52 protein-coding genes (2 of these 52 only partly in view) are annotated in these 57,671 nt (G+C 74.9%); 15 read left to right on the top strand and 37 right to left on the bottom strand.

The features are described from left to right. The 8 genes from AD017_RS17715 to sucC form a co-directional block, all read right to left on the bottom strand. Nucleotides 1-206, bottom strand: the beginning of a protein-coding gene (locus AD017_RS17715; protein ID WP_082539072.1) for a DNA polymerase Y family protein. It extends 1,441 nt beyond the left edge of the window; the window shows 206 of its 1,647 coding nt (coding positions 1-206); the start codon lies at nt 204-206; its stop codon lies beyond the left edge, outside the window. After that, nucleotides 203-1,300, bottom strand: coding sequence for a hypothetical protein (locus tag AD017_RS37440; protein WP_174521758.1), 1,098 nt, complete (start codon nt 1,298-1,300; stop codon nt 203-205). The genes AD017_RS17715 and AD017_RS37440 overlap by 4 nt, the downstream gene beginning before the upstream one ends. A 452-nt stretch (nt 1,301-1,752) precedes the next feature. Beyond that, nucleotides 1,753-3,315, bottom strand: a complete 1,563-nt coding sequence (gene purH / locus AD017_RS17705; RefSeq protein WP_010225768.1) for a bifunctional phosphoribosylaminoimidazolecarboxamide formyltransferase/IMP cyclohydrolase — start codon at nt 3,313-3,315, stop codon at nt 1,753-1,755. Then, nucleotides 3,312-3,926, bottom strand: coding sequence for a phosphoribosylglycinamide formyltransferase (purN, locus tag AD017_RS17700; RefSeq protein ID WP_060576450.1), 615 nt, complete (start codon nt 3,924-3,926; stop codon nt 3,312-3,314). The genes purH and purN overlap by 4 nt, the downstream gene beginning before the upstream one ends. A gap of 190 nt (nt 3,927-4,116) precedes the next feature. Beyond that, nucleotides 4,117-5,865, bottom strand: a complete 1,749-nt coding sequence (locus AD017_RS17695; RefSeq protein WP_060574868.1) for a DUF6350 family protein — start codon at nt 5,863-5,865, stop codon at nt 4,117-4,119. 191 nt (nt 5,866-6,056) lie between these two features. Further along, nucleotides 6,057-7,475, bottom strand: coding sequence for a hypothetical protein (locus AD017_RS17690; protein WP_145984063.1), 1,419 nt, complete (start codon nt 7,473-7,475; stop codon nt 6,057-6,059). A 153-nt stretch (nt 7,476-7,628) separates the two neighbouring features. After that, nucleotides 7,629-8,516 carry a succinate--CoA ligase subunit alpha gene (gene sucD / locus AD017_RS17685; RefSeq protein WP_010235746.1) on the bottom strand — a complete coding sequence of 296 codons (888 nt, stop codon included), beginning with the start codon at nt 8,514-8,516 and terminating at the stop codon, nt 7,629-7,631. Nucleotides 8,517-8,521: 5 nt separating this feature from the next. Continuing rightward, a complete protein-coding gene (gene sucC / locus AD017_RS17680; RefSeq protein ID WP_060574866.1) occupies nt 8,522-9,697 on the bottom strand; it encodes an ADP-forming succinate--CoA ligase subunit beta in 1,176 nt (391 codons plus the stop codon). 275 nt (nt 9,698-9,972) lie between these two features. Between sucC and AD017_RS17675 the strand changes: the two genes are divergently transcribed. The 3 genes from AD017_RS17675 (at nt 9,973) to AD017_RS17665 (ending at nt 13,224) form a co-directional block, all read left to right on the top strand. Further along, on the top strand, nt 9,973-10,986 hold the full coding sequence (locus tag AD017_RS17675; RefSeq protein ID WP_060574865.1) for a triacylglycerol lipase: 1,014 nt from the start codon (nt 9,973-9,975) through the stop codon (nt 10,984-10,986). A gap of 355 nt (nt 10,987-11,341) precedes the next feature. Next, complete coding sequence (locus AD017_RS36405; protein ID WP_227013338.1) at nt 11,342-12,568, top strand: M23 family metallopeptidase; 1,227 nt, start codon at nt 11,342-11,344, stop codon at nt 12,566-12,568. A 23-nt stretch (nt 12,569-12,591) separates the two neighbouring features. Then, nucleotides 12,592-13,224, top strand: coding sequence for a DUF1707 domain-containing protein (locus AD017_RS17665; RefSeq protein WP_010228332.1), 633 nt, complete (start codon nt 12,592-12,594; stop codon nt 13,222-13,224). A gap of 11 nt (nt 13,225-13,235) precedes the next feature. Here the strand turns inward: AD017_RS17665 and AD017_RS17660 are convergent, their stop codons facing one another. After that, nucleotides 13,236-15,713: a UvrD-helicase domain-containing protein gene (locus AD017_RS17660; protein ID WP_060576449.1), complete on the bottom strand. Its 2,478-nt coding sequence runs from the start codon at nt 15,711-15,713 to the stop codon at nt 13,236-13,238. 259 nt (nt 15,714-15,972) lie between these two features. Here AD017_RS17660 and AD017_RS17655 point away from each other — a divergent pair, with 259 nt between their 5' ends. Both AD017_RS17655 and AD017_RS17650 read left to right on the top strand, forming a co-directional pair. Further along, nucleotides 15,973-16,275 (top strand): chorismate mutase, encoded by a 303-nt coding sequence (locus AD017_RS17655; protein ID WP_010228337.1) that lies wholly within the window; start codon nt 15,973-15,975, stop codon nt 16,273-16,275. A gap of 334 nt (nt 16,276-16,609) precedes the next feature. Further along, entirely contained in the window at nt 16,610-18,025 is a 1,416-nt protein-coding gene (locus tag AD017_RS17650; protein ID WP_060574864.1) for a hypothetical protein, read from the top strand. A gap of 194 nt (nt 18,026-18,219) precedes the next feature. Here the strand turns inward: AD017_RS17650 and AD017_RS17645 are convergent, their stop codons facing one another. Then, a complete protein-coding gene (locus tag AD017_RS17645; RefSeq protein WP_060574863.1) occupies nt 18,220-18,900 on the bottom strand; it encodes a response regulator transcription factor in 681 nt (226 codons plus the stop codon). Further along, nucleotides 18,897-20,207: a PspC domain-containing protein gene (locus AD017_RS17640; RefSeq protein ID WP_369821691.1), complete on the bottom strand. Its 1,311-nt coding sequence runs from the start codon at nt 20,205-20,207 to the stop codon at nt 18,897-18,899. Before AD017_RS17640 ends, AD017_RS17645 begins: the two co-directional genes overlap by 4 nt. Before the next feature lie 234 nt (nt 20,208-20,441). Here AD017_RS17640 and AD017_RS17635 point away from each other — a divergent pair, with 234 nt between their 5' ends. Further along, nucleotides 20,442-21,710 carry a PspC domain-containing protein gene (locus AD017_RS17635; RefSeq protein ID WP_082398783.1) on the top strand — a complete coding sequence of 423 codons (1,269 nt, stop codon included), beginning with the start codon at nt 20,442-20,444 and terminating at the stop codon, nt 21,708-21,710. Continuing rightward, nucleotides 21,703-21,918, top strand: coding sequence for a hypothetical protein (locus AD017_RS17630; protein WP_010224593.1), 216 nt, complete (start codon nt 21,703-21,705; stop codon nt 21,916-21,918). Before AD017_RS17635 ends, AD017_RS17630 begins: the two co-directional genes overlap by 8 nt. Nucleotides 21,919-22,079: 161 nt before the next feature. On the opposite strand, the gene guaA is transcribed toward AD017_RS17630, so the two are convergent. The 3 genes from guaA to AD017_RS17615 form a co-directional block, all read right to left on the bottom strand. Continuing rightward, nucleotides 22,080-23,630 carry a glutamine-hydrolyzing GMP synthase gene (guaA, locus tag AD017_RS17625; RefSeq protein WP_060576447.1) on the bottom strand — a complete coding sequence of 517 codons (1,551 nt, stop codon included), beginning with the start codon at nt 23,628-23,630 and terminating at the stop codon, nt 22,080-22,082. A gap of 28 nt (nt 23,631-23,658) precedes the next feature. Then, nucleotides 23,659-24,216, bottom strand: coding sequence for a DUF6879 family protein (locus AD017_RS17620; RefSeq protein ID WP_060574861.1), 558 nt, complete (start codon nt 24,214-24,216; stop codon nt 23,659-23,661). A 92-nt stretch (nt 24,217-24,308) separates the two neighbouring features. Next, nucleotides 24,309-25,049 carry a TetR/AcrR family transcriptional regulator gene (locus AD017_RS17615; protein WP_227012770.1) on the bottom strand — a complete coding sequence of 247 codons (741 nt, stop codon included), beginning with the start codon at nt 25,047-25,049 and terminating at the stop codon, nt 24,309-24,311. Nucleotides 25,050-25,222: 173 nt separating this feature from the next. Between AD017_RS17615 and AD017_RS17610 the strand changes: the two genes are divergently transcribed. Further along, nucleotides 25,223-26,086, top strand: a complete 864-nt coding sequence (locus AD017_RS17610) for a hypothetical protein (protein WP_060574859.1) — start codon at nt 25,223-25,225, stop codon at nt 26,084-26,086. Nucleotides 26,087-26,168: 82 nt separating this feature from the next. Here the strand turns inward: AD017_RS17610 and AD017_RS17605 are convergent, their stop codons facing one another. Next, nucleotides 26,169-26,603 carry a hypothetical protein gene (locus AD017_RS17605; protein ID WP_139316876.1) on the bottom strand — a complete coding sequence of 145 codons (435 nt, stop codon included), beginning with the start codon at nt 26,601-26,603 and terminating at the stop codon, nt 26,169-26,171. A gap of 92 nt (nt 26,604-26,695) precedes the next feature. Here AD017_RS17605 and AD017_RS17600 point away from each other — a divergent pair, with 92 nt between their 5' ends. Next, nucleotides 26,696-27,190, top strand: a complete 495-nt coding sequence (locus AD017_RS17600) for an FBP domain-containing protein (RefSeq protein WP_060574857.1) — start codon at nt 26,696-26,698, stop codon at nt 27,188-27,190. A 10-nt stretch (nt 27,191-27,200) separates the two neighbouring features. Here the strand turns inward: AD017_RS17600 and AD017_RS17595 are convergent, their stop codons facing one another. Then, a complete protein-coding gene (locus AD017_RS17595; protein ID WP_010233293.1) occupies nt 27,201-28,325 on the bottom strand; it encodes a GuaB3 family IMP dehydrogenase-related protein in 1,125 nt (374 codons plus the stop codon). A gap of 932 nt (nt 28,326-29,257) precedes the next feature. Here AD017_RS17595 and AD017_RS17590 point away from each other — a divergent pair. Continuing rightward, a complete protein-coding gene (locus tag AD017_RS17590) occupies nt 29,258-30,568 on the top strand; it encodes a helix-turn-helix transcriptional regulator (protein ID WP_349675471.1) in 1,311 nt (436 codons plus the stop codon). Here the strand turns inward: AD017_RS17590 and AD017_RS17585 are convergent. Further along, nucleotides 30,534-31,379, bottom strand: coding sequence for an alpha/beta hydrolase (locus AD017_RS17585; RefSeq protein ID WP_060574855.1), 846 nt, complete (start codon nt 31,377-31,379; stop codon nt 30,534-30,536). The two genes, AD017_RS17590 and AD017_RS17585, sit on opposite strands and share 35 nt — an antisense overlap. Before the next feature lie 22 nt (nt 31,380-31,401). Then, entirely contained in the window at nt 31,402-32,913 is a 1,512-nt protein-coding gene (guaB, locus tag AD017_RS17580) for an IMP dehydrogenase (protein ID WP_010233290.1), read from the bottom strand. 123 nt (nt 32,914-33,036) lie between these two features. Between guaB and AD017_RS17575 the strand changes: the two genes are divergently transcribed. Beyond that, on the top strand, nt 33,037-33,450 hold the full coding sequence (locus tag AD017_RS17575; RefSeq protein WP_033199942.1) for a DUF5319 domain-containing protein: 414 nt from the start codon (nt 33,037-33,039) through the stop codon (nt 33,448-33,450). A gap of 64 nt (nt 33,451-33,514) precedes the next feature. On the opposite strand, the gene AD017_RS17570 is transcribed toward AD017_RS17575, so the two are convergent. From AD017_RS17570 to AD017_RS35370, 4 genes are all read right to left on the bottom strand, one after another. Beyond that, nucleotides 33,515-34,696 (bottom strand): anti-sigma-D factor RsdA, encoded by a 1,182-nt coding sequence (locus AD017_RS17570; RefSeq protein WP_029239688.1) that lies wholly within the window; start codon nt 34,694-34,696, stop codon nt 33,515-33,517. Then, nucleotides 34,689-35,264, bottom strand: a complete 576-nt coding sequence (locus AD017_RS17565; protein ID WP_060574854.1) for a sigma-70 family RNA polymerase sigma factor — start codon at nt 35,262-35,264, stop codon at nt 34,689-34,691. Before AD017_RS17565 ends, AD017_RS17570 begins: the two co-directional genes overlap by 8 nt. Before the next feature lie 831 nt (nt 35,265-36,095). Beyond that, the gene (locus tag AD017_RS17560) at nt 36,096-36,692 is read right to left on the bottom strand and encodes a response regulator transcription factor (RefSeq protein ID WP_010225624.1); all 597 of its coding nucleotides are present in this window, start codon (nt 36,690-36,692) and stop codon (nt 36,096-36,098) included. A 201-nt stretch (nt 36,693-36,893) separates the two neighbouring features. Beyond that, nucleotides 36,894-37,934, bottom strand: a complete 1,041-nt coding sequence (locus AD017_RS35370; RefSeq protein WP_060574853.1) for a hypothetical protein — start codon at nt 37,932-37,934, stop codon at nt 36,894-36,896. Between the two features lie 87 nt (nt 37,935-38,021). Between AD017_RS35370 and AD017_RS17550 the strand changes: the two genes are divergently transcribed. Then, on the top strand, nt 38,022-38,360 hold the full coding sequence (locus AD017_RS17550; RefSeq protein WP_050802229.1) for a WhiB family transcriptional regulator: 339 nt from the start codon (nt 38,022-38,024) through the stop codon (nt 38,358-38,360). Nucleotides 38,361-38,459: 99 nt separating this feature from the next. Here AD017_RS17550 and groL read toward each other — a convergent pair whose 3' ends face one another. Then, nucleotides 38,460-40,082 (bottom strand): chaperonin GroEL, encoded by a 1,623-nt coding sequence (gene groL / locus AD017_RS17545; RefSeq protein WP_010225618.1) that lies wholly within the window; start codon nt 40,080-40,082, stop codon nt 38,460-38,462. A gap of 114 nt (nt 40,083-40,196) precedes the next feature. Continuing rightward, nucleotides 40,197-40,487: a co-chaperone GroES gene (groES, locus tag AD017_RS17540; protein WP_010225616.1), complete on the bottom strand. Its 291-nt coding sequence runs from the start codon at nt 40,485-40,487 to the stop codon at nt 40,197-40,199. A 360-nt stretch (nt 40,488-40,847) separates the two neighbouring features. On the opposite strand from groES, the gene AD017_RS17535 reads away from it, so the two are divergent. After that, nucleotides 40,848-41,759, top strand: coding sequence for an aldo/keto reductase (locus AD017_RS17535; protein WP_060574852.1), 912 nt, complete (start codon nt 40,848-40,850; stop codon nt 41,757-41,759). 65 nt (nt 41,760-41,824) lie between these two features. On the opposite strand, the gene AD017_RS17530 is transcribed toward AD017_RS17535, so the two are convergent. After that, nucleotides 41,825-43,234 (bottom strand): PucR family transcriptional regulator, encoded by a 1,410-nt coding sequence (locus tag AD017_RS17530; protein WP_060574851.1) that lies wholly within the window; start codon nt 43,232-43,234, stop codon nt 41,825-41,827. Between the two features lie 108 nt (nt 43,235-43,342). Between AD017_RS17530 and AD017_RS17525 the strand changes: the two genes are divergently transcribed. Continuing rightward, on the top strand, nt 43,343-44,593 hold the full coding sequence (locus tag AD017_RS17525) for an aspartate aminotransferase family protein (protein WP_227012769.1): 1,251 nt from the start codon (nt 43,343-43,345) through the stop codon (nt 44,591-44,593). A gap of 12 nt (nt 44,594-44,605) precedes the next feature. Here the strand turns inward: AD017_RS17525 and rimI are convergent, their stop codons facing one another. The 8 genes from rimI to glmS form a co-directional block, all read right to left on the bottom strand. Then, the gene (gene rimI, locus AD017_RS17520; RefSeq protein WP_010227302.1) at nt 44,606-45,082 is read right to left on the bottom strand and encodes a ribosomal protein S18-alanine N-acetyltransferase; all 477 of its coding nucleotides are present in this window, start codon (nt 45,080-45,082) and stop codon (nt 44,606-44,608) included. Further along, complete coding sequence (gene tsaB / locus AD017_RS17515; protein ID WP_060574850.1) at nt 45,079-45,783, bottom strand: tRNA (adenosine(37)-N6)-threonylcarbamoyltransferase complex dimerization subunit type 1 TsaB; 705 nt, start codon at nt 45,781-45,783, stop codon at nt 45,079-45,081. The genes rimI and tsaB overlap by 4 nt, the downstream gene beginning before the upstream one ends. Nucleotides 45,784-45,794: 11 nt before the next feature. Further along, nucleotides 45,795-46,283, bottom strand: a complete 489-nt coding sequence (gene tsaE / locus AD017_RS17510) for a tRNA (adenosine(37)-N6)-threonylcarbamoyltransferase complex ATPase subunit type 1 TsaE (protein WP_010227307.1) — start codon at nt 46,281-46,283, stop codon at nt 45,795-45,797. Next, the gene (locus tag AD017_RS17505; protein ID WP_082398779.1) at nt 46,280-47,635 is read right to left on the bottom strand and encodes an alpha/beta fold hydrolase; all 1,356 of its coding nucleotides are present in this window, start codon (nt 47,633-47,635) and stop codon (nt 46,280-46,282) included. Before AD017_RS17505 ends, tsaE begins: the two co-directional genes overlap by 4 nt. Beyond that, entirely contained in the window at nt 47,632-48,828 is a 1,197-nt protein-coding gene (gene alr / locus AD017_RS17500) for an alanine racemase (RefSeq protein ID WP_060576445.1), read from the bottom strand. Before alr ends, AD017_RS17505 begins: the two co-directional genes overlap by 4 nt. Before the next feature lie 42 nt (nt 48,829-48,870). Next, the gene (gene argG, locus AD017_RS17495; RefSeq protein WP_010236504.1) at nt 48,871-50,295 is read right to left on the bottom strand and encodes an argininosuccinate synthase; all 1,425 of its coding nucleotides are present in this window, start codon (nt 50,293-50,295) and stop codon (nt 48,871-48,873) included. A gap of 448 nt (nt 50,296-50,743) precedes the next feature. After that, nucleotides 50,744-52,249, bottom strand: coding sequence for an NAD(P)H-hydrate dehydratase (locus tag AD017_RS17490; protein ID WP_060574849.1), 1,506 nt, complete (start codon nt 52,247-52,249; stop codon nt 50,744-50,746). Between the two features lie 99 nt (nt 52,250-52,348). Then, nucleotides 52,349-54,223, bottom strand: coding sequence for a glutamine--fructose-6-phosphate transaminase (isomerizing) (glmS, locus tag AD017_RS17485; protein ID WP_010234308.1), 1,875 nt, complete (start codon nt 54,221-54,223; stop codon nt 52,349-52,351). A gap of 118 nt (nt 54,224-54,341) precedes the next feature. Here glmS and AD017_RS17480 point away from each other — a divergent pair, with 118 nt between their 5' ends. Next, nucleotides 54,342-55,232, top strand: a complete 891-nt coding sequence (locus AD017_RS17480) for a dienelactone hydrolase family protein (protein WP_227012768.1) — start codon at nt 54,342-54,344, stop codon at nt 55,230-55,232. Nucleotides 55,233-55,235: 3 nt separating this feature from the next. Here the strand turns inward: AD017_RS17480 and AD017_RS17475 are convergent, their stop codons facing one another. The 4 genes from AD017_RS17475 to rpsI form a co-directional block, all read right to left on the bottom strand. Beyond that, nucleotides 55,236-55,589: a hypothetical protein gene (locus tag AD017_RS17475; RefSeq protein WP_060574848.1), complete on the bottom strand. Its 354-nt coding sequence runs from the start codon at nt 55,587-55,589 to the stop codon at nt 55,236-55,238. After that, the gene (locus AD017_RS17470) at nt 55,568-55,858 is read right to left on the bottom strand and encodes a hypothetical protein (RefSeq protein WP_060574847.1); all 291 of its coding nucleotides are present in this window, start codon (nt 55,856-55,858) and stop codon (nt 55,568-55,570) included. Before AD017_RS17470 ends, AD017_RS17475 begins: the two co-directional genes overlap by 22 nt. Before the next feature lie 141 nt (nt 55,859-55,999). Continuing rightward, complete coding sequence (gene glmM, locus AD017_RS17465; RefSeq protein ID WP_010234321.1) at nt 56,000-57,337, bottom strand: phosphoglucosamine mutase; 1,338 nt, start codon at nt 57,335-57,337, stop codon at nt 56,000-56,002. Between the two features lie 11 nt (nt 57,338-57,348). Then, nucleotides 57,349-57,671 carry the 3' portion of a 30S ribosomal protein S9 gene (gene rpsI, locus AD017_RS36400; RefSeq protein ID WP_082539071.1) on the bottom strand. The gene runs 286 nt beyond the window's last position, so only the last 323 of its 609 coding nucleotides appear in the window; its start codon lies off the right edge, out of view — the gene reads right to left on this strand; the stop codon is at nt 57,349-57,351.

Genomic DNA, 57,671 nt, shown 5'->3' with positions numbered 1-57,671 from the left:
ATGGCCGAACAGGCCAGCACCCGGTTGGCGTGGAACACCGCCGCAGGGCGGTGCGCCGGGACGTGGGCGGCCCGGGCCGCCGCGGTGACCGGCCAGTCCGGGGACCAGACCGCCAGCACCCGCGGGTCCGGCACCCGCGCCCCCGCACCGCCCGGCCCCCGGGCGGCCGGGTCGGCGACGTCCGCCGCGCTGCCCGCCGCGCTCATCCGGCCACCTGTACGACCGGCCGGCCGGGGAGCACCTGCCCGGGGGCGGCGACGGGCGTCGGCCGGCTCCCGGCCGGCACTTGCTCCGGGGCGGCGAGTACCGCCCCGCCCGGCCCCGGCAGCAGCACCTCGGCGCCCCGGCCCGCGGGCCCGATCCCGCGCCCGGACGCCCGCACCTCGATCCGGCGGTACCGCAACCGGCCCTCCCCGCGGCCCACGCCCTCCCAGCGTGGACGTTCGCAGTGCAGCCGCAGGTCCGCCCCGGGCCAGGACCCCAGCGCCAGCAGCACCGCCCCGCGCTGCCGGGCCCGCGCCGTCAGACGTTGCCGGTCACCGGCACGGAGCCCGGCCCGCTCCGGACCCGCCACCACGACCAGGTCCAGCCCGTCGAGCAGGGCCGCGGTGACCCCGACCAGGTCGGCACCGGGATCCGGGACCAGCGCGAGCCGGTCCAGCCGCACGCCCGCCTCGGCCGCGGCCGCCGCCCCCAGCCCGGGACGCCCGACGACACCCGCCCAGCATCCCTCCGCGGACGCAGCGGCGAGCAGCGCGAACAGCAACGACCCCGCGCCGGCGCCCGCTCCCACCGCGACCGTGGACCCCCGGCGCAGGCCGCCCGCCGGCAGCAACCCGGCCAGCGGGCCGGGGACCGGGAGCAGCACGGCGTCGTCGGGATCGGCCGTACCGGTGGTGCGCGCGGGGCCCGCGTCGGCCGCCGTCGCCCCGCACCCGGGACGGGCAACCGGACGGGACCGCTCGACGTCGGCCCGGGTCTCCACCCGGTGCAGCACCTGCCGGGCCCGGGCGAGCCGGTCCGACACCGGCCCCCCGACCGGGCCCCGTGCCCCGTGGAGCGGCTCCCGCCCGCTCCCGGGGTCACGGGACCCGGCGAGCCCGGCCCGCGGTCCGGCCCCGGAACCGGCACGGCCCGCGGGGACGGGCTCCCCGTCCGTCCCCGCGCTCCGCACACCGGCCCCGATCACCGGCCCGGCCGCCTCCTCCGGACCGGGATGCGGCTCCCCGGTCTCCGGGCGGTACCGGGGTTCCGGGCCCCCGCCCGGTTCCCCCGCACCGTCCGGCGCGGATCCGATCACCCGGCCCACCGCCGCCGCTCCCCCGACGACCGTGACCCTCTCGTCCGAGACCGTCCCGCTCGGCGCAGCCCTGCCCACACGGACCTCCCCCGTCGCACCGCGACCGGCCTGCCGACCGGTCGGAACCTGCCCGGCGCACCACGGGGAAGGTGGTGCGTACTCGAACTGACGTTCGAATCATAGGGCCTGTGCCGGCCCTGCCGCAGCCCCCGGTCGGGGGATCCGTGGACCGGCGCGAAGCACCGTCGCACGCACCCCCGACAGTTCCGGGCCGCGCACCCTCGCCGCGAGAGCCACCACCGAGGTGCCCCCGCCGAGATGCAGCTCAGCGTCGCCGTGGGGAGCGGATGAGCGCGCTGAGCTGCATCTCGACGGGTCCGCAGATCTGGGAGCAGACACAGGACGGCCCGGACCGCGCGAGGCGGTCCGGGCCGTCCGGGACGTGCCGGGGATCAGTGGGCGAAGTGCCGCGTCCCCGTGAGGTACATCGGGACGCCCGCCTTCGCACACGCGGCCACGACCTGCTCGTCGCGCACCGAACCACCCGGCTGCACGACGGCCGCGACACCGGCGTCGAGCAGCACCTCCAGGCCGTCCGGGAACGGGAAGAACGCGTCCGACGCCACGACCGCACCACGCACCCGGTCACCGGCCCGCTCGACCGCCAGCTTCGCGGCGTCCACCCGGTTGACCTGGCCCATGCCGACGCCGACCGCGGCGCCGTCGTGCGCGAGCAGGATCGCGTTCGACTTCACCGCGCGGCAGGCCCGCCAGGCGAACGCCAGGTCGGCGAGGAGCTCCGGGGACGCCGGGTCGCCGGTGACGAGCTTCCAGGCGGCCGGGTCGTCGCCGGCGGCGTCGACCAGGTCGCGCTGCTGGACGAGGACCCCGCCGGAGATCGGCCGCAGCTCGGTGCCGCCACGGGCGACCTCGCCCGGGATGCGGAGCAGCCGGACGTTCTTCTTGCGCTGCAGGACCTCCAGCGCACCGTCGGCGTAGGACGGGGCCACGACGACCTCGGTGAAGATCTCCGCGACCTGCTCGGCCATCGCGACCGACACCTCGCCGTTGACCGCCACGACACCGCCGAACGCGGACACCGGATCGGTGGCGTGCGCCTTGCGGTGCGCCTCGGCGACGTCCGCGCCGACCGCGATCCCGCACGGGTTCGCGTGCTTGATCACCGCGACCGTCGGCCGGTCGCCGTGGTCGTGCGCGGCCCGCCAGGCGGCGTCGGCGTCGACGTAGTTGTTGTAGGACATCTCCTTGCCGTGCAGCTGCTCGGCACCGGCGAGGCCGGTGGCGCCGCCGTCGGCGTACAGCGCGGCGGCCTGGTGCGGGTTCTCGCCGTAGCGCAGCGCCCGCTCGCGGGTCCAGGTGGCGCCGAACCACTCCGGCGTCGCCTCGGTCCCGTCGCCCGCCGGGAACTGCTCGCCCATCCAGGTGGCGACCGAGACGTCGTACGCGGCGGTGTGCCGGAACGCGTCCGCGGCCAGCCGGCGCCGGTCGGCGACGACGAACCCGCCGGCGGCGACCTGCTCCAGCACCCACTCGTAGCGGGACGGCTCGACGACCACGGCGACGCTCTCGTGGTTCTTCGCCGAGGCCCGCACCATCGCCGGGCCACCGATGTCGATCTGCTCGACGGCCTCGTCGCGGCTCGCGCCGGACGCGACGGTCTCCCGGAACGGGTAGAGGTTCGACACCAGCAGGTCGAACGGCGCGATGTTCAGCTGCTCGAGCTGCACGACGTGCTCGTCCTTGCGGGTGTCCGCGAGCAGCCCCGCGTGCACCCGGGGGTGCAGGGTCTTCACCCGGCCGTCGAAGCACTCGGGGAAACCGGTGACCTCCTCGACGGGCGTCACGGGGACCCCCGCGTCGGCGATCCGCTGCGCGGTGGATCCCGTCGAGACGATCTCCACACCGGCCGCGTGCAGCCCGGTCGCCAGGTCCAGCAGCCCGGCCTTGTCGTAGACGCTGATCAGGGCCCGGCGGACCGGCCTGCGCTCACTCACTGACTCACCTCGTGCGTTCTCCCGGCCGCGGCGAGACGCAGCACCGTCTCGACCAGCAGCCGTCGTTCCTCGGTCTTGATCCGCTCGTGCAGGACGGTCTCGTCGTCGGTCGGGAGGACGGGCACCTCCACCTGCGCGAGCACCGGCCCCGTGTCCAGCCCGGCGTCGACCTCGTGCACGGTCGCTCCGGTGGTCCGGACACCGGCGGCCAGCGCGTCACGCACGGCGTGCGCACCGGGGAACGCCGGCAGCAGGGCCGGGTGCGTGTTCAGCATCGGGCATCCGATCGCGTCCAGGAAGGCCGGTGCGACCAGCTTCATGAAGCCCGCCCCGACGACGACGTCCGGCCGGTGCGCGACGACGGCAGCGGCGAGGGCGGCGTTCCAGGCGTCCCGGTCGGGATGGTCGGCGACCCGCTCGACGAACGTCGGCAGCGCGGCCTCCCGGGCGCGGTCCAGTCCGGCCGCGCCGGGCCGGTCGGCGCCGACGGCCACGACCCGGTAGCCGGACGGGCCGGCGGGCGACGCATCGAGCAGGGCCTGCAGCAACGTGCCGGCCCCGGAGACGAGTACGACGACGCGGAACGGTCCGGCCTGTTCCTGGGCGTGCACCGCTGTCCCTCCGACGCCGTCGCTGCGGCCGCGGTGGCGGCCGGTGACCAGCGTAGACGCGCGGGGCACCCCGCCCGGCGTCCCCCTGCTCCGGGGAACGCTCCGCGCAGGCCCCGTCACCGTCGGCCGGATCGTCGCCGGGCCCGGTCCGGGCCGAGGCGGGATGGCTGTCACCCTCCCGGCCCGGTGCTCAGCCGGTGGGGTCCCGGTCGTCGCCGCGGGAGCCCCGCCGGGGGCCGTCCCGATCGGGGCCGGGGTCGTGGCCGGGGTCGTCGTGGTCGGGGCCGTCGTGGTCGGCGTGGTCGGCAGGGCCGTCGTGGTCGGCGGTGCCGGGATCACCGGGGCCCTCGTGATCGGGGTGGTCGTGATCGGGGTGGTCGTGATCGGGGTCGTCGTGCGGAGCGTCCCCGACCCGCGCCGCCCCGTCGCCCACGGCCCCGGCGGGATCGCGGCGACCCTCCCGCCGGACGCGCCCGTCCCGTCCCCCGCTCCCGCCGGAGCGGCTGCTCGCGCCGGACCGGCGGCGCCCCTCGACGAGATCGGCGACCGTCGACGACCGTTCGCGCCGCACCGCCCGCGACCCCGTGCCCGGGGCCCGGCCGGCCCGCCCACCGGCGGGACCGCCCATCGGCACGTGCCGGGCCAGCTCGGGTCCGGCGCAGGTCAGCAGCGCGGGCAGCCCCACCAGCAGCAGCACGGCGCCGAGCACCGCCCCGGGGTGGAACGACACCGGGTCGTAGGGCCCGCCGGCGAGGGGCCCGCCGGCCACCGTGGCCAGCGCTCCGGCCCCGGTCGCGACGACGACCGCCGCCGTCGCCGGGGCCACCGCCCGCTCCGCCATCGGGGCGCCGTCCGCCAGCGCGCGGCGGCAGGCGAGCCCGGTCAGCACACCGGCGAGGACCGGGAGCAGCAGGACCAGGGGCGCGGCGGGCGGCACCGTCGTCACCGGCAGCAGGGCCGTGAGCGGGAACGCCGGGAGCGGCCCGGGCTCCGCGAGCAGCGGACCGGACGTCGCGACCCCGACCGAGACACCCGCGCCGAGCATCCAGGACACCGCCCCGACCAGCGCGTTCGGCAGATACCCCACGGCGAGCACCAGGACGCCGAAGCCCGCTCCGATGCCCGGTCCGAGACGGGCAGCGGCGTCGCTCACGGCGGTCGCGGTGAGCAGCAGCGCCCCCGTCAGCACGAGCGCGCCGGTCAGCAGCAGGGAGGTCGCGGCGACCCGGACCCCGGCGAGCGCGGCTCCGGGCCACCCCGCGAGCACCCGCTTCCACGCGGCGGGCATCCCGCAGGCGTGGACGACGCCCGCACCGGCCGCGGCGCCACCGATCAGGCCGGCGCCGAGGAGGGAGGCCCACGGTGCGGTCACCGCCATCTCCTTGGGCAGCAGCGCACCCGCCAGGACGGCGACCGCGGCCGCCGCGCCCGCCTGCGCGGCGACGACGGCGCCCGCGTCGTGCCGGACCCGGCCACCCAGCCGCCGGACCGCCCAGCGGGAGAACCACGCGACGACGGCCACGATCACGAGGGTCGGCAGCAGCGGCAGCACCCCGAGCGGGCGGCCGTCGAGTGCGATCGGGATCTGGTGCGCGGCCAGCCACATCGGGACGGCGGTGGCCAGCGCGGCGTCGGCCGTCACCGGCACACCGCCGGTGCCGGCGATCAGCGCCGCGACCGGCACCAGCAGCGTGTAGCCGGCCAGCACCGCGCCCATCGTCGACGCGAGCAGGATCCGCAGGCGGTCGAGGCCGTTGCCGTCGCCCGGGCGCCGGTCCGGTGCGGGCCGCCGGGTCGTGGCACGGGGCCGTTCCCGCTCGGCGACGCCGCCCCGGCCGTCGCGCGCGGCCGCGTCGTCCCGGGACCGGGACGCGCCGGGACCGGACGGCCGGGAGCGGGACGCGGGACGGCCGCGGGCGGGGCGGGGCGGGGTGCTCACCCGGTCAGGGTCGCAGCGCCGGGGCGCCCGCGGCGGCAGGCACGCCGCACGTGCCCGGCCCCACGGGACCGCCCGGGTCCCAGCTTGACGCGGACGACCGGACAGGGCCGACGCGGGTCACGACCGGCGGGGCCGGGCACCCGGCGTCACGACCACCGGGCCGTGACGACCGGCGCCCTGGACGACCGGAGTCAGGACGACGGCGGCCGGCCGCCACCCGCACGGAAGGCCCGGGTGGCGTCGTCGTCGGTCACCGGGGTCTGCCGGGCCGGGTCGTGCCCCGGCGACTGCTCCCCGGACGCCTGCTGCTCCGGCGTCCCGGACTGCCCGCGGGCCCCGGCTGCCGGCACGCCCGGAGCGTTCGGGTCCACGGCCTGGCCACCGGGCCCGTTCTGCCCGGCACCCGGGACGCCATGCGCGGTCTGCCCGACCGCGGGCTCGCCGGGAAGGTGCTGCCCGGCGACCTCGTCGGGGGTGTGCTGCGCCGCACCCTGAGCCGGCTGCTCGGCGGGGCCCTGCTGCCCGAACTCCGCCGGCCCGGCGGGGCCACCCTGCCCCGGGGCACCCGGTGCGTCGGCACCTGCAGCCTGCTGACCGGGCACGGCGGGGACGGCGCCGCCGCCGTGGCCGCGCCCGGGGTCGGCCGCGCGCTCGCCGTAGGCGACCCCGGAGAACGCCCCGCCCGAGGCGGCCGTGGACGGCGCGTACGACCCCGGGACGGCCTGCCCGGCCCCCTGCGGCTGCTGCCCGTACTGACCGGGCTCGCCGTACTGACCGGGCTGCTGGCCGTACTGACCGGGCTGACCGCCGTACTGGTCCGCCGCCGGGATGCCGTACTGACCCGCCGGAGCGCCGGGCTGGGCACCGGGCTGACCGGCCTGCGCGCCATACTGACCGGGCTGCTGGGTGAACTGCCCGGGCTGGATCCCGTACTGACCCGGCTGGCCGCCGTACTGACCCGGCTGGCCGCCGTACTGACCCGGCTCGGCGGCGTACTGACCGTGTTGGGCGCCGTAGTGACCCGGCTGCTGGGCGTACTGACCCGGGCCCTCGTGGGCTCCCGGGTGTCCGCCCCGGCCGGGGCCGTACGCGTCGTACCCGCCCGCCTGCCCGGGGCGGCCGTGACCGGGCTGCTGGGGCAGGCCGGGCGTCGCCCACGGCGGCTCGTTCGACGGCGCGTGCGCCGGCCGCGCCGCGCGCGGGGCGGGGGCGGCGAGGACACCGGAGAGCAGCAGCTGGCCGTAGAACAGGCCGGCGACCGACAGCAGCGCGAACGCCACGGCCACCCACCCGACGGCCCCGGCCGCGACCGGGCTGCCGCTGGCGGTGAACAGGAACAGCAGCGTCAGGAACCCGGTCCCGGACAGCACGGTCCCGGCGACGAGCACCCGGCCCGTCCCGGGCAGCAGCGACAGCCCACCCGCGATCCCGCCCGCCACGACCATGGCGAGCGCGTAGGCGGCGGCCGGGGGGAGCCCGAAGAAGGCCGTGACCAGGACGAGCAGCGCGGCGGCCGCGCCGCCCAGCACGGCGAGCCGCACCGTGCCCGCAGGTGGGGTCACCGCGTCGTCGGGGCCGGCCCCGGGGGAGGGCGGCTGGTTACTGGACATGACGACTACTCCCGCGGGCGTCGGTGACAGGACTCCGGGCCGCACGCTAGTCGATTCCGCTCCACGGCCGGGTGACGCCCGACGGGCGCCGTACACACGACGACGCGCGGGCCCCCGGAGTTCCCGGGACCCGCGCGTCGTCGGTCGTACGCCCTACTTGGCGGAGAGGATCTCCTTCATGAGCGCGGCGGTCTCGGACGGCGTCTTGCCGACCTTCACGCCCGCGGCCTCGAGGGCCTCCTTCTTCGCCTGCGCGGTGCCGGCCGAGCCGGAGACGATGGCGCCGGCGTGGCCCATCGTCTTGCCCTCCGGCGCGGTGAAGCCCGCGACGTAGCCGGCGACCGGCTTGGTGACGTTGGCCTTGATGAAGTCCGCGGCACGCTCCTCGGCGTCGCCACCGATCTCACCGATCATCACGATGGCCTCGGTGTCGGGGTCCGCCTCGAACGCCTCGAGGGCGTCGATGTGCGTGGTGCCGATGACCGGGTCACCGCCGATGCCGATCGCGGTGGAGAAGCCGAACTCGCGCAGCTCGAACATCATCTGGTAGGTCAGCGTGCCGGACTTCGACACCAGACCGATCTTGCCGGGGCCGGCGATGTTCGCCGGGATGATGCCCGCGTTGGACTTCCCGGGAGAGATGATCCCGGGACAGTTCGGCCCGATGATGCGGGTCTTGTTGCCCTTGGCGACGGCGTGCGCCCAGAAGTACGCCGAGTCGTGCACCGGGATGCCCTCGGTGATCACGACGGCGAGCGGGATCTCGGCGTCGATGGCCTCGATGACCGCGTCCTTGGCGAACTTCGGCGGGACGAACAGCACCGACACGTCGGCGCCGGTCTCCTTCATCGCCTCCTCGACCGTCCCGTACACGGTGACGTCCTTGTCGCCGACCGTGTGCGTGGTCCCGGCCTTGCGGGCGTTGACGCCGCCCACGATGTTCGTGCCGGAGGCGATCATCTTCGTGGCGTGCTTGGTGCCCTCGCCGCCGGTGATGCCCTGGACGATGACCTTGCTGTTCTCGTTGAGGAAGATCGACATTTCTCTCAGGCTCCCGCGGCGTTCGCCAGCTCGGCGGCCTTGGCGGCCGCGTCGTCCATCGTGCCCACCACAGTGACGAGCGGGTGGTTCGCGTCGGCCAGGATCTTGCGACCCTCCTCGACGTTGTTGCCGTCCAGGCGGACGACCAGCGGCTTCGTAGCGTCGTCACCCAGGATCTTCAGGGCCTCGACGATGCCGTTCGCCACCGCGTCGCACGCGGTGATGCCGCCGAAGACGTTGACGAAGACGCTCTTGACCTCGTCGTCGCCCAGGATGACGTCCAGGCCGTCGGCCATGACCTGCGCCGAGGCGCCGCCGCCGATGTCGAGGAAGTTGGCCGGCTTCACGCCGCCGTGCGCCTCACCGGCGTACGCCACGACGTCGAGGGTGCTCATGACGAGACCCGCGCCGTTGCCGATGACGCCGACCTGGCCGCCGTCGAGCTTGACGTAGTTCAGGCCCTTGGCCTTGGCCTTCGCCTCGAGCGGGTTCTCGGTCCGCTCGTCGACGAGCTCGGCGTGCGCCTCGTGGCGGAACGCGGCGTTCTCGTCGAGGGTGACCTTGCCGTCGAGGGCGATCACCTTGTCCTGCGGGTCACGGACCAGCGGGTTGACCTCGACGAGGGTGGCGTCCTCGGCGACGAAGGTCTCCCACAGCTTCACGATGACGTTCGCGGCCTCGTCGGCGACGGCGGCCGGGATCTTCCCCGCGGCGACGATCTCGTCGGCCTTCGCCTTGTCGACACCGGCGATCGGGTCGATCGCGATACGGGCCAGCGCCTCCGGGCGCTCGACGGCCAGCTCCTCGATCTCCATGCCGCCCTCGGCCGAGCACATGGCCAGGAAGGTCCGGTTCGAGCGGTCCAGCAGGAACGAGAAGTAGTACTCCTCGGAGATGTCGCTGGCCTCGGTCACCAGCACCTGGTGGACGGTGTGGCCCTTGATGTCGAGACCGAGGATGGCCTCGGCCTTCTCCTTGGCCTCGTCGGCACTCTGGGCCAGCTTCACGCCGCCCGCCTTGCCCCGGCCGCCGGTCTTGACCTGGGCCTTGACCACGACGGCGGTGCCCAGCTCGGACGCTGCGGCCGCGGCGTCGGCGGCGTTGTCCACGGTCTTCCCCGGCAGCACCGGGACTCCGTGCGCGGCGAAGAGGTCCTTCGCCTGGTACTCGTACAGGTCCACTCGGCTCTCCCGCTCCACTTCGCTATCGGCCGCGACCGGCGCGTCCCCGGGTTCCTCCGGGGGCGCCCCGCGCTGGGAGGCGGCAGCGGTCGCGGACGTCGGTCGTGCTGCGTCCGGGAGCCTAGCCACGCCGTCCGCACCGGTCCTGACCTGGGCCGGTGACTGCTGTCACCCCGTCGGGGCAGTGTTCGATTCAGATGCCCCGTCCGAGTGATGCCGACCACGCGCCGGGCCGCCACCGGGCGAACGGCTGTGATCTGACTTACCTTTCCACCATGGCGACGTCGCTACCCGGGTGGCGTCGTCTGCGCGCGATCGCTTCCGGAGCGACGGACCTCGCGAGCGATCTCGGGCAGGCGACGGGCTACGCCGTGCGCACCTTCACCTCCCCGGCCGGGCTCAGGGGCCTGGCCGTCGAGTGGGCGTGGCTGTCGGCCCACCTCGCGCTCTACCCGATCGGGCTGGCCGAGGAGACGGTCCGGGCACACGGGCACTGGCGCACCGACACCCTCCCGCCGGTCAAGCGCAGCCTGGTCGTCGCCGACCCGGCCGCCGCGGGGACCCCGATCCTGCTGATCCACGGGATCATGGACAACCGGTCGGTGTTCACCGTGTTCGCGCACGCGCTGCGCCGGCGCGGGTTCGGCACGGTGCACGCGATCAACTACAGCCTGCTCACCGGCGACCTGCGCAGCGCCGCCCACGAGCTCCGCGGGCACGTCGAGCGGCTGCGCGAGGCGACCGGCTCGGACAAGGTCCACATCGTGGGGCACTCGCTCGGCGGGGTCGTCGCCCGCTACTACGTCCAGCGGATGGGCGGCGACGACGTCGTCGACACCCTGGTCACGCTCGGCAGCCCGCACTCGGGCAGCAATCTGGCCCGGCTCGCGCCGACCGCGCTGTGCCGCCAGCTCCGTCCCGGCTCCGAGGTGCTCGCCGAGCTCGACGCACCGGCACCGGGGTGCCGGACCCGGTTCCTCGTCGCCTGGTCCCGGATGGACGAGGTCGTCGTCCCGCAGCGCAACGCCCGGCTGCAGCATCCGGACCTCGACGTCCAGGAGCTCCGCCTCGACGACGTCGGGCACCTGTCGCTGCCGATCGACCGGCGCACGGTGCACTGGGTGGCCAGCACACTGGCGCGCGGCGAGGTGGAGCGGCGCGAGCACGACGCGGTCCGGGACCGCCGGCTGCGTGGATCCCTCCGCCCGGCCGGCCGGCACGCGGTGGACGCGGAGCTCGACGGCACCGGCGGCGGCGTCCCCGGTGTCCCGGGCGCCCCCGCGTCCTGAGCCGCGGAGTCCGTCCACCCGTACGGCGGCGGACGACCGGGTGACCCGGAGCCGTCGCCCTCCGGCGCGTTCCCCCGACCGGTCGCCGATGATCTCCGACCGTCCGTACCCGTACGGCGGCCCGCCGTTGCCGCGTTGCGACTGTCGGGTTACCGTCCAGTCGTCCACGTCACGAGCCGATCACGGTGGTCGGCGCCGCCCCCGAAACGGCGCACACCCCCGCGGAGCCCCCACTCCGACGACCACCGCCGACCGGCCCGGGACGACCTGAACACCAGAAGGGCAGGTCTTGGCGCGCCACCGCTCCCCCAGCGGCGCCGTCCGACCGGAGTCCCGGCCCGGCACGATCCCCCACGTGCCGGTCACCGCGGGCGGCCACCGGCACCCGGCGCCTCCGCCGTCGGTCACGCGTACCCGCGTGCCGGCCGGCGCCGACGTGCACCGTCCGCATCCGCCGGCCCACGTGCCCGCCCGTACCCGCCCGGAACCGGCGGGTCCCCGGAACCGGCCCGGCACCGCCGCGCCCCACAGCCGCCCGCAGGGTCCGCGCGACGGGCACCGCCCCGCCGCACCAGCGCGTCCCGGCACCCCGGACGCGCCCGTCGCCCGTGCCGCCGCGCCGCACCCCGGCCCGGCGGCGACCGCCCGCACGGCCGCACCCGGCGGAGCCGTACGCGCGACGTCCCACAGCGGGACCGTGCGCGGCGCGGCCACACCCACGACCGGGGCCGCGCGCCCGGCGACGGCCGGCGGGCACCAGTTCCCGCTGCCCCCGGCGACCGGCCACCGGACCCGGGTGACCGTCGCCGCCGCAGCCGGTGGCGCACTCGTCGCGGCCGGCCAGACGATGGCAGGCGCCCTCGGCATCCCGGGACTGTCCGGCGAGCAGGCCGTCGAGGACTCCTACGCACGGCTCGCCGCCTCGGCGATGCTGCCGGTGTCGGCCGAGCCCCGTCCCGCCGACACGACCGCTCCCGCGGTGACCTCGGCGATCGGTGGCGAGCAGCTGGCCTCGCAGGCCTCGCTGCCCGATCTCGACGACACCACCGAGGTCGACGTCGCCAGCCTCACCAAGGCCGCCCGCCTCGGTGAGCAGGCCGCCACGCAGGAACGCGCCATCTCCGGCGCCATGTCGCACGGCGCACCGAAGGCCGTCGTGTTCGACGGCGAGCCCCTGGTGATGCCCACCGCGGGCCGCTTCACCTCCGGCTTCGGTGCCCGCTGGGGCGTGCAGCACTACGGCATCGACCTCGCCGCGCCGATCGGCACGCCGATCTTCGCCCTCACCGACGGTGTCGTGGAGAAGGCCGGCCCGGCCAGCGGTTTCGGGATGTGGGTGGTGCTCAAGCACCCCGACGGAACCAGCTCGGTGTACGGCCACATCAACCGCTCGCTCGTCGAGGTCGGACAGCAGGTCAAGGCGGGCGACGAGATCGCCGAGGTCGGGAACCGTGGCCAGTCCACCGGCCCGCACCTCCACCTGGAGATCTGGGAGTCCGACGGCAGCAAGACCAACCCGCTGCCCTGGCTCACCGAACGCGGTCTGGACGTCACCCGGCTGACCGGCGACCGCGACGCCTGATCCGCACGCGGCAGAATGGCCGCGTGACGGACGGATCGGAACTCCGCGTCGGCGACACCGAACGCCGCGCGGTCGACGCCCGCCTCCAGCGGGCCCACGGCGAGGGCCGGCTCTCCCTGGAGGAGTACGAGGAACGGTCCGCCCGCGCCTGGGCCGCCCGGACCCGCGCCGACCTGGAACCGCTGACCGTCGACCTGCCCGCCGACACCGCCGCACCGACGGTCGCCACAGCCGCCCCGGCGTCCCGCGGACGGGACCTGCTCACGACGGCGGCCCGGTCGGCGGGAGGTGCACTGGGGACGGTCGCGCTGGTCGCGGCGGCGCTCTGGGGCGGCTCGCACCTGATCTCCGCGCAGGACGGCGCCGCGGTGCTCAGCTCACGGACGATCGCCGTGGCGCCCGACCAGGACCGGGTGGAGACCCGTGCCGTCCTCGGGTCGCTGCGCATCGTCGTCCCCGACGGCGTGCGGGCCGACGTCAGCGGCTTCACCGTCTTCGGGTCGACCGAGTGCCCGACGGCGTGCGCGGTGCCCGCACCCCGCACCGTCACCGTCGACGCCTCCGGGGCCTTCACCTCGATCGAGATCCTCACCCCGGCCGAGGCCGCGGCGGACCCCGGCCGCGGCGACTCCGACCGGGACTCCGACGACGACTGACCCGGCGCGGGCTACAGCTTCTGCATCGGGACGCCGCCGATCAGCATCAGGCGGACCGTCCCGCCCGAGCCGAAGTCGATCGTCACCGTCGCCCGCGGGCCGACGCCGTCCGCGGCGATCACCGTGCCCAGCCCGTACTTGTCGTGGTTGACGCGGTCGCCGACGTCGAGATGCAGCGAGGTGTTGTTCAGGCTGCGCTCGGGGACCTTCCAGTCCCCGCGGCCGCCCGACCCCGTCGCGCCCCGCCCGCCGGAGCGGCCGAAGCCGAACCGGCCCACCGGGGCGGACGGCCGCTCGGCCACCAGCTGCTCCTCGGTGCGCCGCCACTCGGTCAGCTCGGCCGGCACCTCGTCGAGGAACCGGGACGCCGGGTTGGTGCTGGGCTGCCCGAACGCCGACCGGACGATCGCGCGGGACACGTAGAGGCGCTGCTCGGCCCGGGTGATCCCCACGTAGGCGAGCCGGCGCTCCTCGGCGAGCTCCTTCGGGTCCCCCAGCGTCCGCAGGTGCGGGAAGATCCCGTCCTCCCAGCCGGTCAGGAACACGACCGGGAACTCCAGGCCCTTCGCGGTGTGCAGGGTCATCAGGGTGACGACGCCGGTGTCGTCGTCGGGGATGGAGTCGGCGTCGGCGACCAGGGCCACCCGCTCCAGGAACGCGGCCAGCGAACCGGGCTCGGGGGCGCCGGCGTCGGTGTCGACGTCGTCGCCGGGGCTCGCCGGTGCCCCCGCAGCGGGAGCCGGGTCCTCGCCGGGGGCCGCTCCGGACCCGATCGCCCCGCCACCGGCGTCCGGGTCGGTGCTCAGCGCCTCCAGGTCGGCCACCGCGGCGTCACCGGCGAACTCGCGGGCCACGGTGACCAGCTCGGCGAGGTTGTCCATCCGGGTGCCGTCCTGCGGGTCCTCGGAGGCCTGCAGCTCCTCCACGTACCCGGTGCGGGCGTAGACCGCCTCCAGGATCTCCGCGGTGTCGTCGCCGCGGTCCACCAGTTCGCCGAGACCGTCGAGCATGCGGACGAACCCGGCGATGTTCTTCTGCGAGCGCGTCGCCAGGGCCGGGAGCTTCGCGGGCTCCTCGGCCGCGGTGCGCAACGCCCGGGAGAACGACGTCCGCTCCCGCTCCGCGTACTCCGCGACGACCGACTCGGCCCGGTCCCCGATGCCGCGCTTGGGCACGTTGAGGATGCGCCGCAGGCTGACCGTGTCCTCCGGGTTGGACAGCACCCGCAGGTACGCGAGCGCGTCGCGGATCTCGCGGCGCTCGTAGAAGCGGACGCCGCCGACCACCTTGTACGGCATCCCGACCCGCAGGAACACGTCCTCGAAGACACGGGACTGGTTGTTCGTGCGGTAGAAGACGGCGATGTCGCTGTTGCGGTACTCGCCGGAGTCGACGAGCCGGTCGATCTCCCTCGCCACGAACGACGCCTCGTCGTGCTCGTTGTCGGCGACGTAGCCGACGACGCGTTCCCCGTCGCCCGCGTCGGACCACAGTCGCTTGTCCCGGCGCTCCGGGTTGCGGGCGATCACCGCGTTCGCGGCGGACAGGATCGTCTGCGAGGAGCGGTAGTTCTGCTCCAGCAGGATCGTCCGCGCGTCCGGGAAGTCCTGCTCGAACTCGATGATGTTGCGGATGTTCGCGCCGCGGAACGCGTAGATCGACTGGTCCGAGTCGCCGACCACGCAGAGCTCGGCGGGCTTCCCCTTCTCCGTGGCCGGGAGCACCAGCTGGCGGACCAGCTCGTACTGGGCGTGATTGGTGTCCTGGTACTCGTCGACCAGCACGTGCCGGAACCGACGCCGGTAGTACTCGGCCACCGCGGGCATCCGGTCCAGCAGCGAGACCGTCTCCATGATCAGGTCGTCGAAGTCGAACGCGTTCGCCTGCCGCAGCCGGGACTGGTAGACACCGTAGACCTCGGCGATCCGCCGCTCGTGGTCGGTGCCGGCACGCTCGGCCGCGTCGTCCGGCGACAGCAGCTCGTTCTTCAGGTTCGAGATCTGTGCGGCGAGGGCCCGCGGGGCGAACTTCTTCGGGTCGAGCTCCAGGTCCCGGCCCACGATGCCGACCAGGCGGCGGGAGTCGTCGGCGTCGTAGACCGAGAACGCGCTGCGCACGCCCAGGTGCTTGGCCTCGCGGCGCAGGATCCGCACGCACATGGAGTGGAACGTCGAGACCCACATCGGGCCGGAGCGGCGACCCACGAGGCCGTCGACCCGCTCCTTCATCTCGGCCGCGGCCTTGTTCGTGAAGGTGATCGACATGATCTCGCCGGGGTGCACCCCGCGCTCGGCGAGCAGCCAGCCGATCCGGTGCGTGAGCACGCGCGTCTTCCCCGAGCCTGCTCCCGCGACGATGAGCAGCGGGGACCCGGCGTGGGTCACGGCCTCCCGCTGCCGGTCGTTGAGGCCCTCGAGCAGCTGCCGGCCGCGTGAGGTCGTCGGCTCGGTGACCGAGCTCGTCCCGGGGAGTTCGAACAGCGCACTCATCGTGTCGAACACGGTACGCCGGGGGTCCGACAGCCCGGCCCCGGCGGGTGGAACGACGACGCCCGCACCCCGCCGGTGGTCTACACTCGCGGCCGTGTACGACGACAGGCGATTTCGCTACGGGTTCCGGTCTCCGGCACCCGCTGCACACCCTGTCTGAGGACAGACCCCCCAGCGCGCCCCGGAGTCCGGCAGGACCCGGGGCGTTCGCATGTCCTCGGTCCTCGAGACCCGGTGACCGAGACGAGGAGCCACGACCGTGACCGAACCCGCCGTTTCCCACGCGCCGAGCGGGGACTCCGTCCCCACCGGCGCCGACTCCGAGATCGACGACCTCCGCAAGGAGATCGACCGCCTCGACTCCGAGATCCTCGACGCCGTCCTGCGCCGCACGGAGGTGTCGAAGCGGATCGGCGCCGCGCGGATGGCCGCGGGCGGGCCGCGGATCGTCTACAGCCGCGAGATGGCGGTGCTGGACCGGTTCCACGAGCTGGGCCCGGAGGGCCGGGAGCTCGCACTGATGCTGCTGCGGCTCGGCCGGGGGCGACTCGGCGGTCGCTGAGCGCGGGTCGCCGCCCGGGCCGCCGCCGCCGTCGTCGTCGTCGCGCTCCGCATCCGCCCGGGAACGGCGACCATTCGGCGATTCACCGGAAGTGCACGGAATGTGACCGGGGTCGCTCCGACCGGAAGACCGACCTGCGGTTTCCGACCCGGTGTCGTCGCAGACCGGTTGCCTCGGTGGTCAACGAACGGGGTGAGTGGTCGGTTACGCCCGTCGAACGGGAATCACCTGATCGGGTTACGCGCGACGAGCGGAGGGTCATCACTTGGGATCGGGCGAGGGTTCCGGTAGACCTTCCCGGGTCGAAACGACACCTGAAGGAGGACGTGCGGCCGTGACCGACACCCCTGCCGGAGCCCCGCTCCCCGGCGCCCCCGGCGCCCCCGGCGCCCCCGGCGCCCCCGGGCACCGTGAGGTCGTGAGTGTCGCCGAGCTTCTGGCCCGTCATGCGGCCGGCGCACGCGACTCCCGCCCCGGGCCGCTGACCGGCCCGATCCTGTCCGTCGGCGATCTGCTGCGCCGCGAGGGCCGCGAGTCGGCCGCCGCTGTTCCCGCGTCCGACGTCCCCGCCGCCGGCGCGCCCGGCGGGTGGCCCGACATCGACCTCCCGCAGCCGCGCACCGAGGGTGCCCAGGGCTGGGCCGCCCGGCCGACGTCCGGGCGCCGGCGGGCCGGTGCGGTCGCCGGTGCGCTGGTCGCCGCCGGCTCGGTGCTCGGCGCCGCGATGTACAACGGCGCCGCCTCGCACGACTCCGACGCCCAGGCCGCCGCGGACGGCCTCTTCCCCGGCGTCGCGCTGCCCGCGGGTCAGGCGCCCGACACGCTGCCCGGCCAGTACCTGCCGGCGAACGTCGCGCTCTCGTCGCCGCTGCACGAGCTGCCCGGCACCGCGCCCGGAGCGACCGACTGGATGGACGTCGCGTTCCCGCAGCAGTCCGCCGCCGCGGGCACCCTGCGTCAGGTCTCGACCGGCACCGGTTCCGGAGCGGCCGCGGCGATCCCGGCCCAGCGCACCACGACGACGGCCGCCGCGACCCCGCCCGCGGGATCCCCGGGCACGCCGTCCGGCGACGGCCCCACCGGGACCGGCTCCACCGGCACCGGCTCGCCGATCGGCGGGCTCGCACCGGTGCAGGCCCTCAACAACCCGGACCGGCCGTCCGCGCCGAACCTGATCGCGCCGCTCACCACGCCGAGCCCGTCCGCGGACGGCACGAGCACCGGTCCGCTGCAGGGCGTCACCGAACCGGTCCGGCCGGCCGTCGCCGGTGTCGCCGACGGCGTCGTGGCCCCGGTCGCGCGGGCAGCCGGCCCGGTGGGCCGGACCGTCGGCGGGGCCCTGGAGCCGGTCACCGGCGCCGTCGCCCCCGTCACTGACGCGGTGAAGCCGGTGACCCGCCCGCTCACCGACACCCTCGAGCCCGTCACGACGCCGGTGCTGGGTGCCCTGTCGCCCGTGACGGAGCCGGTCCTGGGCGCCACCGAGCCGCTGACCGGGCCGGTCCTGAAGGCCGCCGAGCCGGTCACCGGGCTGCTGGACACCTCGGCCGCGACGAAGAAGACCGACGGGTCCTCGGGCTCCTCCGGGAACGAGCGGACCCAGCCGCTGCAGAAGGTCACCGCGCCGGTCGGGAAGGCTCTCGGCACCGTGACCGAGCCGGTCGGGAAGGCCGCGTCGACGGTCACCGAGCCGGTCGGTGGGCTCGTCGGTGGCGTCACCGAGGGCGCCGGTTCCCTGCTGGGCGGCTGACCACCCCTTCCGTACGACGACGGCGCCGGCCCCGCGATCGGGTCCGGCGCCGTCGTCGTGCAGGGGGTAGCGACCTACACGAGCCTCCTGTCGGTGCCGATGCTCCTTCCGGCCCGTTCCGGTCGCTGCGCGACCTACACGAGCCTCCTGTCGGTGCCGATGCTCCTTCCGGCCCGTTCCGGTCGCTGCGCGACCTACACGAGCCTCCTGTCGGAAGCCCAGCGGGACAGCTCGTGCCGGTTCGACGTCTGCGTCTTCCGCAGCACGCTCGACACGTGGGTCTCCACCGTCTTCACCGAGATGAACAGCTCCCCGGCGATCTCCTTGTAGGCGTAGCCGCGCGCCAGCAGCCGCAGCACGTCGCGCTCACGCTTCGTCAGCTGGTCCACCTCCGGGTCCACCGGCGGCGCCGCCCCCGGACGGTCGGAGAACGCGTCGAGCACGAACCCGGCCAGCCGCGGGGAGAACACCGCGTCGCCGACCCGCACCCGGCGCACCGCGTCCGCCAGATCGCGCCCCGAGATCGTCTTGGTGACGTAGCCACGGGCCCCGGACCGGATGACGCTGATGACGTCCTCCGCCGCGTCGGACACCGACAGCGCGAGGAACACCGACTCCGTCCCCGCCGCCCGGGTGCGGCGCAGGATCTCGGCGCCCCCGCCACCGGGCAGGTGCACGTCCAGCAGCACGACGTCCGGATCCAGGTGCGCGACACCGGCGACGGCCTCGTCCACCGATCCCGCCTCGCCGATCACCTCGACGGCGGGCGACCGGCCGTCGCCGCGATCCAGCTCGGCGCGCACCCCCGACCGGAACAACGCGTGATCGTCGACCAGGTAGACCCGGATCGGCCCGTCGGCCTCCGCGGAGCTCATGCCGTCCCCTCCCGTTCCAGCGGCATCGTCAGCCGCACCTCCGTGCCCTCGCCCGCACCGGTGCGGATCCGGACCGTACCGCCGTGCCGGCGCATCCGGGCGTGCACCGAGTCGGCGAGGCCGTGCCGGTCGCCGTCGACCGCGTCCGGGTCGAAGCCCTTCCCGCGGTCGCGGACGAACACCTCCGCGACGCCGGGGCCCTCGTCGGAGGCCGGTTCGACCTCGACGTAGACGTCCACCTCCGCCGTCCCGGAGTGCTTGGCCGCGTTCACCATCGCCTCCCGCGCCGCGAGCACCAGGGCGCGCAGGTCGCCGTCGAGCTCGGCGTCGCCGACCAGCACCGGCCCGACGGCGACCGCATAGGTGTCCTCGACCTCCCCCGCCACGCGGGTGATCGCCGCGGACAGCGTCGTCTCCGCCGCCTCCGAGGGCGGCACCCCGGCGCCGCCGGTGGCACGCCCGCCGGGCCCGTACAGCCACGCCCGCAGCTCGCGCTCCTGCCCGCGGGCCAGCCGCTGCACCTCGCGGGAGTCGCCCGCCTGGCGCTGGATCAGCGCGAGGGTCTGCAGCACCGAGTCGTGCAGGTGCGCGGCGATCTCGGTCCGCTCCGCCTCGACCGCACGGGCCCGCCGTTCCTCGCCGAGATCGCGCACCAGCCGCACCCACCACGGCACGGTCAGCACCGCGACGCCGAGCAGGGTCGCCAGCGCGGCCAGGATGCCGAACCGCACCTGGCCGAGGTCCAGGTTCCCCAGCAGGAACGCCATCAGCCCGGTCAGGACGAGGGCGGCCCCGAGCAGCGACCGCACCAGCGCGGCCCGGCCCCCGACGACGCGGGTGCGCGCGTCCCGCGCCCAGCGACGGCGCTGCGCCTCGTCCGCCTCCCGCCAGACGACGGCCGCACCGACCGTCGCCAGCCCCAGCGGGCCGGCGATCCATCCGATCACCGAGCCGGACGTGGCCGCGACCAGCGACAGCCCCAGGCCGAGGGTGAGCAGCCCGGCCGCCTGCAGCCGTTCGGAACGGGTCACCGTCCGCTCGGCCGCGGAGACCTCCTGCCGGACGAACACCCACAGCAGGCCGTACGCCAGTACGCCCGCCCAGCCCAGGAACGTCAGCAGGACGAACGCCGCACGCACCCAGCGCACGTCGACGCCGAGATGGTCGGCGACGCCACCCGCGACGCCGCCCAGCATCCGGCCGGACCGGCGCCGGGTGAGCGGCGCGGCGGGGGCGGCGGACGCGGCGACCCGCGCGGTCGTGCGGTCCCCCACCGGGGCCGGCTCCGTCCGCTCCTCCCCGGACACCGGCCCGGTCCGGGCCTCGCCGGCCGTCGGCTCGGTCCGGGCCCCGGAAGCGGGGCCGGGTGGGGCCGGAGGCTCCGGCGGCGCACCGGCGGGCGCACCGCGGGCGGACGGGTTCGGGCTGTTCACGACTCCATCGTCACACGGTTCGCGGCCGTCCCCCTCCGGTCCGGTTCCGGGGTCGGCTCGGGGTTGTCCCCGAGACCAGGGGTCACCCGGCCGTGCAGGCTTGTCGTCATGAGCGGAACACAGGCCCGGACCCCGGGGCCACGCCGGGCGGGGGCGCAGGGCATGGACACCCTGCGGGAGATGTGGGAGTCCCGGCCGGTGCGGCCACGGGACGACCGGAAACTGGCGGGGGTCTCCTCCGCGATCGCCCGCCGCTACGACGTGGACCCGACGCTGGTGCGGATCGCGTTCGTCGTCGCCGCGGTGACCGGCCCGGGCCTGCCGCTCTACCTCGCGGGCTGCGCCGTCCTGCCGGACGCCGGCCCGCCGGGGGCGCCGCCGCAGCGGAACGCGCCGGCGTCGGTCCTCTCGATCACCCTGCTGACAATCGCGGGCCTGCTGGCGATCCCGCTCGTCACCTCGGCCGAGCGGCTGGTGGCCACGGTGGTCGCGGTGGGGCTCCTGGTGGCCCTGCACCTGACCCGCGGCGGACGGCCCGCGGCCCGGACGGCGGCCACCGCCGCCACCCCGGCCGTCCCGTGGGCGGCGGCGCCGGGCGCCACGGGCCCCACCGGCGCGGCGCACCCGGCGATGCCGGGAGACCCGGAGCGCACGCCGCCGTCGTGGGACCCGCTCGGAGTCGCACCGTTCGCCTGGGACCTGCCCGAGCCGGGCCCCGAGCCGGTGCCCCCGCCCGCGCCGCGCTCGAAGCTGACGCCGGTCACGCTGGCCGTCGCACTCGTCGTCGCCGGGATGGTGGGGGTGATCGTGCTGGCCGCACCGGGCGTGCTGCCGCTGTCCGCGGTGCCGGGGGCGGCGCTCGCCGTCGTCGGGGTCGGGCTGCTGATCGGCGCGTTCCGGCGGGTGGGGCGCTGGCTGATCCCGTTCGCACTGGTGCTGGCCCTGCTGACCGGCCTGACCTCGCTGGTGAACGGCGCGTTCGGCCCGGACGGCTGGGCGGTCCGCGGCGGCGTCGGCCCGATCGTGGAGGCCCCTGCGACGGCGGCACAGGTCGCGCCCGAGTACCGGCGCGGCTCCGGGACCATCGACCTCGACCTCACCCGGATCGACCTGACCCCGGCGCCCGGGGCCGAGGGCCCGGTCCGCACCCGCGCCGAGGTCGGCGCCGGCGCGATCACCGTGCGGGTACCCGAGAACGCCGATCTCGTCGTCCGCGGATCGGCCGGGCTCGGCGACGTGACGATCGACGGTCAGTCCCGGACCGGGGAGAACTCGGACCTGGCCGTCACCGACCCCGGGCCGGACGGCCCCGGCGGGCGGGTACTGGAACTCGACCTGCGGGCCGAGATGGGGGTCGTGGAGGTGCAGCGTGGCTGAGACCGAGGTCGGACGCCGCCGGCCGGACGTGGTCGCCCTGGTGGCGGGGATCCTCGCCCTGCTCGTGGCGGTCTCGGGGCTGACCGGGGTGGGCCCGTGGGAGTTCGTCGACCTGCGCTGGCTGCTCGCCGGGACCGCCGTCGTCGCCGGGATCGCGTTCCTGGTGGCGAGCCTGCGTAACTCCCGGGCCCCCTCCGACGACAACTAGTCAGCGACACCACACGTGGGGGTCGCCGGCGAGCTGGGGAGCGTCGCCGGCGCCCACCGCCGCCCGTGCGGCCGCGGACCCGACGGGGGTCGGGGACGCAGGCCCGGGCAGGCCGGGGCGGGACCGGGAACACCGGTCCCGCCCCGCTCGACGTCCGGGGGTCACTCCCACTCGATGGTGCCCGGCGGCTTGCTCGTCACGTCCAGCACGACCCGGTTCACCTCGGACACCTCGTTGGTGATCCGGGTGGAGATCCGCTCGAGGACCTCGTAGGGCAGCCGGGTCCAGTCCGCGGTCATCGCGTCCTCGCTGGACACCGGACGCAGGACGATCGGGTGGCCGTAGGTGCGGCCGTCGCCCTGGACGCCGACGCTGCGGACGTCGGCGAGCAGCACCACCGGGCACTGCCAGATCTGCTGGTCCAGCCCGGCCGCGGTCAGCTCCTCGCGGGCGATCGCGTCGGCCGCCCGCAGCGTCTCCAACCGGTCGTGGGTGACCTCGCCGATGATGCGGATACCCAGGCCGGGGCCGGGGAACGGCTGCCTGCCGACGATCACCTCGGGCAGCCCCAGCTCGGCACCGACCATGCGGACCTCGTCCTTGAAGAGCGCCCGCAGCGGCTCGACCAGGGCGAACTCGATGTCGTCGGGCAGCCCGCCGACGTTGTGGTGGCTCTTGATCGTGGCCGTGCCGTCGCCGCCGCCGGACTCGACGACGTCCGGGTAGAGCGTGCCCTGCACCAGGAAGCCGACGTGGTGGTCGGCGACGACCTCGGCCGTCGCGGCCTCGAAGACCCGGATGAACTCCCGGCCGATGATCTTGCGCTTCTCCTCGGGGTCGGTGACCCCGGCGAGCGCGTCGAGGAACCGGTCGGCGACGTCGACGGTGTGCAGCGTCGCCCCGGTCGCGGCGACGAAGTCCTTCTCCACCTGCTCACGCTCACCGGCACGGAGCAGCCCGTGGTCGACGAACACGCAGGTCAGCCGGTCCCCGATCGCGCGCTGGACGAGCGCGGCCGCCACAGCGGAGTCCACCCCGCCGGACAGCCCGCAGATCGCGTGGCCGTCGCCGACCTGCGCCCGGATCGCGTCGACGGTCTCGTCGATGATCGACGCGGTCGTCCAGGTCGGGGTGATGCCGGCGACGTCGTGCAGGAACCGCCGCAGCACCTCCTGCCCGTGCGGGGAGTGACCGACCTCCGGGTGGTACTGGACGCCGGCCAGGCGCCGGTCGGTGTCCTCGAACGCGGCGACCGCGACCCGGTCCGACGACGCCGTCACCGTGAAACCGGCGGGCGCCGCGGTCACCGAGTCGCCGTGGCTCATCCAGACCGGGTGCGTCGCCGGCAGCCCGCCGTGCAGCGTGCCGGGGGTGCCCGACAGTGCGATCTCGGTGCGGCCGTACTCCCGGGTGCCGTCGTGCGCGACCTCGCCGCCGAGCGCGCGGGCCATCGCCTGGAAGCCGTAGCACATGCCGAAGACCGGGATGCCGGCCTCGAAGAGCGCCGGGTCGACGGCCGGGGCGCCGTCCGCGTACACGCTGGCCGGGCCGCCGGAGAGGATCACGGCGGCGGGGGCGCGGTCGACGATCTCGGACACCGGCGTCGACGCGGGGACGATCTCGGAGTACACGTCCGCCTCGCGCACCCGGCGGGCGATCAGCTGCGCGTACTGGGCGCCGTAGTCGACGACGAGGACGGTCGGGGTCTGCACGCCGTCCAGGGTAACGACGCGACCGGCGTCACCCGGTGCCCGCACCGCCCGGCCGGGGCCGGCCCCACCCGTCCAGCATCGCCCGGTACTCGGTGAACGGGACCGCCCGTTCCCACGCACGCCGCTTCCACCGCACGTACGGGGCCGGATCGACGTCGTCCAGCAGCTCCCGGCCGATCCGGCGCCCGTCGGCGTCGTAGAGCATCAGCACGATCCGGGTGTCGTCGAGGAGCCAGAAGTCCTGCTGCGGGAGGCCGGGCTCCGGGTCGTCGGTGACGTCGAGGATCCGGACGTCCTCACCCGCACGCACCGTGTGCGCGTAGACCGCGAACTCGTAGCGCAGGTAGTCGGTCAGCGGCCGGCGGACGACGTGCACCCGGCCGACCCACCGCCCGGTCGCCCGGAACTCCCGCACCCGGACGAGCCACTGGTCGTCGTCCGGGACGTCCAGCGTCCCGGTGGAGAGGAACGCGGCCAGCTCGGCGTCCTCCTCCGGGACGCCGTACGAGGGCAGCGTCTCCAGCCGGAACGCGGTCCGCTCGTAGGAGTCGAGGAACCGGCGCCAGGAATCAGGCTCCAGGCGCACGGGCACCGTCCCGCAGAACGGTCACCGCACCGTCGGGGGTCATGTCGCTCCGTCCGCCGCCGTGGACCGGGCCTGCCGGCGCCGGACACGGATCATCTCGCCAGCCGCTCGATCCCGTCGAGGATCAGGCCGAGACCGAACTCCCAGTCGCCGTCGGCGTCCTCCTCGTCGAACCCGCCCGCGTACCAGAGCCGGTTCATCGACGGGAACCGCTCCTCGCTGAAGTAGCTCCCCCAGAACCCGGCGCGGGTGGCGTAGTGGTCGTCGCGGTCGACACCGGTGCGGGACGCCACCGACGTGTCGGTGATCTTCGCCCGGGCCGCGCCGAAGACGTGCGACTCGATCAGCCCCGCCGACCGGACGACCGTCACCGGGTCCAGCCCGGCCAGCGAGACCGCGCGGTAGAGGTCCTCCTGGACGTCGAGCACGTGGGGCCCCAGCGGCATCCGCCACAGGTTCGAGCTGATCAGCCACGGGTGCTCGCGGTACATCCGCCACGCCTCGTGCGCGTGGAACTCCGCCTGCGCCCGCCAGTCGAGCTCCCGGGCGGGCAGCTCCCGCGTCCCCCACGCGCGATCGACCATGAGCTCGAACAGCTCGTCCCGGCCGGGCACGTAGGTGTAGAGGCTCATGGCGCCGACCCCCAGCTCCTGGGCGACCTTGCGCATCGACAGCTCGTCGACCGAGCGGGCGGCGACGGCCATGCCCGCCTCGACGACGCGGTCGAGCGTCAGCTTCTGCCGCGGACCACGCCGTGGCGGGGCCGGCGGGTCCCAGAGCAGCTCGATCATCGCCTGGCCCTCGGGCGTCCCCCACCCCTGCTGATCCGTCACCGAACTCCCTCGCCGACTCTTCGTACGGCGTACCCTATCGGCCCCGTGCCCCGTCCCTCCGATCATCGATCCTGATGATCGACGCCCCGGGGCCGGCACACCGGTAACGGCGCACCGGCGTTCGGCCGATCAGGGGTACGTCCGCTCCGCACGACTCCCCCGGAGGCACCGAGATGGCCAGCACCCCGACCGGCGACGCCGGGACGGTCGACGCCGCGGCGACGATCCCGGCCCAGCGCACCGAGGCCGGCGTCCCGCACGGCGCGGTCGCGTCGCCGCAGCCGGGCCCCGGGGTGCTGCCGGACCGGGCGATCCCGGAGCAGCGCCCGGCCCCCGCCCGGACCGTGGCCCCGGCGCCCGGCACGCCGACGCCGGACGACACCGCCCTGCCGGTTCCCGCCGGCACCACGGAGCCGGGTCCGGCCCTGCCCGTCACCCGGGCCCGCGCGTTCCGCACGGCGGTACTGCCGGTGTTCCTCGGCGCCGCCGCCGTCGCCACCGCCACGATCGCCGCGACCGGGCTGCTGCTGACTCCGTCGTCGTCCTCGCCGCTGCCCACCCCGGCCACCGTGACCGGCTCCGGAGCACCGCTGCCCCGGATGGCGCCGCTCTCCCCCGCCGCGGCGGCCGCACTCGTCGACGCGGTGCCCGGCACCGCGCTGTCGGCCGCCGATCCGGTGGTCGCGCTGACCGCGTGGCGGGACAACGGCGGTCTCGGCCACCTCGTCGCGATCGGCGACGGGTTCGACCGGCTCGCCACCGCCGCGGGCCGGCAGGACGCCGTCGAGCTCGCCGTCGCCTGCGGGACGCTGCAGACCGTGATGCGCGACGCCCGCGGCTACGACGCGGTGCCGGACGCCGTCGCGCAGGGCCACTGGACCGCGCTGCTCGACCACGGCTCGGCCGCCGCGACCGCCTGCATGTCCGGGGCGCTGACGTTCGACGCGCGGCAGCTGACGGCCTTCACCGAGCAGTCCGCCCTGGTCCGCCAGGACCTGACCGCAACAGCGACCCGAATCCACACCGCCCTGACCTGACCCCACGAGCCGGACGCTCACCGGTTCCGGCGGTGCGCACCCGATCGCGTGCGCGTACACCGATCCCGTGAGCGTCCCGGGATCAGTCCTCGTGCCGGCCGAGGGAGCGGTGGGGTGGGGGCTGGACCGTGCCCAGGAGGGCACGCAGGTCCGCCGCGGTCGCGGCCCGCCGCTCCAGGTCGACGGCCACGACCGGTGCGACCTCCCGCAGCCGCCCGAGCAGGGCCGGGTCGGCGAGATCGTGGGCGCCACCGGCGAGCCCGGTCACGATCGCGTCCGGCCGGAGAGTGGCCACGGCCTGCGGATCGGGGGCGCGGTCGGTACCGACCTCGTCGACGCCGTCCAGCACGCCGGCGCAGCCGACGACCGTCGCCCCCAGCTCGACCAGCAACGCACCGACGTCCGGGTCGGTCGCCACGACCTGCCGGACCGGACCGCGCAGCGGGACGGGCGTGCCGGTGGCGTCGACGAACGCGCGGCCCCCACCCATGGCGGCCCCTGCGGTGGGTCGGTTCATCCCGCCATCATGCACGGGAGCCGGTCCACGGCGCGATCACCGGCCGGAACCCGGTGGACCGCCCGCCACCGGCACGCCTAACGTCGCCGGACGTGACCAGCCCGAACGAGAACCGGATCCGCCGCGCCCTGACGAACTGCTCGAAGGGCGAGGCGAACCGGATGACCCTGCCGGCGTGGGTCCGCGAGCTCGACCCCGACAGCCTCGACGACGTCCACGGCTGGCGTGACCCCAAGGCCCCGGACCGCGGGGTGCTGCTGGTGCCGACGACGGACGGCCCCGCGGGCGTCGTCCTGCGGGCCGCCACCGGCACCGCGCGGGCGGCCGCGATGTGCGCGCTCTGCCGGACCACGCACTCGGTCGGCGGGGTCGCGCTCTTCGCGGCGCCCCGCCGGGGTGCGAAGGGACGCCAGGGCGACACCGTCGGCACCTACATCTGCACCGATCTCGCCTGTGCCGAGCACGTCCGGGTCGAGACGGCGACCGCCGTGCTGAAGCCGACGCCCGGCACCACGGTGGACGAGCGCCGGGCCGGCCTGCGGGAGCGGGCGGTCGAGTTCGTCGCGGCCGTCACCGCCGAGGGGTAGGCCGACCGGCTCAGGTCCGCAGGTTCAGCCCGACCCGCTGGAACTCCTTGAGGTCGGAGTAGCCGGTCTTCGCCAGCGCGCGGCGCAGGGCGCCGAACAGGTTCGTCGTGCCGTACGGGCTGTCGGTCGGCCCGAACAGCACCTGCTCCAGCGACCGGCCGGACCGGGCGAGGCCGGTGACCTCGGACCGCGGCAGCGACGGGTGTGCCGCCGCCGACGTCCAGTACAGCCCGCCGGCCGGGGACTCGGTGGCCTCGGCGAGCTGCTCGCCGAGCATCACGGCGTCGGCGCCGCAGGCGACCGCGCGGGCGATGTCACCGGACGTGCCGATGCCGCCGTCGGCGATCACGTGGACGTAGCGGCCGCCGGTCTCGTCGAGGTAGTCGCGGCGCGCCGCGGCGGCGTCGACGATCGCCGTCGCCATCGGGACGCCCACACCCAGCACCTCGTCGGTGGTGGTGGCCGTCGACTGCCCGTACCCGACGATGACGCCGGCCGCGCCGGTCCGCATCAGGTGCAGCGCGGTGCGGTAGTCACCCACCCCGCCGGCGACGACCGGCACGTCGAGGTCGGCGATGAAGTCCTTGAGGTTGAGCGGCTCGCCCTCCGAGACGTGCTCGGCGGAGACGATCGTGCCCTGCACGACCAGCACCTCGACGCCCGCGGCGAGCAGCGCCGGGGTGAGCTCGCGGGCCCGCTGCGGGCTGACCCGGGCGGCGACCGTGTGCGAGGCCTCGCGCAGCGGCCGCAGCGCCTCCACGATCAGGTCCTCGCGGATCGGGGCCTGGTGCAGCTCCTGCAGCAGCGCGAGCGCCGAGTCGGGCTCGTCACCGGTGGCCGCCTCGACGACCCGCGCCAGCGCGCCCTCGGCGTCGCCGTGCCGCGCCCACAGGCCCTCGGCGTTCAGCACCGCCAGACCGCCGAGCTCGGCGACCCGCACCGCCGACGCCGGCGACACGACCGCGTCGGTCGGATGGGTCACGAGCGGGATGTCGAACCGGTAGGCGTCGAGCTGCCAGGAGGTCGACACCACCTTGGAGCTGCGGGTCCGCCGCGACGGCACGATCTCGATCTGGTCGAGGTCATAGGCACGACGGGCCTCCCGGCCCATCCCGATCTCCACGAGGTCACGCACGGGGACACCCTAAGCGCTCGGTCCGACAGCGCCGCCGAGGCCCGCGATTGTGACGACGGACGACTGTCGCCGTGGCGCCGGCGCGCGCCATCACGCACAGGCCGGAGGACACCGCCCGGGCCGCCGGCGCCCACTGCTGCGCAGAGGTGGCCGAACAGATCTCCCACCTCACCTCCTCCGCCGCCCACGCCACGCCCGACGGAAGACGACGTTCCAGAGCACCCCACGATCACCGTGCCTGGATCAGGATGAAGCAACGGCTCACCGGCGATGAACCGACCACACGAAATCCTGCTGCGGCCCGCTCGTCGAGAATGCGCAGGACACTTTCCGGTGATGCACGGCCACATGAACGTCATATCGACATCTGCCGATTCGAGCACGTCGACGGCCAGCTCTTCATCCGCCGGAATCGGCGGTCCTCCGCGGGCATTGCGAATCCATCACCTGTCCTGCCGATCTCGCGCCCGCTCGGACGGACCACTCGTGACAGTCGCCGCAGCGACGGCCGTGCGGAGTCACGAGGGCGACGGGCACGACGAGATGCCCACACACAGCCCGGTACCGGCCTTCTCCGTCCGAACCGGGCCAGCACAGATCGGCCTCCTCGACCAGGTGGGCCGCGCCGTCGGCAGCCGACGTCAGGGTCACCAGCCCGCGCGAAGAGCTCCCGGCCTCCGGGGCGGACCGACGGCGGATACCCCATTTCCACCCACGAGGTCCCGACATCTCAGCTCCTGTCCACAGAGACCTACGTCGCCCACGGGTAAGGAGACAGCGCGTGCGATCACCGATGACTCGATCGCCCGATCTCCTGTGGGATCACGTCAGTGAATCGGAATTCCGCGTCGCATCACCAGCGCACGTCGCGTGCATCGGTGACGCAGCTTTGTTGCAGCGACCTCACTGGCCGGGCAAGATCCTGGGCAGGAATGCGGACGTCATTTCTGCTCTGCCCTTCGAGAGGCTTACCGACCATGCGTGTGTCCCGCCGCCGTCTCGCGGTTCGCCGGAGATCGATCGGTCTCACGCAGGAAGGACTCGCCGAAGCACTCGGTGTCGACCGGTCGACGATCGGACGGTGGGAGAGCGGAGCAACTGCTCCTCATCCGTCACAGCGGCGACGGTTGTCCGCTGTGCTGGGGGTGTCGTCGAGCGAGCTGTCGACCCTGCTGCTGGACGACGCCACCGATCTCGGTCCCGGACACATCCATGACGGCACGGACACCGTCGCAGCACCCGTGCCTGTCGGCGACGGCTCGGCACAGTTCCTGATCCGAACCGATGGCAGCACGCACCTCGGACGGAGGGAGCCTTCCGATCCGCGACATGCATGCGACGAGGCGTCGGTCAGCTGCTTCCGGCATCAGGTGCAACTGTGCAAGACCGTCGACGGTCGTGCCGGAGCCTCGGCGGCCCTGCCCGCCGTGGTGCAGATCCTGGGTGCCCTCGGTCGCTGTGCATCCGAGGCAGATCACGACGTGCGGCGGACGCTGGCCTGCCTCTCGGCCGAGGCGGCCGAGTTCGCGGCATGGATGTACCGCGATGCCCGGAACCCCACGGCAGCCGGCTTCTGGCTCGACCGCGCGGTCCAATGGTCACAGGAGGCCGGCGACCTGGAGATGCAGGGCTATCTCCTGCTCAAGCGCTCACAGATGGCGTACGAGGAACGGGACGGCGGGCGCGTTCTCGCGCTGGCGCAGGCAGCCGACCGCGGCCCGTGGCCCGTCCCCTGGCGGGTGAAGGCCGAGATTCTCCAGCAGGAGGCCCGCGGCATGGCCATGACCGGTTCGGCCCTGGCCGACGTGGAGAGGAAGATGGGCGAGGCCCAGGAGATCATCGACGGCAACACGGACGCGCCTCGGGGCGATCCGAGGTTCGGCTCGTACTACGACGCAGGCACACATCTGCTCCGGTCTGCCAGTTGCTATCTGGAGGCAGGGAAACCCGCTCGCGCCGCGAGCTTGTTCGGCGAGGTCTTGGGGGCCGACACTCTGACCCCGCGTGACGAGGGGTACTTCCGGGCTCGCCGATCGGTGGCGCTGGCGCTGAGCGGAGAGCCGGACGCCGCGGCCGAGGAAGGCGTCCGGGCCGTCCAGCGTGCGACCGAGACCGGTTCCGGCCGGACGAGACGAGAGCTGGCGCGCGCCGTGACGGCACTCGGTCCGTGGCTCACGCGGCCGCGACCACGTGAGCTGCGGGACGCGCTCATGGCGAGCCGCTCGACAGCCGACCGTCCGTGAGCCATTCACCGACGATCCCGACGACGTAGCGCTGCCACTCCTGCGACTGCGGGTCCAGGTACCCGGGGTCGGCGTGGACGGCGAATCCGTGCTCGGCGCCGTCGATCTCCACCAGCCGGCTCTCGCCCGGCAGCTGCGCGACCGCATCACGCGATCCCGCTACGGGGACGAACGTGTCCTCCGTGCCGTGGACGAGGAGCGTGGGCGCGGTGATCCCGCCGAGCACCCGGCGGGGCCGGATCCAGAACGCCTCGTTCAGGAAGGCTCGGCTGTGGCGGACGGTGGGCGAGTGGTCGATGTACCCCCGTCGCACGAGCTCGTCCGCCTTGTCGTCGCTCAGGTGACCGTCGCGCCAGTGGTCCTTCTGATCGATGTAGCGCTTCTTGAAGTCGAGCTGCGGGTTGAGGAGGACCACCCGCTCGAGCTGCTCGCCGGACTCCGCCGCGTAGTACGCCGCCAGGCCACCACCGAAGCTGGCTCCCAGCAGGCTCGCCGTCCGGACGCCACTGCACCCACGGAGGTGATCGAGTACGACGCGGATGTCGTTCAGATGGGCGGCGAGGGAGGACTCCTCGGGACGGCCGTCGCTCTCCCCGTGCCCGCGGAGGTCGTAGCGGAGCGACGCCGTACCCGTGGCGGCGAGACCCTCGGCGAGGCGGGTGAAGAACCCTCCTTCCTCGCGAGTGACCCCACCGCCGTGGACCATGACGACGGCATGCCCGGCGGAGCCGGCCGGCCTCGTGAGCGTGGCGGAGAGCCGCAGCCCGTCGAGCGTCCTGACCTCGGTGTGCCCGACGGCCGGCTCCGGCATGGCCGTCCCCTCGACCCGCAGGTCAGCGGGCGACGTAGTTCGGCGCCTCGACCGTCATCGTGATGTCGTGCGGGTGGCTCTCCTTGAGCCCGGCCGCGGTGATCCGCACCAGCTTCGCCTGCTGCAGCTCCGCGATCGTCTGCGCACCGACGTAGCCCATGCCCGAGCGAAGCCCGCCGCCGAGCTGGTGCACGACCGACGACAACGGCCCGCGGAACGGGATCCGGCCCTCGATGCCCTCGGGGACGAGCTTGTCCTCGGAGAGCACGTCGTCCTGCGCGTAGCGGTCCTTGGAGTAGCTGCGCCCGGCGGCACCGGCCCGGCCCTGCATGGCACCCAGCGAGCCCATGCCGCGGTAGGTCTTGAACTGCTTGCCGCCGACGAGCACGACCTCGCCCGGGGACTCCGCGGTCCCGGCCAGCAGCGAGCCCAGCATCACCGTCGACGCACCGGAGGCGATCGCCTTGGCGACGTCACCGGAGTACTGGATGCCGCCGTCGCCGATCACCGGCACGCCCGCCGGTGCGCACGCCCGGGTCGCCTCGTAGATCGCGGTGATCTGCGGGGCGCCGACCCCGGCCACGACGCGGGTGGTGCAGATGGAGCCCGGCCCGACGCCGACCTTGACCGCGTCGGCGCCCGCCTCGACGAGCGCCTTCGCGCCCTCGTAGGTCGCCACGTTCCCGCCGACGACGTCGACCTGGTCGCCGACCTCGGCGCGCAGCTTCGCGACGGTCTCCAGCACCCGGCGGGAGTGGCCGTGCGCGGTGTCCACCATGAGGACGTCGATGCCGGCGTCGACCAGGGCCATCGACCGCGAGTACGCGTCGTCCCCGACGCCGACGGCGGCCGCGACGACCAGGCGGCCGTCCGGGTCCTTGGTGGCGAGCGGGTACTGCTCGGTCTTGTTGAAGTCCTTGATCGTGATCAGGCCGCGCAGCACGTCGTCGCCGTCGACGATCGGCAGCTTCTCCAGCTTGTGCCTGCGCAGCAGCCCGAGCGCCGCCTCCGCCGTCACGCCGACCTTCGCCGTCACCAGCGGGGCGCGGGTCATCACCTCGGAGACCGGGCGGTCGGTGTCGACCTCGTACCGCATGTCCCGGTTGGTGATGATGCCGACCAGCCGGCCGCCCTCGTCGGTCACCGGCACGCCGGAGATCCGGAACTTGGCGCACAGCGCGTCGACGTCGGACAGCGTCGCGTCCGGCGCACACGTCACCGGGTCGGTCACCATCCCGGCCTCGGACCGCTTGACCACCTCGACCTGGGCCGCCTGCGCGTCCGGCGCGAGGTTGCGGTGCAGCACCCCGAGCCCGCCCGCGCGGGCCATCGCGATCGCCATCCGGGACTCGGTGACCGTGTCCATCGGGGACGACACGAGCGGCACCTGGACCCGCACGCGACGGGTCACCTGGCTGGACGTGTCGGCCGAACTGGGAATCACGTCCGACTCGGCAGGGAGCAGCAGGACGTCGTCGAAGGTCAGGCCGATCGTCGCGAACTTGTCCGGCAGGCCGCCGATCTCGCTCGTCATCTCTCCGGAGCTCCCCTTGCAGTCGCGACTACCGCGGCGGTCGCTCGCCGCAGGACGCCATCGTACGTGGACCGTTACGGGGTGGGCCGGGGCCCGACCCCCGACACCGGTACCGTGTACGCCGTGTCACCAGAGGCGCTGCCACCGGACCCGTTCGCCGGAGACCCGGATGACCCTGCGCGCTCCCTGGAGGCGCTGGACGATCACGGTGACGACGCGTGGGCGGACTCCGGTGACCCCGACGGTCCCCCGCTGACCGACACCGACCGCGGTGAGATCCTGGCGGACCTGGCGGATCTCGCGGTCTACCAGGCGCTGCTGTCGAAGCGTGGGGTCCGCGGCATCGTCGTCGACTGCACCGACTGCGGAGAGCAGCACTTCCACGAGTGGAATCTGCTGCGCGCCAGCCTCCAGCAGCTGCTCGACGAGGGCCGGATGCGCCCGCACGAGCCGGCCTTCGACCCGGACCCCGCGCACTACGTGACGTGGGAGTACTGCCGCGGCTACGCCGACGCCACCCTGGCCGAGGACGAGTAGCGCGGACGGAACGACGAGAAGGGCCCCGGAGGACGACGCCTCCGGGGCCCTTCTCGTACGTGCCTCAGTTCGGGGAGCTGCTGACCGCCCCGGTCGAGGTGGACGACGACGGCGTGTCCCGATCGGACTCGGAACGACCGCCCTCGCCCGACGCCGTCGGCGACGTGGACGTCGTGCTCGGGTCGGCCGATCCCTCGGTCGTCGGCGAGGTCTCGGACGGGCTCGGCGACGTCGTCGTGCTCGGCGACGGGCTCCCGGTGCCCGGCCCCTGCAGCACCCGCGGGTCGCTGCTGCCCTCCGGGCTGCTGCTCCCCTCGGGGCTCGTGCTGCCACCCGACGAGCTGCCGCCCGGGTTCGAGGTACCGGACTCCGGCCGCGGCGAGACGGGCTGCTGCGGCTCCGGACGCCCCTCCGACGACGGCGGCGGCGGAGCCGGGGTGCCGTCGCGCAGCGGTGCCCGCGGGTCGGTCGGGACACCGGCCGGGGACTCCGCCACCTTCTGCGTCAGGAAACGGTTCTGCTGCTCGAAGTCGTCACGCTGCTCGGGATCGGTCCGGTCGAGGAGCGGGCCGAGCGCGGCGAGATCCTGCTGCGCACCGACGGTGTCGCCGGAGGCGAGCTTCGCGTTCACGCGCTCGATGCCCGTCCGCAGGTCGGACGCGGCCTGGACCTGCTCGGCACGCTCGCTGTAGAGCACCCTGCTGACACCCCAGAGCGCGTCGCCCGGCTGGGCCTCGTGCGCACCGATCGAGACGACGGCGAGGGCGCAGGCGGCCACCGCGGCGGCCGCGACCAGCGGGCGCAGGAAGGACACCTTCCGCGACGGCTTCGCCGGCTGCAGCATCTCGACGGCCTCGTCGGTCCCGACGAGTTCGGGGACCGGCTCGCGGTCGACGTCGTCCTTCCAGGTGGAGAGCAGCGCGACCAGACGATCGTCGACGTCGTAGCCGCGGTTGCCCGGTCCGGACACGCCCAGGCCGGACGACAACGCGTTGATCAGCTCGTCGTCGGCCTGCAGCTCGACCAGGTCGACCGGGCCCTCGTCGTCGAGCTCCGGCTGGTCGGCGAACGGCCGGCCGACCGGCTGCCCGCCCCGGTGGCCGTTCTGGCCCGACGGGGGACGGCCGCCCTGGGGACCGGGCCGCGGCTCGCCGAAGCGGCCGCGGGTGACCGGTGCGGGCGGGCGCTCCTGCCCGTCGCCCGGCCGTGGGGGTCGGCCCGGGCCGTACGGATCCTGGTCACGCATCCCGGACCACCTCCTCACTCATGATCTTCCGCAGCCGGGACAGCGCCCGGTGCTGTGCCACCCGGACGGCGCCCGGTGTGGAGCCGACGGCTGCCGCGGTCTCCTCCGCGGACAACCCCACGACCACCCGCAACACGATGATCTCCCGATGCTTCTCCGGGAGGACCTCCAGCAGCCTGGACATCTCCTCGGACAGTTCGACCTGAAGGGCCCGGGTCTCCGGGCCGTCGGACGTCTCCATCCGTTCCGGCACGTCGGCGACGGGCTCGGAGCGGTTGCGGGACGCCGCCCGGTGCGCGTCGATCACCTTGTGCGACGCGATGCCGTAGACGAACGCGAGGAACGGGCGGCCCTGCACCCGGTACCCCGGCAACGCCGTGAGCACGGCTACACACACCTCCTGGGCGACGTCGTCCGCCGAGACGGATCCTCTGTCGGTCCCCAGTCGTGCCCGGCAGTAGCGCACGACGAGGGACCGAATCATGGTGAGAACGCGCTCGACCGCGGATCGATCGCCGGCCATCGCCGCTTCGATCCACTCGTCGGGAACGTCTCTTGATTCACTCATCGTGGGGAACCGTCCAGGTGTTACGAGACTGCTTCGGTGTCATCCGATCGTGGAGGCAACCCGCGTTCCGGCAGGTGGGACCACGGAGGGTCCACCGTATCCGAGCGCCGTACGCCCGTGGGAGCTGCTCCATGCAGAGTCAGACGATCGTGCGGAGTGTCGGGTTGCGTGACGCCTCGGGTGCACGCGGTCACCAGGCGGGCACGGTCGGCGAGCGGTACACGCGGCACCGTCGGGCGCTGTGGCCGGACGGGAAGAAGATCATCCCTGGTGGGCAGCCGGTCGTGGACCGCCCGGCGCGGGCGGCATCCGCTCCGGCGACGTTCACAGCACCGGCACACGACGCCCGTGTAACGAACGTGACGTGAGTGACGAAAGGGACCACAGGGACGTGAGGTGACTGTTCCCGGTTCGACGGCGACCGCTCGTCGCCCGGGCTCCGACCCGGGGCCGGGACGACAGGCACGGGCACGGGACGGGTCGTGTGGCAGGAGGGGCGTCCGGGACGACGCCGGGCGCGGGCTGGGCCGCCGGGGCGCGGCGGCAGCGATGCCCCACGACCGGCGGGGTGCGACCCGGCCGGCGGGAGCGGGGCTCGGCGATGGCGTCCGGCGGAGGTCGCGGGTCCGGTCGCGGGGAGCACGACCGGTGCCGGACGACCGTCCGGAGCCGGGGTGGCGCGCGTGGCGGCACGCCGGAGCCGTCGTGGGCGGGACCGCGGGGGTCGGTCCGGCCCGTGGGTCCCGTGACCGGCCCTCGCGGGCGGCACGGGTGCGGGTCACGCCGGGTTCGGGGATCCGGCGCGGTACGCGGGGTGCGGCAGGTCGTCCGTCAGGAGACGAGACCGCGCCGGAACCCGTGCGCGACGGCCTGCGCGCGGTCCCGGACACCCAGCTTGCGGAACAGCCGCCGGGCGTGGGTCTTGACCGTGTCCTCGGACAGGTAGAGCTCGCGGCCGATCTGGCCGTTGCTCTTGCCCTGGCTCATCCCGCGCAGCACCTGCAGCTCACGCTCGGTGAGCTGGACGCCCGGGTCGGTGGGGACCCGCGGGGTGGGCACCGAGGTGCTGGCCAGGGTGTGCGCCAGCGCGGCGACCAGCTCGGGCCGCGAGGCGTCCCAGCGCAGGTAGCCACGGGCACCGCCGGCGATCGCGGCGGCGATGCTGCCCGCGTCGTCCGGAGCACCGAAGACGATGACGTTGGCCTGGGGGTGCGCGGCGACCAGGCGCCGGGTGGCCTCCACACCGGTGGGCACCGCACGCTGGGTCCCGACCAGGACGACGTCGACGGACTGGCGGGCGTAGCGGGCGAGGAGTTCGTCCCCGTGGGCCACGCAGTCGATGCGCTGGACCCCGGGGACCGCGGACATGACGCGGGTCAGACCCTCGCGGACGCTGCGACGATCGTCGCAGATGAGTACCGTCGTCACGACGATTCCTTCCTGCAGCTTCCTGCAGCCGGGTGATATTCACCCTCCGAATCGGCGGGTGACCCTCTCACCTTGACACGGTCGGGGCGATTTTGTGGCCTCCGTTCGGAACTCCGGCCCACCTGCCTCAGCGTCATGTGGGTGAAGGGTCGCCGAATGGAGTAGTCCGTACGGTACATCCTCCGGTCCGGGGATCCAGCACTACTCCCGCAGCAGTTCCCGGCCGGGACCGTCACTTCGCGTATAGAGGACGCTCACCGTGTGCAATGCCGCATGTCGGCGACCCTCCGCACCCGCTCGGCGACTGCGCGTATCGAAACGTGACTCTCCGGCGTGTCGCGGTGCGGCGTCCGATGCACCGGCCCGGTTGTTCATCCCCTGTTCAGCCGTACCGTGACCGCTTCGTGACAGGACCTCGCCGTCATCCGGGTCGACGACCGCTCCGACCCTCTCCGGCGGGTGGCGGTCGGCGAGGTCCGCCGCGGCCAGCAGTGCCGGCCGGTGCAACGGCACCATCCCGGTCGCCAGCGCGTCCGCCGCGACGGCGTCCAGCTCGGCGAGCACGGCCGACGGATCCTCGCCCGCCACCCCGGCAGCGACCGCCCGCACCAGCCGGCTCTTCAGGACGTGCCGGTCGGAACCGAGCGTCCGGGCGCCGGCCAGTGCCCGGTCCGCCGCGACCAGTGCGGCGCCCGCGTCACCGGCGACCAGCGCGGTCTCGGCGCTCACCCAGTCGTGCCGGACCCGGGTGCGGGACCCTGCCGCGCCACACCACGGGCCCGCCCGGTCCAGGAGGACGGCGGCACGGGCGGCGTCGAACCGGCCCAGTGCGTCCGCGGCCAGGCCGGTGAGCGCGTCCGCCACGGCGGCACCGGCGCCCGTCCCCCACGGGTCGTCCGGTCCGACAGGACACCCGAGCCCCCGCGCGAGACGTGCCGCCCGGCCGTCCAGCGGGGTGGCGGCCGCGTGCCCGCCCAGCTGCCGCAGGTGCGACGCCCGCGTCACCAGCGCGTGCGCCCGCAGGCCGGGATCCACGGCCGGGTCCCGCCGAAGACCCTCCAGGACACCCGCCGCGCGGGCGTAGTGACCGACGCCACCCAGCGCGACGGCAGCAGCCCAGCGGGTGATCGCGGACGGCGACCGGGCCGCCCGGCCGGCATCGTGGCTCGTCGCCGCCCCGCCGAGCAGCCGGATCACGGCGCGTGGCGGGGACGCCACCGGATCCGGGGACCGGACGTGCACGATCGTTCTCCTCCCAACAGGTTTGCACCCGTCGAACGCCGGGAATCTTCACCATGTCAAGCCCGAGGTCGAAGGCAGGTGACGAACATGGCGGACATCCGGAGGCTTCCCGGCCCGGTCGCCGACATCTACGACTGGCAGAGGGAGGGGGCCTGCCGGGGGATGGACAGCGCGTTCTTCTTCCATCCCGAAGGTGAGCGTGGTCCCGCACGGGCACGCCGCGAGAACCGCGCCAAGCAGGTGTGCAACGACTGCCCGGTCCTCGCGCAGTGCCGCGAGCACGCCCTCAACGTGCACGAGCCGTACGGCATCTGGGGCGGCCTGTCCGAGTCCGAGCGGGATGCGATCATCCGCGGTCCGCGCCGCACGCTCAAGGTCGCCGCCGAGGCGACCGCCCAGCCGGTGGAGAAGCTCGGCGCCGTCTGAGAGGCCCGGCACCACCGGATCCTCTACTCCCTGCCCCGCGACACACGAAAGGCGGGCGACCATCGGTCGCCCGCCTTTCGTCGTGCGTAGGCCCGGAACTCAGTGCCCGTGCCCGTGGCCGTGGCCGCCGGCGGACGGAGCAGGCTCCTCCTCCGGCTTGTCCACCACGGCGCTCTCGGTGGTCAGCACCATGCGCGCGATGGAGGCCGCGTTCTCGACGGCCGACCGGGTCACCTTGACCGGGTCGATGACGCCGTCGGCGACCAGGTCGCCGTAGGTCTTGGTGGCCGAGTTGTACCCGGTCCCCCAGCCCTTCTCGGCGACGCGGGACACCACGATGGAGCCCTCGTCCCCGCCGTTCTCCGCGATCCAGTAGAGCGGGGAGGACAGCGCCTTGCGGACGATCGCGACACCGGTCGCGGCGTCGCCGGTGAGGCCGAGGCCGCCGTCGAGCTCCGCTGCGGCGTGCACGAGCGCGGACCCGCCACCGGGGACGATGCCCTCCTCGACCGCGGCCCGGGTGGCCGACACCGCGTCCTCGATGCGGTGCTTGCGCTCCTTGAGCGCGGTCTCGGTGGCCGCACCGGCCCGGATGACCGCGACACCACCGGAGAGCTTGGCCAGGCGCTCCTGGAGCTTCTCCTTGTCCCAGTCCGAGTCGGACGCCTCGATCTCGCGCTTGAGCTGCGCGACGCGGCCCTCGACGTCGGCCTTGTCACCGCCGCCCTCGACGATCGTGGTGTTGTCCTTGGTGACGACGACGCGCCGGGCCTTGCCCAGCAGGTCCAGCCCGGCCTCGTTGAGCTTGAGGCCGACCTCCGGGTTGATGACCTGGCCACCGGTGGCGATCGCGAGGTCGTCCATGAACGCCTTGCGGCGGTCACCGAAGAACGGCGACTTGACCGCGGCGACCTTGACGGTCTTGCGGATCGAGTTGACGACCAGGGTGGACAGCGCCTCGCCCTCGACGTCCTCCGCCATGATCAGCAGGGGCTTGCCCTCGCCGAGCACCTTCTCCAGCAGCGGGAGCAGGTCCTGGATGGAGCTGATCTTGTCGCGGTGCAGCAGGATGTAGGCGTCCTCGAGCACCGCCTCCATCGACTCGGAGTCGGTGACGAAGTACGGCGACAGGTAGCCCTTGTCGAACTGCAGGCCCTCGGTGATCTCCAGCTCGGTGGCGAGCGTGGAGCCCTCCTCGACGGTGATCACGCCGTCGTTGCCGACGGTCTGGATCGCCTGGGCGATCAGGTCGCCGATCTCCTGCTCGCGCGAGGCGATGGCGCCGACCTGCGCGATGTGGCTCCCGGCGTCGACCGGGGTGGCCTTGGCCAGCAGCACGTCGGAGATCTTCTGCGCGGCCGCGGCGATGCCCTCGCCGAGCGCGGACGGCGCGGCGCCGGCGGCCACGTTGCGCAGGCCCTCCTTGACCAGGGCCTGGGCCAGCACGGTGGCGGTGGTGGTGCCGTCGCCCGCGACGTCGTTGGTCTTGGTCGCGACGGTCTTCGCCAGCTGGGCGCCGAGGTTCTCGTACGGGTCCTCGAGGTCGACCTCGCGGGCGATCGTGACGCCGTCGTTGGTGACGGTCGGGCCGCCGAACTTCTTGTCGATGACGACGTGCCGGCCGCGCGGGCCGAGGGTCACCTTCACCGCGTCGGCGAGCTGGTTCACGCCGCGCTCGAGCGCGCGGCGGGTGTCCTCGTCGAAGCTGATCTGCTTCGCCATGTCTGTTGTCTCAGCCTCTCGTCATGGGCTAGCGGGGGTACAGACACGACCGCCCCGGCCGGACCACCGTCCGGTGGGCCGCCCGGGGCGGTTCGCGTCACGCGAGTTCCGGCGTCAGTTGACGACGGCCAGCACGTCGCGGGCGGAGAGGATCAGGTACTCCTCGCCGTTGTACTTGACCTCGGTGCCGCCGTACTTCGAGTAGATGACGACGTCGCCGACCGCCACGTCGAGCGGGACGCGGTTCCCGTTGTCGTCGACCCGGCCCGGGCCCACGGCCAGGACCTTGCCCTCCTGGGGCTTCTCCTTGGCGGTGTCCGGGATGACGATGCCGGAGGCGGTGGTGGTCTCCGCCTCGCTGGCCTGGACGACGATCTTGTCCTCGAGCGGCTTGATGTTCGCCACGACGATGACCTCCCCTTCCTGGGGTGAATCCGGTAAGACGGTTCTGTCCGGTGTCAGCAGCGCACACGTGGCGACCTCCCGCCCCGCCGTCGCGGGTGCCGGGGCGACCGGTCTCCGTCGCGCGCATTGGCACTCTACTCACGAGAGTGCCAGAAGCGTGGCGGGGGCTCAACCGGTTCGTTCACCCGCGTGGGGGACGCTCGCGTGCCGGCCGGTCGGAGATCGCGGCGGGCGGCCGGTCCGGCGTCGTTGCTCGTCACGCCGGTGCCGTGGCCCGGGCACACGGCGGTTACCCGCGCGGCGGCCGCCGCAACCGTCCGGCGGTCCACCGCGCCGCGGTGCCCGGTAGCGTCGCCGACCGTGGCTGACCTGGTACTCGGTGCGAACGTCGTCGGCTGGACCGCGGACAGGGACACCTCGTTCGCGGTGCTCGACGCGTTCGTCGCCGCCGGCGGGACGCGGATCGACACCGCGGACTCCTACACGTGGCGCGCGCCCGGCAACTCCGGCGGCGAGTCGGAGACGATCCTCGGCGAGTGGATGGCGGCCCGGGGCAACCGGGACACGCTGCACCTCGCCACGAAGGTGGGCTCGTGGCCCGAGCGGCCGGGCCTCGGCGGCGCGAACGTCGCCGCGGCGGCACGGGACTCGCTGCGGCGCCTGGGCACCGACCGGATCGACCTCTACTACGCCCACCGCGACGACCCGGACACGGCGCAGGAGGAGACGCTCGACGCGTTCGACGCCCTCGTCCGCGAGGGGCTGGTCCGCGAGATCGGTGCGTCCAACTTCTCCGCCGAACGGCTCCGCTCGGCCCGGGAGATCTCCGAGCGGGACGGGCTGGCCGCGTTCACCGCGGTCCAGCCGCACTACAACCTCATGGAGCGCGACGACGTCGAGGCCGCGCTCGTGCCGCTCGCGGAGTCGGCCGGCCTGGCCCTTTACCCGTACTACGGGCTCGCGAAGGGTTTCCTCACCGGCAAGTACCGGCCCGACTCCCCCGCCCCGGAGGGCCCGCGCAGCGAGGGGGCGTCCGCCTACCTCGACTCCCGTGGCCGGGCCGTGCTGGCCGGGCTCGACGAGATCGCGGCGGGCCACGAGGTCCCGGTCCCGGCGGTCGCGCTGGCCTGGCTCGCGGCCCAGCCGTCGGTGACCGCGCCGATCGCCAGTGCCCGCACCCCGGAGCAGCTCGCCCAGCTGCTCCCGATGCGGACCCTGGAGCTGACCCACGACGAACTGCGCCTGCTCTCGTACCTGTCCGCGACGAGCTGACCCGTGTGATCACGGATCCGGTGCGGATCCGGCCGTATGTGGCCGTCTCCCTTCCGGATCCGTGATCACCGTTCGGTGAGCAGCGCCAGGTACACCGCGGCCGTCACCGCCGGGTCCCGCAGGTCCCCGACCAGTGCCCGGATCCGGCCGAGGCGGTGCCGGACACTGTTCTCGTGGAGGTGCAGGGCGCGCGCGGTGGCGGGGACGTCCTGACGGTGTGCCAGCCAGGTCCGCACGGTGGCGCGCAGGGCGGCGTCGAGCGGGGTCAGGACGTCCCGGGTCAGCTCGGCCACCCGGTCCGCGCCGATCTCCAGCACCATCCGGTCCAGCACCGGGAGGTCCTCGGCCCGCACCGGCCCGGCACCGGTGAGCGCGCAGCGCCGTGCGGCGAGGCGGGCGTCGCGGTGGGCGGGCGCGACCTCGGCTCCGGGCGGGACGGTCGCCGTCCCCGCCACGGTGAGTTCCGGCGGCACCTCGGTGACCAGCGCGACCAGCTCACCGTCGATCTCGGCGAGCAGGTACGGGGCGCGGGCGTCGTCCAGGACACGCTCCGCACCGGCCGCCGTGGCCGACGGCGGGAGCACGACGACGGTCCGCCCACCACCGGGGCCCGGTCCCGGGCCCCCGCCGTGCTCGCCGTCCCCGCCGGACAGGAGGGCGTGCAGCGCCGCCGCCCGGTCCGCGCGGCGGCGGGCCGTGTCGTCGTCATCGGCGGCGGTCAGCCCGGCCAGCAGCCGCGCCACCAGCGCCACCGCCCGCACGATCAGTGGTACCGGCACCGACCCCCGGGAGACGCCCGCGACCAGCCACGCCCGGACCCGGCCCGCCGGCCGGACGGCCGCGGCGAACAGGCCGTCGGCGTCCACGACCTCGACCGGCGGCCCGGTGGCGGGCAGCGCCCGGAAGCGCGTCCAGCGCTCGCGGGCGCCGTCCGGGCCGGAACCGGGATCGGCGGCCAGGACCGAGCCGTCCGGGCGGTGCAGCGCGACCCCGCACCGCAGCACCCGGGCGAGCCCGTGTACCAGGGTCTCGGCCGGGTCGGGGCCACCGAGCAGGGCGGTGAGCGTGTCGGTGATCGCCGCGGCCCGCCGGAAGGCGTCGAGGTCCCGGTCCAGGACGGCGGTGTCCACCGCGCGGACGATCTCCCGGAACGGTGTCGCCTCCGGCACCGCGAACAGGGGCAGCTCGCGGCGCCGGGCCTCCGTCACGAGCTCGTCCGGGACGTCGTCGTGCACCATGCCGACGCCGAACCCGAGGCCGGCCACCCCGCCGCCGGCGAGCTCGGCGACCAGCTCACGGCACTCGGCGCCGGAGGTCAGCCGCAGTCCGGTCGTCAGCAGCACCCAGCCGGGCGGCACCCAGCGCGTCGGCTGCGGGATCTCGACGACGTGCGCGCCGTGCACGGGGACGCGGCGCCCCGGGACGACGGGCACGAGCCCCAGCTCACCGCGGTCGAGCAGGTCGTCCAGGTCCACCGGTTGTGGATAGCACAGCAGAGTTGTCCACAGTTGTGGATTCCACCGGTCGCGTGCCCGGTGCGGCGGCCTAGCGTGGACCCCACCGCCCCGACGAGGAGGCCGACTTTGTCCGCGTTCTGGCACCCGTTCGCCGCCATGCACTCCGTCCGCGACGCCAAGGTGACGATCACCCGCGGCGACGACGTCTGGGTCCACGACGACGCGGGGAACCGCTACCTCGACGGCACCGCGAGCCTCTGGTACGCCAACGTCGGACACGGCCGCCGCGAGATCGTGGACGCCGTCACCGAGCAGCTCGGGCGGCTGGAGGCGTACTCCACCTTCACCGACTTCTCCAACGAGCCCGCCGAGCGGCTCGCCGACGAGATCGCCGCCCGCGCCCCGCTCGACGGCGGCAAGGTGTTCTTCACCAGTGGCGGCGGCGACTCCATCGAGACCGCGGCGAAGCTGGCCCGCGAGTACTTCGCGGCCGTCGGGGAGCCGGAACGCACGGTGCTGCTGCACCGCGAGCACAGCTACCACGGCACGCACGGCCTGGGCACCGCACTGGCCGGGATCCCGGGGAACCGGACCGGTGGGCCCTTCGTGCCGGACGTCGTCCGGACCCCGTGGGACGACGCCGCCGGGCTGGAGAAGACGATCGTCGACCTCGGCCCGGAGCGGGTCGCGGCCTTCTTCTGCGAGCCGGTGATCGGCGCGGGCGGCGTGCTGCCGCCGCCGGAGGGCTACGTGGAGGCGGCCGCCGAGATCTGCCGCCGGCACGGCGTGCTGTTCGTCGCCGACGCCGTGATCTGCGGGTTCGGCAGGCTCGGCGACTGGTTCGGCGTCGAGCGGTTCGGGGTGCGCCCGGACATCGCGGTCTTCGCGAAGGGCGTCACGTCCGGCTACCAGCCACTGGGCGGGATCGTCGCCTCCGAGCGGATCGCCGCCCCGTTCTGGGACGAGCCCGGCCGGGTGTTCCGGCACGGCCAGACCTACGCGGGTCATCCCACGGCGTGCGCGGCCGGGTCGGCGACGATCGCGCTGCTGGAGCGGGACGGCCTGCTGGCCCGGGCCGACGCCCTGGAGCCGCAGCTGCTGGAACGCCTGCAGGGACTCACCGACCACCCGCTGGTCGACCACGCCCGCGGCGGCGTCGGCGTGCTCGGCGGGCTCGGCTTCGACCCGGAGCGGCTGGCCGGTGCGCCGGACCTGCCCCAGCGGGTGTTCCGCGCGACCCGGGAGCGGGGCGTGCTGATCCGCCCGATGGTGTCGGCGCTGGGGTTCTCGCCGCCGCTCACCGCGACCCCGGAACACCTGGACCTGCTGGCCGAGGCCACCCGGGCCGGGCTGGACGCGGTGGCGGCCGGGCTCTGACCGCGGTCGCGGTCAGGTGCCGGCCGTGCCCGCCGGGTCGCGCCGCATCGTGTGCGCGTCGGCCCCGGACGGCCGGTAGTACCGCTTCCGCAGCCCGACGATCCCGAAGCCGTGGGCCTCGTACAGCGTGCGGGCCGGCTCGTTGTCGGTCCGGACCTCGAGGAACACGGTCGCGCCGAGCTCGTCGGCCGCCTCGAGCAGCCGCGCGAGCAGCGCCCGCCCGATCCCGTGCCGCTGCCAGCCCGGGTCGACGCCGATGGTGTGCACCTCGGCCTCGGCCTGCGGCGGCCCCGCGACGACGGCGAGCCCCGCGTACCCGACGAGCCGGCCGTCCACCCGGGCGGCGAGGTAGAGCTGCCCGGACGTGACGGCCTCGCGGAACGCCTGCGCGCTCCACGGGTCGTCCCCGGGGAACAGCAGGTCCTCCAGCTCCGCGCAGCGCTCGGCGTCCGCCCGGTAGAGCGGGCCGACGGTGACGGTGGCGGTCATGCGGTGACGCGCTTGCGCCCGGTCGGCTCGACGGCGTCGGGGCGGCGCAGGTAGAGGGGCTCGACCGGCACCGGGGTGCGCCCGGCCCGCAGCGCGGCCGCGGCCACGCCGACGAGTGCCGCCGGCGACGGCGCGGACGGCCCGGTGACCTCCACGCCGAGCCGGTCGGCGAACGACGGGTCGCCGACGACGGTGCCGACGGCCAGCCCGGGGAGCCGTTCGGCCAGCTCGGCGGGTGGCTCGACGGCCGGTCCGGTGAGCCGCCGCGCGGCCGGGTCGTACGCGGCCCAGTACACCTCGCGGCGACGCGCGTCGGTCACGACCAGCAGGTTGTCCGGTCCCGTCCGCGGGTCCGGGGCGCCCGGCTCGGCGATCCCGGCCGCGGTCAGGGCGAGCGCGTCGTGCGAGCAGACCCCGTGCACCGGGACGTCGAGTGCGTGCCCGAGCGCGGCGGCCGAGACGATCCCGACGCGCAGCCCGGTGAAGGGCCCCGGCCCCGCCCCGACGACGACGGCGCCGATCCCGGACAGCTCCCGCCCTGCCTCGGCGCAGAGCGCGCGGACGGCGGGCACGAGCAGCTCACCGTGCTTGCGCCCGTCGTGGGCGCGGGCGGCGAGGGTCTCGGGAGGGCCGTCGGCGGGCAGCGCGACGAGCCCGGCGGTCACGACCGTCGTCGCGGTGTCCAGGGCCAGTACCAGCACGGTCGACCAGCCTACGGTCGTGCCGTGCGGCGCAGCGTGGCGACCCGGGTCTCGTCGTCGCGGCGCTCCAGCACGACCTCGACGGCCCCGCGCTCGTCGTCACCGGCGAGGCGTTCCGCGAGACCGACACCCCACTCGACGGCGACGACGGCCCGGCCCAGCTCGGTGTCGAGATCGAGGTCGTCGAGCTCGGCGGCGACGTCGACGTTCCCGTCGGGGCCGCCGAGCCGGTAGGCGTCGACGTGCACCAGCGCCGGCCCGCCGCCCGACGAGGGGTGCTCGCGCGCGATCACGAACGTCGGCGACGCGACGGAGCCGGTCACGCCGAGCCCCCGGGCGAGCCCGCGGACGAGCGCGGTCTTCCCCGCCCCCAGCGGCCCGGCGAGCAGCAGCAGGTCCCCCGCGGCGAGCTCGCGGCCGAGTTCCTCGCCGAACGCCTCCGTGTCGGCGACGGTGGGCAGCTCACGGCGCAGCGGCCCGGCCCCCGCGGGCGGGATCACGACCGGTCCTTGCGCGACCCCGGGCCGGCCTTCCCGCCACGGGAGCGGCCCGTGCCGCGTCCGGTCCCCCGGCCCGTTCCCCGCAGCACGCCTCCGCGCCGGCGGCCGGTGCCCCGTGCGCCGCTCGGCGCCGTCCGGCCCGGGCCGTCGGCCGCGTCCGCCGTGGCCCCGTCCGCCGTGGTCTCGCCGGCGGCGGGCTCGTCGGTGGCGGCCGCACGGCGCGGGCGCATCGAGCGGTGCGGCGGGCGGGTGAGCCGGAACCGGTCGCCGCGGGACCGCTCCAGGCTGCGCTCGATCAGGTTCCCGAGCTCGTCGTCGACGGCGTCGGGCTGCTCCAGCATCGGCATGTGGCCGACGCCGTGCAGCCGCACCAGCCGCGCGGTCGGGATCGCCTCGGCGATCACCTCGGAGTGCCGGTACGGGATGATCCGGTCGGCGTCGCCGGCGAGGACCAGCACCTCGGCGTCGGACAGCCCGGGCAGCGCGGCCAGCCGGTCGTGCGTGCCGAGGGTGTCGACGAAGTCGGTCAGCGCCCCCACCGCGTTCGAGTCGATCATGGTGTCGACCAGGTCGACCATCCGCGGGTCCACCGCCCGGTCGCCGTAGGCGAACCGCTTGGTGATCGCCCAGATGATGTCGCCGAGCGCGCGCCGCCCGGTCTCGACCAGGTTCGGCTGCCACGCGGCCAGGCCACCGAGCGTGCGGATCACCGGGTTGCGGCGGGACAGGAACGTGCCCGGCAGCCCGGACGACGCCATCTCCCCGGCCGAGGTCGACACCAGCGCGACCCCCGCGACGCGGTCGTGGAACAGCTCCGGGTGCTGCTCGGCGAGCGCCATCACCGTCATGCCGCCCATCGAGTGCGCGACCAGCACCAGCGGCCCCTCCGGGGCGAGCGCGCGGACCACCGCGTCGAGATCGCGCCCGAGCTGGTCGATCGTGCAGCTCTCCTGCGGCGCCCGCTCGGAGCGGCCGTGGCTGCGCTGGTCGTAGAGCACCATCCGGACCGACGGCCCCGTCAGCAGCGCCAGGTACTCGCGCTGCTCCTGCCAGGTCCGCCGGTCCAGCGCGAACCCGTGCACCAGGACGACGGTGACCGCCGGCTCGGCGCCGTCGGCCGGCCCGACCTCCTCGCAGGCGAGCCGGACGCCGTCGTCGGCCATCACCGAGCTCTCCTCGCCGGACCAGCCGGCAGGCTCCTGCCCGCCGTGCTCGGCCATCTCGGTGGCCAGGCTGCGCCGCGCCGACGCGATCTTCCGGCGCTGCGAGGCGACGCCGACGCCCGCGGCGGCACCCGCCGCACCGACCAGGCCACCGGCGATCCCGGCGACCGTCCAACCCCTGCGGCTCATGCGTTCCCCCCGCCGAGCACGGTGCGGCGCACCCGGCCCTTGATGCCGGTGACGATCTCGTAGTGGATGGTGCCCAGCTCGTCGGCCCACTCGCGGGCGGTCGGCCCGCCGCCGTCGCCGGTGCCGAACAGCTCCACCCGGTCGCCGACCACGACACCGAGCTCACCCGGTGCACCGCAGTCGACGACGAACTGGTCCATGCACACCCGCCCGGCGACCGGGCGGACCGCATCCCCGATCCGCACCCGCATCCGGCGGCCGTCGTTCATCCGCCGCGGGACGCCGTCGGCGTAGCCGAGCGGGACCAGCGCGAGGGTCCGCGGACCGGGCGCGGTCCACTCGTGGCCGTAGGAGACGCCCTCGCCGGCGGCGACGGTCTTCACCAGCGCGACCCGGCCGCGCACCGTCATCGCCGGGCGCAACGGGCTGTCGGCCGGCTGGGCGATCGGGTCCAGTCCGTAGGCGGCGATCCCCGGGCGCACCAGGTCGAGGTGCAGGTCGGGGCGGGTCATGAGGGCCGCCGAGTTCGCGAGGTGGACCAGCGGGGCGAACCCGCGGTCGCGGACGTGCGAGGCGGCGGCCCGCAGCCGCGCGGCCTGCGCGTCGATGCTGGGGTCGCCGGGCTCGTCGGCACGGGCGAGGTGCGACCAGACGGCGTCGATCTCGCAGGTCCCCTCCGCGGCCGCGGCGGCGACGTCGTCGACCAGGCCGGGCCACTCGTCGGGCGGGCAGCCGTTGCGGGACAGCCCGGTGTCCGCCTTGAGGTGCAGCCGGACCGGCCGCCCGGCCGCGCGGGCACCGGCCAGCACCGCGGTCAGGTGCTCGCGGGACGACACCGACAGCTCCACCCCCGCGGCGACGGCGGCGGCGAAGTCCTCGTCGGGCAGGTGCAGCCAGGACAGCAGCGGCGCGCCGATCCCGGCGGAGCGCAGCGCGAGGGCCTCGTCCAGGGTCGCGACGCCGAGGCGGCCCGCCCCGGACGACAGCGCCGCCCGGGCGACGCCGGCCGCGCCGTGGCCGTACCCGTCGGCCTTGACCACGACCATCGTCGCGGCGCCGCTGCGCGCGGCCAGGCCGGACAGGTACGCGACGTTGTGCCGCACCGCGTCCAGGTCGACCACGGCCTCGGCCCGGGGTCCGCCGGGCGGGGGCGCGGGGGCGCCCGCACCGGGTACGGGTTCGGTGGCTGGCAACACGGCCCCGATCATCGCATCCCGGAACGACGGGCCCGTCCCTCAGTCGGTCCCGGCCTCCATCGCGGCCCGGTCGAGGGACTCCTCGACCTGCTCGGCACCCTCCTCGGCGGGCGTCGCGGTGATCTCCGCCGCCCGGCCCGGCTCGACGTCGCCGACGAAGGTCCGGAACGACCCGCCCAGCATCCCGGTCGCGGCGTACTGCTCGAGCTTGGCGCGGGAGTCGGCCAGGTCGAGGTTGCGCAGGGTGAGCTGGCCGATCCGGTCGCCGGGCGTGAAGGGGGCGTCCTCGACGCGCTCCATCGACAGCCGGTCCTCGGCGTAGGCCAGCGCCGGCCCGCGGGTGTCGAGCACCGACCAGTCGTTGCCGCGGCGCAGCCGCACGGTCACCGAGCCGGTGATCGCGTTGCCGACCCAGCGGGTCAGCGACTCGCGCAGCATCAGCGACTGCGGCTCCAGCCAGCGGCCCTCGTAGAGCAGCCGGCCCAGCCGGCGCCCCTCGGTCTCGTAGGCGGCGAGGGAATCCTCGTTGTGGATCGCGGAGACCAGCCGCTCGTAGGTGACGAACAGCAGCGCCATGGCCGGGGCCTCGTAGATGCCGCGGCTCTTCGCCTCGATGATCCGGTTCTCGATCTGGTCGGTCATGCCGAGGCCGTGCCGGCCACCGATCCGGTTGGCCTCGTCGACCAGTGCGACCGGGTCGTCGTAGCGGGTGCCGTTGATCGCGACCGGGCGGCCGGCCTCCCACTCGACGGTGACGTCCTCGGTCTCGACCTCGACGGCCGGGTCCCAGAACCGCACGCCCATGATCGGCTCGACGATCTCCAGCGAGGTGTCGAGGTGCTCGAGCCTCTTGGCCTCGTGGGTGGCGCCCCAGATGTTGGCGTCGGTCGAGTACGCCTTCTCCGCCGACGCCCGGTAGGGCAGGTCCCGCTCGCCCAGCCAGTGGCTCATCTCGGTGCGGCCGCCGAGCTGGTCGACGAACACCTCGTCGAGCCACGGCTTGTAGATCCGCAGCGCCGGGTTCGCGAGCAGCCCGTAGCGGTAGAAGCGCTCGATGTCGTTGCCCTTGAACGTCGAGCCGTCGCCCCAGATCGAGACGCCGTCCTCGGCCATCGCGCGCACCAGCAGCGTGCCGGTGACGGCGCGGCCGATCGGCGTGGTGTTGAAGTACGGCATGCCACCGGCGCGGATGTGGAACGCCCCGCACGCGATCGCGGCGATGCCCTCGTCGACCAGCGCACGACGGCAGTCGACGACCCGCGCGGACTCGGCGCCGTACTCGAGCGCCCGCTCGCGGACCGCGACGAGGTCGGGCTCGTCGGGCTGTCCCAGGTCGGCCGTGTAGGCGTACGGGACCGCGCCGTTCTCGCGCATCCAGGCGACCGCGACCGAGGTGTCGAGGCCACCGGAGAAGGCGATGCCGACGCGCTCGCCGACGGGGAGGCTGGTCAGGATCTTCGGCACGCGAAGACGCTAACAACCCGGCCGACGCGCAGGTCGGCCGGTGTCCGCCCGGCCGCCCCCGCCGCCCTCGCACCGAGTCCGCGCCGAGGCACCCCGTCCCCGGCTTGCGCACCCCTTCCCTGTCTGGCGCACCCTGTCGCGGCTCGCGGCACCCCGCGCAAGGGGTGCGGCGCACGGCCATGGGGTGCGCGGCAGCGCCGGGCGCGGCGGAAGCGACCGGATCCGGCGGCCCCGCGGACGACGCACCCCGACCTGCGCCCAGCGCACCCCGTGGCGGGCCGACACACCCCGTAGCGGCCGCCGCACCCCGTGGCGGCCCGGCGCACCCCGTAGCGGGCCGCCGCACGCATCCCGTGGTGGGCCGGCGCAACCCGTAGCGGGCCGGCGCACCCCACGCGACGGGTGCGGCGCGCGGGCACGGGGTGCGCGGCGGCGCGTGGTCGGCGGGTCAGCCGGATCCGGCGGCGGCGCGGACGGCGCGCAGGGCCACCGGGATCGCGGCCTGCATCGCCGATGCCGGTGCCGGGACCGGGGGCAGGCCGTGCTCGCGGGCGGCGGCCGTCGCGGCGCGGGCGTGCACGAGCGTGGCGCACCCGGCCGCCCACCAGGGGTCCAGCCCGGCCGCGAGCAAGGCGCCGATCATGCCGGTCAGGACGTCCCCGGACCCCGCGGTCGCCGCCCAGGAGTCGCCGGCCGGGTCGATCAGGGCCCGCCCGTCCGGTGCGGCGACGACGGTCGCGTTGCCCTTGAGCAGCACCGTCACCCCCAGGTCGGCGGCGGCCCGGCGGGCGGCCGCGACGCGGTCCGGGCCGATGTCGCCCGCGATCCGGGCGAACTCCCCCGCGTGCGGGGTGAGCACGACCGGCTCGCCGAGGATCCGGTCGCGCAGGTGGGCGTGCTGGGCCAGCAGGGTGATGCCGTCGGCGTCGATGCACAGCGGGACCTCGCGGTCGAGCACCGACTCCAGCACCGCCAGGCCCTGTGCCCCGGTGCCGATGCCCGGGCCGACCGCCCACGCCTGGGTGCGGCCCGCGTCGGTGATGTCGCCGGTGGCGACGATCTCCGGCCAGTGCCGGCGCACCTCGTCGGCGGCGGATCCGGCGAACCGCACCATGCCGGAGGTGGCGAGCGCGGCGGCACCGGCGGCGAGCACCGCTGCCCCGGGGTAGGTGGCCGATCCGGCGGCGATCCCGACGACGCCCTGGCTGTACTTGTCGTCGTCCGGGCCGGGGACCGGCCAGAACAGGCCGGCGTCGGCGTCGGTGAGGAGCCGGGCGTGCGGGTCGGCAGGCAGGAACGGCCCGAGCCCGAAGTCGACGAGCCGGACCGGGCCGCACAGCGGCGCGGCGAGGGCGTGCACCGGTTTGCGGGCGCCGAAGGTGACGGTGAGCGCCGCCCGGACGTGCGGCCCGTCGGTCGTGCCGGTGTCGGTGTCCACCCCCGACGGCAGGTCGCACGCGACGATCGGCACCCCGGCGTCGTCGGCGGCCTCGACGAGTGCGGGCGCCGGGTCCCGCAGCGCCCCGCGCCCGGAGATGCCGACGATCCCGTCGACGACGACGTCCGCGCCCGCGACCGCGGCCCGCGCGGCGTCGAGCGCTCCCGGGTCCGCGACGCCACCGGGGCCGGCACCCGGGCCGAGCGGGAGGACCCGGCCGCGGGCCGCCCGCAGCGCCGCCAGGCCACCGGGTTGGGCGCGGTCCGGTGCCAGCAGGACCGCGGTGACGCGCGCGCCACGGCGGCGCAGCTCGGCGCCCGCCCAGAGGGCGTCGCCGCCGTTGTCACCGGCCCCGACCAGCAGCACCACCCGGCGCCCGTAGGTGGAGCCGAGGAACCCGCGCAGGTGGGCCGCCAGCCCGCCCGCCGCGCGGCGCATGAGCACGCCGTCGGCGACGGTGCGCATCATGGCCGACTCGGCCGCCCGGATCTGCTCCGCCGTGTACACCCCGTGCATGCCCGGCAGGCTAGTGCTCGTCCCGGTCCGCTCACCGGATCCGCGGACGCTCACGCCATCGCGTGAGCGTCGCCGGAACCCGTGAGCGGGGACCGGGGCTCACTCCACGGTGACGGACTTCGCGAGGTTGCGGGGCTTGTCGACGTCGTAGCCGCGGGCGCGGGCGATCTCGGCCGCGATGACCTGCAGCGGGATCGTCGCGACGAGCGGCTGCAGCAGCGTCGGCACCGCGGGCAGCTCGAAGAGGTGGTCGGCGAACGGGCGGACCGTCTCGTCGCCGGTCTCGGCGATCACGACCGTCCGGGCGCCGCGCGCCTTGATCTCCTGGATGTTGGAGAGCAGCTTCGAGTGCAGCACCGCGCGGCCCTTCGGCGACGGCATCACGACGACGACCGGCAGGCCGTCCTCGATCAGCGCGATCGGGCCGTGCTTGAGCTCGCCGGCCGCGAACGCCTCGGCGTGCATGTAGGCGAGCTCCTTGAGCTTGAGCGCACCCTCCAGCGCCACCGGGAAGCCGACGTGGCGCCCGAGGAACAGCACCGCCTTCGACGGCGCCAGCTCCTGCCCCAGCGCACGCGCCTCCCCGAGCGACTCCAGCACCTCGGCGACCGCCTCCGGGATCGCCTCCAGCTGCTCGAACTCGCGGACGACCTCGTCCGGGTACTTCGTCCCGCGCGCCTGCGCCAGCGCCAGGCCGACCAGGTAGTTCGCCGCGACCTGCGCGGTGAAGGTCTTGGTGGCCGCGACGCCGATCTCGGGGCCGGCGTGGGTGTAGATCACCGCGTCGGACTCGCGGGGGATCTGCGCACCGTTGGTGTTGCAGATCGCGAGCACCCGGGCCTTCTGGTCCTTGGCGTGCCGCAGCGCCTCGAGGGTGTCGGCGGTCTCGCCGGACTGGGAGATCGCGACGACCAGCGTCGAGCGGTCCAGGACCGGGTCCCGGTAGCGGAACTCGGAGGCGAGCTCGATCTCGACGGGCAGCCGCGTCCAGTGCTCGATCGCGTACTTCGCCAGCAGCCCGGAGTGGTACGCGGTGCCGCAGGCGATGACGAAGACCTTGTCGACGTCCCGCAGGTCCTGGTCGGTGAGGCGCTGCTCGTCGAGCACGATCCGGCCGTCGACGAGGTGCCCGCGCAGCGTGTTCGCGATCGCGGTGGGCTGCTCCTCGATCTCCTTGAGCATGAAGTAGTCGTGGCCGCCCTTCTCCGCGGCCGCGAGATCCCACGTCACCTCGAACGGGTTGGCGGCGACGGGCGCACCGGCGAAGTCGGTGACGTCGTAGCCGTCCCGGGTGATCGTGACGACCTGGTCCTGCCCCAGCTCGACGGCCGAGCGGGTGAACTCGATGAAGGCGGCGACGTCGGAGGCGAGGAAGGTCTCGCCCTCACCGATGCCGAGCACCAGCGGCGAGTTCCGCCGGGCGGCGACGATCCGGTCCGGCTCGTCGGCGTGCGTCACGACCAGGGTGAACGCACCCTCCAGCAGCCGGGCGACGGCGCGGACGGACGCGGGCAGGTCACCGCGCGCGTCCTCCACCCCGGCCAGCTCACCGGCGTACGCGAGCGCGACGAGGTGCGCCGCGGTCTCGGTGTCGGTGTCGGACTCGGCCCAGATCCCGCGCGCCTCCAGCTCGGCACGCAGCTCCATGAAGTTCTCGATGATCCCGTTGTGGACGACCGCGACCTTGCCGTCGCTGCTCCGGTGCGGGTGCGCGTTCCGGTCGTTCGGCGGGCCGTGGGTCGCCCAGCGGGTGTGCCCGATCCCGGCCGTCCCCGCGAACCGCTCCCGGCCGACCTCGTCGAGCAGGGCCTCCAGGTTCGCCAGCGCCCCGGCCTTGCGCTCGACCAGCAACCCTCCGTCGACCGGGAGGGCGACACCGGCGGAGTCGTACCCCCGGTACTCCAGACGTCGCAGACCACCGAGAACGACGTCGAGTGCGCCTTGATGACCGACGTAACCGACGATGCCACACATGCCGGTGAGGGTATCCGCGCCCGATCCGCGATCTTCCGCCGCAGGGTGGGACGGGCGCCACGCCGAGGACCGGGCGCGAGCCGGGCGCCGGGTGACCTGCCCCGGTACGGTGCCGTCCGTGGCCCGGAGCAGCGTGACCCGCCCCCCGTCGATGAAGGGTGCCAAGGACGCACTCGGCGTGCTCTCCCGGCCGGGCCCGAACCGGGTCCGGTTCGGTGACCTCGGCCTGATCGGGCTGCCGGGGATCGTCTACACCCCGGCCGAGGGCTACCAGCTGCCCGCGGTCGTCCTCGGGCACGCGTGGCTGCAGCCGGTCCGCCGCTACCACGAGCTGCTCCGCCACCTCGCGACCTGGGGGATCGTCGCCGCCGCCCCGAACACGCAGCGCGGGCCGGTCCCGAGCCTCTCCCGGTTCTCCTCGGACCTCGACACGGTGCTCGACGTCTGCGCCGGCGTCCGGCTGGGCGACGGCCGGATCAGCGTCGACGCCCGCCGCACCGCACTGATCGGGCACGGCACCGGCGGCGGTGCCGCGATCCTCACCGCTGCCCGGCGGGAGCGGCTCGGCGCACTCGTCACCCTGGCGCCGTCGGAGATCCAGCCGTCCGCGATCGAGGCGGCGGCCCGGGTGGGTGCCCCCACCCTGCACCTCGCCGCCGAGGTCGACTCGCTGGCACCGGCCGCGGGGCACGCCGAGCGGATTGCCGCCGCCCAGCGCGAGGCCGGCGCCGACGTGACGCTCCGCAGCATCGAGAAGGCCGGGCACCTCGGCTTCTGCGAGGGCAGGCACTGGTCGAGCTACCTGTTGCAGAACCGGCCGCAGCACCGCACCCGCAAGATCACCCGGGCGCTGGTGACGGCGTTCCTCATGCAGGAGCTGCTGGGCGAGAAGCGGGTGTCCGCGCTGACGTCGGGCGACGTCCCCGGGGCGCCGATCGTGGAGCCGCCGGACCCCGAGGCCGAGCAGGACTCCGGCGAGACCCACGGGCTCCTCGGCATCGGGAGCTGACCCTCACCGGCCGTCCATCGGTGGGAGCATCGGCGCGACCACGCCGCGACGGTCGGTCGTGCGGATCCCGGCGGTGCCGGGCAGCCGGATCCCGGGCACCGCGGGCGCGGACCCGGCGGCCCCTGCCTCCGCACGGTCCTGCTCGGCGGCCTCGGCCGCGACGTCGTCGGCGAGGCGCCGGGCGGCCCGCTGCACCAGGTCGAGGCGGGCGGTCCACTCGCGCCCGGCGTCGTCGTCCCACGCGACGGCGGCCCGCACCCCCGCCAGGACGTCCGCGGTGCCGTCCAGGCGCTCCACGAGCCGCCGCAGCGCCGCCGCCTGGTCGTCGACCCCGGTCACGGCCGGATCGGGACGCACGATCCTGCCCTCCCCGGGGCCGCACCGTGCACCTCGACGCCAGCCCGGAGCCGGGCGGCTGCGGCGGTGTCGGCGTGGCGGGTTGTGGTGGCGGCGTGGGTGGCCGTCGTGGCCAGGCTGTCGAGCTCGTCGGCGATCCGGTGCGCGTCGGTCCCGTGGTCACCCAGGGACCGGCCCGCCACCGCGCTCCGGAGGTCCGCAGCCGTCTCGCGGATCCGGGCCGCGGCACGGTCCAGGGCGTCGGGATCCCGCTGCATGTCCGGTCGCATCGCCCCAGGGTGCCCTCGACAGGTCCGTCGCACCGCCGTTCCGCGGGGGACGATCGCACCGGTGAACGACGGGTGGGCGGGAACGCGGACGGGGCCGCCACCCCGTGGGTGACGGCCCCGTCCGGAACCCTGTGGCGTCGGTCAGCTCGCGGCCGCGACCACCTCGGCCAGCCGGCCCGCGACGGCATCGGCCTCCGCCGCCGTCGGAGCCTCCACCATGACCCGCACCAGCTGCTCGGTGCCCGACGGGCGCAGCAGCACCCGCCCGGTCTCCCCGAGCTCGGCGCTCGCCGTCGCCACCGCCTCTGCGACCTGCGCGGACGCGGCCACGGTGTCCCTGTCCCCGACCGCGACGTTGCGCAGCACCTGCGGCAGCGGCGTGACGACCGCGGCCAGCTCGGCGAGCGAGGAGCCCGTCGACGCCATCCGCGACATGAGCCGTAGCGCGGTCAGCAGGCCGTCGCCGGTGGTGGCGTGCCCCGGGAGCACGACGTGCCCGGACTGCTCGCCGCCGAGGGTGAACCCACCCTCGCGAAGCCGCTCGAGCACGTACCGGTCACCGACCTTGGTGGTGTCCAGGGTGATCCCGGCGTCGCGCATGGCGAGGTGCAGACCGAGGTTGCTCATCACGGTCGCGACGAGCGTGTCGTGGGCCAGCTCGCCCGCGTCGCGCATCGCGAGCGCGAGCACCGCCATGATCTGGTCACCGTCGACGACGTTCCCGGCCGCGTCGACGGCGAGGCAGCGGTCGGCGTCGCCGTCGTGCGCGATGCCCAGGTCGGCGCCCTGCTCCCGGACGGCCGCGCGCAACGGCTCCAGGTGGGTCGACCCGACGCCGTCGTTGATGTTGAGGCCGTCCGGCTCGGCGTGCAGGGCGATGACATCGGCACCGGCCTGCCGGTAGGCCTCCGGCGCCGCGACCGACGCCGCGCCGTGCGCGCAGTCGACGATCACGCGGACGCCGTTCAGCGAGCCCGGGGCGGCCTCGAGCAGGTGCGCGACGTAGACGCCGGTGGCGTCCGGCGCGTCCCAGACGCGGCCGATGCCGTCCCCGGTGGGGCGGCCGTCCGCCGGGCGGTCGAGCCCGCGCTCGATCTCGGCCTCGACGTCGTCGGGGAGCTTGTGCCCGCCGGCGGCGAAGAGCTTGATGCCGTTGTCGGGCATCGGGTTGTGCGAGGCGGAGATCATCACGCCGAGGTCGGCACCGGTCTCGGCGACCAGGTGCGCGACACCGGGCGTGGGCAGGATCCCGACCCGGATCGCGTCCGCACCGGCCGAGGTGAGGCCGGCGACGACCGCGGACTCCAGCATCTCGCCGCTGGCACGCGGGTCCCGCCCGACGACCGCGACGGGCCGTCGGCCGGAGCCGTTCGACAGGGTGCGCGCAGCCGAGGCACAGACACCAACGGCGAACTCCGGTGTGAGGAGTTCGCCGTTGGCCAGGCCCCGGACGCCGTCGGTTCCGAAGAGGCGACGCATCCGGCTGCGATTCAGCGCTTGGAGTACTGGGGCGCCTTGCGGGCCTTCTTGAGGCCGTACTTCTTGCGCTCGACGGCGCGGGCGTCCCGGGTGAGGAAGCCGGCCTTCTTCAGGGCCGGACGGTCCTCGGCGTCGAGCTCGGCGAGCGCACGGGCGATGGCCAGGCGCAGGGCGCCGGCCTGACCCGCGGTGCCGCCACCGCGCAGGTTCGCGAAGATGTCGAACCGCTCGGTCTTCTCGACCGTGGTCAGCGGGTCCTTGACGACCTGCTGGTGCAGCTTGTTCGGGAAGTACGTCTCGAGCGGCTTGCCGTTCAGCGTGAACTGGCCGCTGC

Source organism: Pseudonocardia sp. EC080619-01, from assembly GCF_001420995.1.
Taxonomy (GTDB): Bacteria; Actinomycetota; Actinomycetes; order Mycobacteriales; family Pseudonocardiaceae; genus Pseudonocardia.
The sequence above is the reverse complement of the archived record's forward strand: the minus strand, read 5'-3'. Positions and strand labels throughout refer to the sequence as shown.

Coding starts and splice junctions, on each gene's coding strand:
- AD017_RS17610 (WP_060574859.1), top strand. CDS start 25,223: ATGGCCAGCACCCCGACCGGCGACGCCGGGACGGTCGACGCCGCGGCG.
- AD017_RS17675 (WP_060574865.1), top strand. CDS start 9,973: ATGGCGACGTCGCTACCCGGGTGGCGTCGTCTGCGCGCGATCGCTTCC.
- glmM (WP_010234321.1), bottom strand. CDS start 57,337: ATGCGTCGCCTCTTCGGAACCGACGGCGTCCGGGGCCTGGCCAACGGC.
- rimI (WP_010227302.1), bottom strand. CDS start 45,082: ATGACCGCCACCGTCACCGTCGGCCCGCTCTACCGGGCGGACGCCGAG.
- AD017_RS17590 (WP_349675471.1), top strand. CDS start 29,258: ATGCGGACGTCATTTCTGCTCTGCCCTTCGAGAGGCTTACCGACCATG.
- AD017_RS17690 (WP_145984063.1), bottom strand. CDS start 7,475: ATGTCCAGTAACCAGCCGCCCTCCCCCGGGGCCGGCCCCGACGACGCG.
- AD017_RS17645 (WP_060574863.1), bottom strand. CDS start 18,900: ATGAGCTCCGCGGAGGCCGACGGGCCGATCCGGGTCTACCTGGTCGAC.
- AD017_RS17635 (WP_082398783.1), top strand. CDS start 20,442: ATGAGCGGAACACAGGCCCGGACCCCGGGGCCACGCCGGGCGGGGGCG.
- AD017_RS17550 (WP_050802229.1), top strand. CDS start 38,022: ATGGCGGACATCCGGAGGCTTCCCGGCCCGGTCGCCGACATCTACGAC.
- AD017_RS17470 (WP_060574847.1), bottom strand. CDS start 55,858: ATGCGACCGGACATGCAGCGGGATCCCGACGCCCTGGACCGTGCCGCG.
- AD017_RS17605 (WP_139316876.1), bottom strand. CDS start 26,603: ATGAACCGACCCACCGCAGGGGCCGCCATGGGTGGGGGCCGCGCGTTC.
- AD017_RS17660 (WP_060576449.1), bottom strand. CDS start 15,713: ATGAGTGCGCTGTTCGAACTCCCCGGGACGAGCTCGGTCACCGAGCCG.
- sucD (WP_010235746.1), bottom strand. CDS start 8,516: ATGTCGATCTTCCTCAACGAGAACAGCAAGGTCATCGTCCAGGGCATC.
- groL (WP_010225618.1), bottom strand. CDS start 40,082: ATGGCGAAGCAGATCAGCTTCGACGAGGACACCCGCCGCGCGCTCGAG.
- AD017_RS17585 (WP_060574855.1), bottom strand. CDS start 31,379: ATGCCGGAGCCGGCCGTCGGGCACACCGAGGTCAGGACGCTCGACGGG.
- glmS (WP_010234308.1), bottom strand. CDS start 54,223: ATGTGTGGCATCGTCGGTTACGTCGGTCATCAAGGCGCACTCGACGTC.
- AD017_RS17490 (WP_060574849.1), bottom strand. CDS start 52,249: ATGCACGGGGTGTACACGGCGGAGCAGATCCGGGCGGCCGAGTCGGCC.
- guaB (WP_010233290.1), bottom strand. CDS start 32,913: ATGACGAGCGAGATCGGCGGCCTGCCGGACAAGTTCGCGACGATCGGC.
- AD017_RS17505 (WP_082398779.1), bottom strand. CDS start 47,635: ATGAGCCGCAGGGGTTGGACGGTCGCCGGGATCGCCGGTGGCCTGGTC.
- AD017_RS17570 (WP_029239688.1), bottom strand. CDS start 34,696: ATGCGTGACCAGGATCCGTACGGCCCGGGCCGACCCCCACGGCCGGGC.
- AD017_RS17565 (WP_060574854.1), bottom strand. CDS start 35,264: ATGAGTGAATCAAGAGACGTTCCCGACGAGTGGATCGAAGCGGCGATG.